This window comes from Phocoenobacter uteri, from assembly GCF_900454895.1.
In the GTDB taxonomy this organism is placed as follows: domain Bacteria; phylum Pseudomonadota; class Gammaproteobacteria; order Enterobacterales; family Pasteurellaceae; genus Phocoenobacter; species Phocoenobacter uteri.
This window is the reverse complement of record NZ_UGTA01000001.1, coordinates 1,265,662-1,323,332: the sequence shown is the minus strand read 5'-3', so window position 1 is coordinate 1,323,332 and position 57,671 is coordinate 1,265,662. Positions and strand designations below refer to the sequence as shown.

Here is a 57,671-nt window from a genome sequence, read left to right as displayed (position 1 = left end):
TACCAAAGTGCAAGCGTCTATTCAAATTAAACCGTCTTATGGATTAAGCGATGATGAAATTACACAAATGATCAAATCGTCTTTTGAGAATGCTAAGCAAGACATTACGGCGCGTGAATTAGCGGAACAGCGAGTAGAGGCGGATCGTGTGATTGAAAGCGTGATTAACGCATTAAAAGCAGACGGTGCAGAACTGTTAAGTGAAGCAGAATTTCATCAAATTGAACAGGTATTAGCCGAATTGATTGAAATTAAAAAAGGTGAGGATCGTAGTTTGATCGCTCAGGGAATTAAAAAAGTAGATTTAGCAACGCAAGAATTTGCTGCACGAAGAATGAATGCGTCTGTGAATAAAGCATTAACAGGAAAATCTGTTAGTGAAGTTGAATAATATAAAGGAAAGAAAATGCCAAAAATAATAGTGTTACCCCACGATGAACTTTGCCCTGAGGGTGATGTAATTGACGCGAAAGAGGGCGATAACTTACTAAATTTAATGTTAGATAAACATATTGAAGTGGATCACGCTTGTGAAAAATCCTGTGCTTGTACCACTTGCCACGTGATTATTCGTGAAGGTTTTGACTCGTTAAATGAGGCCAGCGATCTTGAAGAAGATATGCTAGATAAAGCGTGGGGCTTAGAAATGGATAGCCGTTTAGGTTGTCAATGTATCGTGGGCGATGAAGATTTAGTGGTCGAAATTCCAAAATATACATTAAACCACGCCAAAGAAGCCGATCACTAAGAAAAAATAATGAAATTAACGTGGCAAGATACCCAAGATATCGCCATTGAGCTTTATGATCGTGATCCTGATTTAGATCCAAAAACCGTGCGTTTTACGGATATGCACCGCTGGATCTGTGAGTTAGAGGGATTTGATGATGACCCACAAAAATCGAATGAGAAAATTCTCGAAGCAATTTTGTTAAAATGGCTTGATGAATACGAGTAATTACAAAATTTGTAAATTTTAAGAAAAAAATGACCGCTTATATTTATTTATGAGCGGTTATTTTTATTAAAGAATCTGGTTGTATCCTATTTGTTTTTTGGTAAAATTCGCCCTGTTTTGGATTTTTTATATTAAGGAAAACAATGCGTTCGTCACATTTTATTTTAAAAGTTGTCTTTTTTCTCTCGGGCTTTTCGGCCTTAATTTATCAAATTATATGGCAAAGAATGCTTTTTACTGCATTTGGCGTTGATCTTGAATCTATAACAATTATTATCAGCGTATTTATGGCTGGATTAGGTATTGGTGCATATTTTGGTGGACGAATAGCAGATATTTTATTGTTTAGATTAGGCGTGAGTAGCTTGCTCGTCTTTTTTGCAATTACGAAAGTGGGAATTGGTAGTTTTGGTATATTGAGTCCTTTCTTAATTGAGTTTATTCAACAAACCTTTCTTTATAGTAGCACCTCAACCATCGCTTTCGTTAATTTCTTACTTCTTCTTTTTCCTACTTTTCTAATGGGAAGCACTTTACCGCTGTTAACGACCTATTTACAACAATTCATCAATAACATTGGTGAAAATATTGGTTGGTTATATTTTACAAATACACTAGGTGCTGCATTCGCGTGTTTTATGACAGGCTTTGTATTATTTGATATGTATACTCTTGATCAAGTGATTTATATTGCAGGCGGAATCAATTTTATTGTTGCGATGACAGTGTTAGGCGGTTTTAGTAAAAAGGAGAAAAAAAATGACTAAGAAAGCGATGTTGCTGTCATTTTTAGGCGGTTTTTTAAGTTTGAGTGTAGAAGTGCTTTATATCCGAATTTTTAGTTTTTCTGCACTTTCAATTCCTCAAGCATTTTCACTCACGCTTGCTATTTTTCTTATTGGCATAGCTTTAGGTTCATTTATTGGAAAAGGAATTTGCCAAAAGGGAAGAGCATCTATCAACACGATAGGAAAATTATTTTTACTTGCTGGAATATGTGATTTACTCGCTATTTTTAGCGTGATTAGCTCTTCTTATAATCATATAGCGTTGTTGCTGGTTTGTATTTTAATTTGTGCATCGGTTAGAGGAATTGTATTTCCTATCGTGCATCATTTAGGTACTGAAAAAGTGAAAAGCGGTGCAGCTATTTCTAACGTGTATTTTGCAAATGTATTAGGCTGTACTATTGCACCGGTATTGATAGGTTTTTATTTACTTGATATTTTTTCAACTCAGCAAACTTATTTTTCTGTGATTGTCGTGACTTTTGTGATTGCTGTATTTTGTGTTGATCATAAAGGGTTAAAATTTTCTGCTGGATTAGTGAGTTTAGCCGTATTAAGTGGTATTTTTATGATGCCAGAGAAGCTAATTACTACTTTAGCAACACGTCCATCAATGGAATTAGAAACACTAATTGAAAATAAACATGGCTTTATTCAAGTGTATCAAGATGATAAAAAAGAACATGCGGTATTTGGCAATAATGTATATGATGGCAAACTAAATGTAGATTTAATCAATAATTCTAATATGATTGATCGTGCTTATCTTGTTCCAGTTATTGCCCCTGATCTTAAAAATATTTTAGTCATTGGGCTTTCTACGGGATCTTGGGTTGAAGTGTTAACGGCAATGCCAAATTTAGAAAAGATCACGGTGGTAGAATTAAATCCTGCATATACAAAATTTGCTCAATTTTATCCTGAAATGGAAAAATTACTACAAGATCCGCGTGTTGAAATTATTGCAGATGATGGGCGACGTTGGCTAAATCGTCATAAAGAGAGCAAGTTTGATTTTATTTTAATGAATACGACTTGGCACTGGCGAAATTACAGTTCAAACTTACTGAGCCGTGAGTTTTTAACATTGGCAAAATCCCACTTAAATAACAATGGTTTCTTGCTTTATAATACGACCGAAGCATTAGATGCCTATTACACGGCAAAACAGGTCTTTCCTTATGTTTATCAATATAAGAATATGGCACTTGCCTCACTAAAATCAATTCTAAGTTTTAGTAAAGAGCAAGTTTATCAACGTTTTAAAAATATGAAATGGCGTAATGGTGAACTTATTTTCCCAACTGAAGAAAAGCTGAATATTGGTATAAAACGAATGTTTGAAGCACCTTTTGTAGGCTATGAAAAAATCAATTTTTCAAAACTAAATCGACCTTTGGAAGTGATCACTGATAAAAATATGATTACTGAGTATAAGTATGGCTTTTTATCTCAAAAAGGTCATTAAGAGACATAAATTAAAATGTTTTTATATATTCACGGATTTTTATCTTCATCGCAATCATCGAAGGCTCAATACTTAAAACAATGGTTGCAACAACAGGGGCGAGCAGACGAATGGCTTTGCCCTGATTTATCGCCGAATCCTGAAAAGGCGATACAACAATTAAGAGCGTTGATTATAAATTGTAAGCAACCGTTGAAATTAGTTGGAAGTTCGCTCGGTGGATTTTATGCGACTATTTTAAGTGAAGAATTTAATTTAAAAGCCGTAGCAATCAATCCTGCGGTGACACCTCACTTATTACTAAAAGATAAAATTGGCGTGCATAAAGCGTGGCATTGTGATGAAAACATTTCTTTTACACAACAAGATGTTAATGCGTTAAAAGCGATGGATGTTCAGATGATCAAACATCCAGATAATTTATTGTTGATGATTGAAAAAGGTGATGAGGTGTTAGATTATAGGCTAGCGTTAGATCTTTATAAGGATTGCAATCAGATGATATTTAATGGTGGCGATCATCGTTTTAGCCGCTTTGAGCAACTATTATCTTTTATCGATCAGTTTTAAATTTTAAAATTTGCAAATTTTTAATAAAATTTAACCGCTTATGTTTATTTTGAAATATCAATTTTCTTGAAAGTAAAGTATAATCTTTCGTAATTTTATACATTGTAATTTGAAGGGATAAAAATGTCTGAACAACAAAATCAAGAATTAGATCTAAACGGCGAAATGCTGGCACGTCGTGAAAAATTAAATCACATTCGTGAGCAAGGAAATGCCTTTCCAAACACTTTCCGTCGTGAAAATTTAGCTAAAGATCTACAAGGTACTTATGCTGAAATTGATGGTGAATCATTAAAAGAGCAAAACGTTGAAGTAAAAGTAGCTGGACGCATTATGTTACGTCGTGTGATGGGTAAAGCATCTTTTGTGACCATTCAAGATGTGAGCGGACAAATCCAACTCTATATTGCACGTGATAATTTGCCAGAAGGCGAGTATAACGACAAAGTAAAATTGTGGGATCTTGGCGATATCGTTGGGGTTAAAGGTGAGTTATTTAAAACCAAAACAGGCGAATTAACGGTTCGTTGCCGTGAAGTTCAACTTTTAACCAAAGCATTACGTCCACTTCCTGAAAAATTCCACGGTTTAAGTGATCAAGAAACTCGCTACCGTCAACGTTATTTAGACTTAATTTCAAACGAGCATTCTCGTAATACCTTCTTAATTCGTTCAAAAGTAATTAGCGAAATCCGTCAATATTTCTTAGAAAAAGACTTTATTGAAGTGGAAACCCCAATGTTACAAGTGATTCCAGGTGGTGCGGCTGCACGTCCATTTATTACGCACCATAATGCGTTAGATGTGGATATGTATTTACGTATTGCACCTGAATTATACTTAAAACGCCTTGTAGTTGGTGGTTTTGAGCGTGTGTTTGAATTAAACCGTAACTTCCGTAACGAAGGGGTTTCAGTTCGTCACAATCCAGAATTTACAATGATCGAATACTATCAAGCGTATGCGGATTACATTGATTTAATGGATAACACCGAAGAATTATTACGCCGTTTAGCAATCAATATTTTAGGTACAACAACCGTTCCTTACGGCGAATATACCTTTGATTTTGGTAAACCATTCGAACGTATTTCAATGCACGATGCAATTGTAAAATATGGTAATGGTATTGAGCGTTCAGATTTAGATAATTTTGAGAAAACCTGTGAAATCGCGAAAGGTTTAGGCATTGAAATTCAAAAATCTTGGGGCTTAGGCTCAGTGGTGAATGCAATTTTTGAAGAAGTGGCTGAGCATAAATTGATTCAACCAACATTCTTAACGTCACACCCAGCGGAAATTTCACCGTTAGCACGTCGTAATGATGAAAATCCAGAAGTAACGGATCGTTTTGAATTATTTATTGGTGGACGTGAAATTGGTAATGGTTTCTCAGAATTAAATGATGCAGAAGATCAAGCACAACGTTTCAAAGATCAAGTCGCAGCAAAAGAAGCAGGTGATGATGAAGCGATGTTCTATGATGATGACTTCGTGGTTGCATTAGAACACGGTTTACCACCAACAGCGGGAGAGGGCTTAGGAATTGACCGTTTAGCAATGATTTTTGCAAATGCACCATCAATTCGTGATGTAATTTTATTCCCAGCAATGCGTCAAAAAGCATAATTGCTCACTATTTTTTATAAGATGATAAAAATCCTTTTATACCCTATTGTATAGAAGGATTTTTTGGTTTATAAACAATACTCGGTCTTTAATTAAGCCGAGAATGGTTTATAACTATATAATAAAAATAAGGAATTATTTATGACACAACAACAAAACGTTCTTCAAGAGTCAGAGGGGCAAGATTTTTTACATCAGCCTTCATTTTTAGAGGCAAGTATTGTCTCTGGGATAACTGTCGCATTATTATCTTTTTTAATTATAGGTACAGGCTGGGCTCCGCATATTGGGATCGCCTTTGTAATGCTTTGTTTATTGATTTATGGACGCGTAAAAGGTATCTCTTATAAAAAAATGCAACAGGCGATGGCAGATTCTTTAATGTCTAGCGTCGGTGCTTTATATTTATTCTTTTTCATTGGTATTTTAGTGACCTCATTATTGATAAGCGGTGCAATTCCGAGCTTAATTTACTACGGTACACTATTGATGAGTGCTAACTATTTTTATGTGTCAGTTTTCTTAATTACAGGGATTATTGGTATTTCATTAGGAAGTAGTTTAACAACCGTCGCAACATTAGGTGTGGCATTTATGGGGATTGGCGAAGCTTTTGATGCAAATGCAGTGATTACTGCTGGGGCGATTGTCTCAGGTGCATTTTTAGGTGATAAAATGTCGCCACTTTCAGATACGACCACGATTTCAGCCGCAACAGTAGAAATTGATCTTTTTGATCATATTAAAAATATGTTGCGTACAACTGTACCTGCATTGATTTTATGCTGTGTGATTTATATTGGCTTCTCTGCTTTTAATCATAATGATGTTGGCAATGTTGAACGAATTGAAACATTCAGACAAGCATTGCTGGATACCAATTTAGTGCATTTGGTCTCTTTACTGCCTTTCGTTTTGTTGGTTTGCTTAGCGATAATGCGTGTTTCGGCGGTAATGGCGATGATTTACACCTCATTATTAGCTGTTATAATTGCACAATTTTTAGGTTATAACGATTTCTCGCAGTACGGCACTTACTTTTTTGCTGGCTTTGTGCCGAATTCAGAATGGAATCCTGACTTAGTCCGAATGCTTAGTCGTGGTGGATTGCAAAGTATGTTCTTCACTCTAACAATCGTGCTTTTAGCCGTGAGTATGGGGGGGTTATTATTCGCATTAGGTGTTATTCCTCGTCTATTAAAAGAAATCGCAAATTGGCTAAATAGTCGTTTACGTGCCACTGTTGCAGTTGCAATGACAAGTGTTGGCGTGAATGTGTTAATTGGGGAACAATACCTTAGTATTCTACTTTCAGGGGAAACCTTTAAACCAATTTATGACCGTTTAGGTTTAGAGCGTAAGCATTTATCTCGTACCTTAGAAGACGCAGGAACGGTGGTTAACCCACTTGTTCCTTGGAGTGTATGTGGTGTGTTTATCGCAAACCAGTTAAATGTAAGTGTAATTGATTACTTACCTTTTGCATTTTTCTGTTATTTAAGCGTGTTGATTACGTTGGTTATCCCAAGTAAACAGTAATTTTATTTTTTAATTAAGAAGGGAACGCAGTGCATTTACGTTCAATCATCAGAATTATGGGAATCTTAGTGATGTGTTTCTCACTCACTATGCTAGCACCAGCCCTTGTGGCATTGATTTATGGCGATGGCGAAGGGACAACTTTCGTAAAATCATTTTTTATTAGTATCGCTGTAGGATTTCTACTTTGGTGGAGCTGTCGAGCTCATAAGGATGAACTGCGTTCCCGAGAAGGTTTCTTAATCGTTGTTGCTTTTTGGTTTGTATTAGGAATCATCGCAGCGTTACCGCTATTTTTTGCGAATAGTTTGAATATGAGTACCGCTGATATTCTGTTTGAAGCATTTTCAGCTCTAACGACCACTGGGGCCACAGTAATGTCTGGGCTAGACGCTTTGCCAAAAGCGATATTATTCCATCGCCAGTTTACTCAATTTGTTGGCGGTATGGGGATTATCGTTTTAGCGGTTGCCGTTATTCCTTTATTAGGTGTTGGGGGAACGCAACTCTATAAAGCGGAATCATCAGGTCCGATGAAAGATCAAAAAATTCTGCCACGTATTGCAGAAATTGCAAAATTATTATGGCTACTTTATTCCTGTATGATTTTAGCTTGTGCATTATCTTATTGGATTGCTGGAATGTCAGTTTTTGATGCAATAGGGCATAGTTTCTCAACGATTTCTAATGGTGGTTTTTCAACCCACGATGCGAATATGGGCTTTTTCAAGAGTCCAGCGATTCATATTATCGCAACAGTATTTATGCTTATTGCAGGCTGTAACTTCTCATTACATATTTTAGCTGTAATGAATTGGCGAAAAGGAAAAATTTCGAAAATCTATTTTAGAGATCCAGAGTTCCGCTTTTTTGTGTTATCACAACTCTTTTTTATCACACTATTTTCGCTTGGCTTATATTTAACAATATCTGATTACTCATTGGCAAAAGCGTTTGAAGTTGGTGCATTACAATTGGTATCAATGTCAATGACCGCAGGTTTTACGGTATTTGATTTTAATGACCTCTCGCCATTTTTAGGTATATTATTGCTTTTTGCTGCCTCAGTTGGGGGCTGTGCTGGCTCGACTTCTGGGGGCTTAAAAGCTATTCGAGTATTAGTTTTATGGTTACAGGTAAAACGAGAATTAAAACAGTTAGTGCATCCTAATTTAGTGAATTCCATTAAACTAGAAAAAACAGCATTACCAATTCGTATTATTGAAAGTATTTGGGCATTTTTTATTGTGTTTGTATTAGTCTTTTTTGGCTGTACTTTTGCTGCAATGTTATGTGGAATGAATGCTTTTGATGCACTAGGTGGTGTTTGGGCAACAGTAACAAATGCGGGTCCAGGTGTAGGCTTAACAAGCTTGGGATTTGCTGATACACCAGATAGTGCAAAATATGTTTTTATTTTTGCAATGATTGCAGGACGTTTAGAATTCTTTTCATTATTAGTGATTTTCACCCCAGCTTTTTGGAAAACTTAATTAGAAAATAACGAAAAATTTTTAACAAAAGACTATTGACAAAATTATGACTTTGTTTCATTCTTAAACGAACTTAACTTTATTACAGAATTTTAAAATGAACAAATTTATTGCAATTATGACCACCACCACGACCATTATGGAAACATAGTGCGGGTGGTTGTATTTGAAATAAAGGAATAAACAATCAGAGTTAAAAAGAGAACCCGCTTATAAGCGGGTTTTTTTGTATCAGAATTTACAAATTTATTAAAATTAGAGGGAAAAATTATGCGAGTTCTTAAATTTGGAGGCACTTCGTTGGCAAATGCCGAGCGATTTATTCAAGCTGCCGATATTATTGAAAAAGCACATTTAGAAGATCAAGCGGCGGTCGTATTATCCGCACCTGCCAAAGTGACCAATCATTTGGTGGCGATTATAGAAAATGCAAAAAGTCGAGAAAATATGACCGCTTGTTTTACGGAGCTAAGTGGCATTTTTACCGCGATTATTGAGGGTTTATATCAAGTCAATCCAAAGGTGGATCGTGATGGCTTACTTGATTTAATCAATTCAGAGCTAGCTCAAATTCAAGGTGTCGCTAATGAGATTATAAAAACAGGATATTGTGAAGATAAAGTAAGTGCAACGGTGCATTGTCGTGGTGAAAAACTATCTATCGCAATGATGAAAGCGTGGTTTGAGGCAAAAGGCTATGGTGTAACGAAGATTGATCCTGTGGAAAAATTGCTTGCAAAAGGGGATTATTTAGAATCTTCGGTGGATATTGCCGAGTCCATAAAACGAATGAGCAGTGAGTCAATTCCTGAGAAAAATCTTGTGTTAATGGCGGGCTTTACCGCAGGAAATGAGCAAGGTGAATTGGTGTTGCTCGGGCGTAATGGATCGGATTATTCAGCGGCTTGTTTAGCGGCGTGTTTGAAAGCAGAACGCTGTGAAATTTGGACAGATGTTGATGGCGTTTATACTTGTGATCCTCGTTTAGTTCCTGACGCAATCTGCTTAGAAACAATGAGTTATCAAGAGGCAATGGAGCTGGCGTATTTTGGGGCAAAAGTAATCCACCCAAGAACAATTTCGCCTTTGGTTACGCAAAATATCCCTTGTGTCATTAAAAATACGGCGAATCCTGAGGCAAAAGGGACTTCTATCGGCAATCATCCCTCTAATGATAATGTGATGGTTAAAGGAATTTCTAACCTTGATAATGTGGCGATGTTTAACGTGTCTGGCTCTGGAATGCAAGGTATGGTCGGAATGGCGGCTCGAGTTTTTTCGACAATGTCTGACGCAGGAATTTCTATTATTTTAATTACTCAGTCATCTTCGGAATATAGCATTAGTTTTTGCGTATTGGAAAAATATGCTGAGAAAGCGTTATCTGTGTTAAATCGTGAATTTGAACAAGAATTATCACAACATTTATTAGACCCAATTGAAGTAATCAATCGCTTGTCTATTGTGTCAGTAGTAGGCGATGGAATGCAGGCAACACAAGGTTTGGCTGCTCGTTTCTTTTCAGCCTTAGCACAAGTTAATATTAGCATTGTGGCGATTGCACAGGGTTCATCGGAGCGTTCTATTTCAGCGGTTGTGCCATTAGAAAAAGCGATTGATGGTGTGCGAGCAACCCACCAAATTTTATTTAGCAATAAAAAAGTGATTAACCTTTGCCTATTCGGTGTTGGGGGCGTGGGGGCGAATCTGATTGAACAAATTAAAAATCAGCGAGCTTATTTGGCAAATAAAGATATTGAAATCAATGTGTGTGCGTTGGCAAATTCCACAAAAGTTGTTTTGGATAAAGGGGGAATTGACTTAGCCAACTGGAAAGAACGCCTAATGAATTCAACGCTTTCATCGGATTTTGACACTTTAAACGCATTTGTAAAACAGCACCATATTGTTAATCCTGTGTTGGTTGATTGTACCACATCGCCAGTAGTGGCAAGTTGGTATGCGATGGCTTTAAAAGAAGGTTTTCACGTGGTCACACCGAATAAAAAAGCGAATACATCAGATTACGCCTATTACCAAGAATTACGAGAAAATGCACGTCGTAGCCATCATAAATTCCTTTATGAAACCAACGTTGGGGCAGGTTTACCTGTCATTGAGAACTTGCAAAATCTACTCGCTGCGGGCGATGAAGTGGAATGTTTTGAAGGGATTTTATCAGGCTCACTCTCTTTTATTTTTGGTTTATTGGAAGAGGGTTTGACGCTTTCAGAGGCGACATTGCTTGCTAAACAAAAAGGCTTTACCGAGCCAGATCCACGAGATGATCTCTCAGGCGAAGACGTGGCACGTAAATTGTTAATTTTAGCCCGTGAAATTGGTTTACCCTTAGAGCTTTCAGATATTGAAGTGGAAAGCGTGTTACCACGAGGTTTTGCTGAGGGAAAAAGTACCGCAGAATTTTTAGCATTATTACCAAGCTTAGATCAAGAATTTGCAAAAAGTGTTGAAAAAGCGACCGCTTGCCAGAAGGTGTTACGCTATGTTGGATCAATTGATAATGGAAAATGTAAGGTATCAATTAAGGCAGTGGACGGCGATGATCCATTATATAAAGTAAAAAATGGCGAAAATGCCCTTGCGTTTTATACTCACTATTATTCGCCAATTCCTTTGCTGTTGCGTGGTTATGGTGCAGGGAATGATGTGACTGCGGCAGGGATTTTTGCAGATATTTTGCGTACATTGAGATAAGGAGAAAATAAATGGCATTACGAATTTATGCACCAGCAACCAGTGCGAATATCAGCGTAGGATTTGATTCCTTAGGGGCAGCAATCTCACCAATAGATGGTTCATTGTTAGGCGATGTGGTTGAAATTGATGATTGTAAAACGGCTTTTGAATTAGAAAGTGTCGGACGATTTGTTAAAAAATTACCACGAGAAAAAGAAAAAAATATTGTTTATCAGGCTTATGTATTGTTTAGTGAAAACCTAAAATTACGTGGCGGAAAAGTAAAAAAATTACGTTTAACCTTAGAAAAAAATATGCCGATAGGATCCGGATTAGGATCAAGTGCCTGTTCGATTGTGGCAGCATTGGTTGCACTGAATCAATTTCATCAAAATCCGTTTAGTAAAATGGAATTGTTAGCGATGATGGGGCAGTTAGAAGGGCGAGTTTCTGGTGGTGTTCATTATGATAATGTCGCTCCAAGCTATTTAGGTGGCTTACAGTTAATGGTTGAGAATCAGGGGGAAATTTGCCAGCCTTTACCTTTCTTTGAAAATTGGTATTGGGTGTTAGCTTATCCGGGAATCAAGGTTTCAACAGCCAAAGCCCGAGCTATTTTACCAGAGAGCTATTCTCGTGCTGATATTGTGGCACAAGCTCGTTATTTAGGGAGTTTTATTCACGCTTGCCACACCAAACAGGAAAAATTAGCGACTGCGATGATGAAAGATGTGATTGCTGAACCTTACCGTGAAAAATTATTGCCTAACTTTGCTGAGATCAAGCAACAGTGTAAATCACAAGGGGCATTATCGGTGGGCATTTCAGGTTCAGGTCCAACGATGTACGCCATTGCACCAGATTTTGACACTGCGAATAAATTATCCAGTTATCTTGAAAATAATTATTTACAAAATGACTCTGGTTTTGTGCATATTTGTAAGGTGGATAAGGTTGGGGCGAGAGAATTAGGGTAGTAAGTAATTAAGGGGTAATTGCGGCGTTAATTAGTTGATTAAAATACTTGGATTGATAGACAAATCCCCTTGTTTTTGTTATCTTGTTTTGCAAATTTATCTGTACAATTTAAACAATTTTTTAATATTTGAAATAGTTGTTTAATATCAATCAGATAGCTTATCAAACCTAGATAGATGATAAGGGTATATCAAGTAAATTATATTCAATATAGGCTTGTCTCTGTCTTAAATTTAGTCAAATAAATTATTTTTGTTAAAAAATTGTTATTTGGTTGTAATTCAATAAAACATAGGAATAAAGTATGTCAGAAAATATCAAAAATGACGTAGATCCAATTGAAACAAATGATTGGTTACTCGCAGTTAATTCATTAGTGAAAGCAGAAGGTGCGGAACGTGCACAATTTATTATTGAGCAAGTGATCAATCAAGCACGTGAAAATGGTGTTGCCGTAGCATCTGGTTGCACAACAGATTATGTAAATACAATTAGAGTAGAAGATGAGCCAACTTATCCAGGTGATTTAGAACTTGAACGCCGTATCAGCAGTGCAATCCGTTGGAATGCGATTATGATGGTGTTAAAAGCAGGTAAAAAAGATCTTGAATTAGGTGGACATATTTCTTCTTACCAAGCAGCGACAACAATCTATGAAGTTGCATTTAACCACTTTTTCCGAGCAAGAAATGAAAAAGACGGTGGCGATTTAGTCTTCTTCCAAGGTCACTCTGCACCAGGTATCTATGCTCGTGCGTTTGTTGAAGGTCGTTTAACAGAAGAGCAAATGAATAACTTCCGTCAAGAAGTCGGCGGTAAAGGTTTATCTTCATATCCACACCCTAAATTATTACCAGAATTCTGGCAGTTCCCAACGGTTTCTATGGGATTAGGTCCTGTAAATGCAATCTATCAAGCACGTTTCTTAAAATACTTACACAACCGTGGCTTAAAAGATACCACAGAGCAAAAAGTATATGCGTATCTTGGTGATGGTGAGATGGATGAAATCGAATCAAAAGGTGCATTAACCCTTGCAGGTCGTGAAGGCTTAGATAACTTAATCTTTGTTGTAAACTGTAACTTACAACGTTTAGATGGTCCAGTAAACGGTAACGGTAAAATCGTTCAAGAATTAGAAGGCTTATTCAGTGGTGCTGGCTGGGAAGTTATCAAAGTAATGTGGAGCAGACGTTGGGATAAATTATTCGAAAAAGATACGTCTGGTAAACTGACTCAGTTAATGATGGAAGTCGTTGATGGCGATTACTTAACATTCAAATCAAAAGACGGTGCGTATGTGCGTGAGCATTTCTTCGGTCGTTACCCTGAAACTGCGGCATTAGTGGCTGATATGACAGACGATGAAATCTGGCATTTAACCCGTGGTGGACACGATTCACTGAAAATGTATGCGGCTTACCACAAAGCACAAACAGCAGGTAAACCAGCAGTATTATTAGTGCAAACCATCAAAGGTTATAAGATTGATGAAGCACAAAGTAAAAACGTTGCTCACCAAACGAAGAAAATGTCTGAGCACAGCTTACGTTCATTCCGTGATTACTTCGATCTTCCAGTTAAAGATGAAGAGATTGCAAACTATCCTTATGTGAAATTTGAAGAAGGTTCAGCGGAATACGAATATCTTCACAAACAACGTCAAAACTTAAAAGGTTATGTACCAACGCGTTTACCTAAATTTACCACTGAGTTTAACATTCCTTCATTAGAAGAATTTGCACCGTTATTAGAAGAGCAAAAACGTCCAATTTCAACGACTATGGCGTTTGTTCGTTTCTTAAACACCTTATTAAAAGATAAAGGTATCGGTAAAAATATCGTTCCTATCTTAGCGGACGAAGCACGTACTTTCGGTATGGAAGGTTTATTCCGTCAAGTGGGTATTTATAACCCTAAAGGTCAAAACTATACTCCATCGGATCGTGAGCAAGTGGCTTACTATAAAGAAGCAACAGATGGTCAAGTGTTACAAGAAGGTATCAATGAGTTAGGTGCAACAGCATCTTGGTTAGCAGCAGCGACTTCATACTCAACCAACAACGTACCAATGATCCCATTCTTCATCTATTACTCAATGTTTGGTTTCCAACGTGTGGGCGATATGATGTGGGCAGCGGGTGACCAACGTGCACGCGGCTTTATGATTGGTGGTACTTCTGGTCGTACAACATTAAACGGTGAAGGTTTACAACACGAAGATGGTCACAGCCATATTCAATCATTAACGATTCCTAACTGTGTCTCTTACGATCCTGCTTATGTTTACGAAGTTGCAGTAATTATGCAAGACGGTTTAAAACGTATGTATGGTGATCAAGAAGACGTGTTCTACTACATCACAACCTTAAACGAAACTTACGATCAACCAGCAATGCCAGAAGGTGCAGAAGAAGGTATCCGTAAAGGTATCTATAAATTTGAAACCGTTGAAGCGAAAGGCAAAGCGAAAGTTCAGTTATTAGGTTCTGGTGCAATTTTCCGTCACGTACGTCAAGCGGCACAAATTCTTGCAAATGACTATGGCATTTCTTCTGATGTATATAGCGTACCATCATTCACAGAAGTTGCTCGTGAAGGTAACGATGTAGCTCGTTGGAACTTATTACACCCAGAAGCAGAAGCACAAGTACCTTACATTGCACAAGTAATGAATGACGCACCAGCAGTGGCAGCAACTGACTATATGAAACTCTTTGCTGAGCAAGTACGTGCATACATTCCAGCATCAAGCTACCACGTATTAGGTACAGACGGTTTTGGTCGTTCAGACAGCCGTGAAAACTTACGTGATCACTTTGAAGTTGACGCTCACTATGTTGTTGTTGCAGCTTTAACTGAGCTTGCAAAACAAGGTACTATCGAGAAGAAAGTAGTAGCAGAAGCGATTGCTAAATTTGGTATTGATGCTGAAAAAGCAAATCCATTTTACGCATAATTTATAGTGTAACAAGCGGTAAGATTTGTGAATAAATTTGCAAATTTTTATCAAAATCCTACCGCTTATAATTTTAAGGAATACAAAAATGGCAAAAGAAATTCAAATCCCAGATATCGGTGGTGATGAAGTTACCGTAACTGAAATTATGGTAAAAGTGGGCGATACTATCGAAGTAGATCAGTCTGTAATTAACGTTGAAGGTGATAAAGCGTCAATGGAAGTACCAGCACCAGAAGCGGGCGTGGTAAAAGAAATTCTTGTAAAAGAAGGCGACGCAGTAACGACTGGCACACCAATGTTAGTATTGGAATCAGCTGACGCAGCGCCTGCACCAGTAGCAGAAGAGCCAAAAGCAGAAACAGCAGCACCAGTGGCAACAGCGTCAGCAGTCGTTGATGTAAACGTGCCTGATATTGGTGGTGATGAAGTAACCGTAACTGAAATTATGGTTAAAGTTGGCGATAGCGTAGAAGAAGATCAATCAATCTTAAACGTTGAAGGCGACAAAGCATCAATGGAAGTCCCTGCTCCAATGGCGGGCGTGGTAAAAGAAATTTTAATCGCAGAAGGCGATATGGTTTCTACGGGTAAATTAGTAATGCGTTTTGAAACCTCTGCTCCAGCAGCAGCGGAAGCACCTGCTCAACCACAAGCGGCACCAGTAGAAGCACCAAAACAAGAAGCAGCACCTGCACCAGCAGCCTCTTCTGCGAAAAATGAATCTGGTTTAAGCCAAGATAAAGTAGAAGCAAGTGCAAGCTTTGCTCACGCAACACCTGTGATTCGTCGTTTAGCACGTGAATTTGGCGTAAACTTAGATAATATTAAAGGTACAGGTCGTAAAAACCGTATCGTGAAAGAAGATTTACAAGCTTACGTTAAAAATGCGGTTCAAGTATTTGAAAACAAAGCGTCAGGTAAAGCAGGCAACGGCGTAGCAGACGGTTCTGGTTTAGGTTTATTACCTTGGCCAAAAGTTGATTTCAGCAAATTTGGGGAAACCGAAGAAGTTGAATTAGGTCGTATCCAAAAAATCTCAGGGGCAAACTTACACCGTAACTGGGTAATGATCCCACACGTAACACAATGGGATAAAGCGGATATCACAACCCTTGAAGAATTCCGTAAAGAGCAAAATGCTTACTTACAAAAAACCAAACAAGACGTGAAAATCACGCCACTTGTTTTCATTATGAAAGCAGCAGCAAAAGCCTTAGAGCAATTCCCACGTTTCAATAGCTCATTGTCAGAAGACGGTCAGCGTTTAACCTTGAAAAAATACGTGAATATCGGTATCGCAGTAGATACGCCAAACGGCTTAGTCGTACCTGTATTTAAAAATGTAAACAAAAAAGGCATTTTAGAACTTTCTCGTGAAATCGCAGAAGTGTCTAAAAAAGCACGTGAAGGTAAATTAACCGCGTCAGATATGCAAGGTGGCTGTTTCACAATTTCATCATTAGGTGGAATCGGTGGTACGCACTTTACTCCAATCGTAAATGCACCAGAAGTGGCTATTTTAGGTGTGTCTAAATCTGAAATGACACCAGTTTGGAACGGTAAAGACTTTGACGCTCGTTTAATGTTACCATTATCATTATCTTACGATCACAGAGTGATTGACGGTGCTGATGGTGCAAGATTTATCACATATTTAAGTAGCGTATTAGCGGATCTTCGTCGTTTAGCGATGTAAGAAAGCGATGTGAAAAAATAAGTAACAAATAAGACATAAGCGGTCATTTTTGCAGAAGAATTTGCAAATTTAACCAAAAATATGACCGCTTAAACCTAAACATAAAGAGGTTAAAATGGGTAAAGAAATTAAAACACAAGTCGTGGTTCTAGGTGCAGGACCAGCTGGATATTCAGCTGCGTTTCGTTGTGCGGACTTAGGCTTAGAAACAGTCATTGTTGAACGTTATTCAACATTAGGTGGTGTGTGCTTAAACGTGGGTTGTATCCCTTCAAAAGCATTACTTCACGTTGCAAAAGTTATTGAAGAAGCAAAACATGCAGAACATAATGGTATCTACTTCGGTGAGCCAAAAATCGATTTAGACAAAGTGCGTGAAGGTAAAGAAGCGGTTGTGTCTAAATTAACAGGTGGACTTGCGGGAATGGCAAAAGCACGTAAAGTGACGATTGTTGAAGGTTTAGCGTCTTTCGTTGATCCACATACCATCGTGGCACGTGACCGTAAAGGTAATGCAACAACTGTTAAATTTGATAACGCAATTATTGCAGCGGGCTCTCGTCCTATTCAATTACCATTTATTCCACACGAAGATCCACGTGTTTGGGATTCAACTGACGCCCTTAAATTAAAAGAAGTACCAAAACGCTTATTGATTATGGGTGGTGGTATCATCGGTTTAGAGATGGGAACGGTTTATCAATCATTAGGTTCAGAAGTTGAAGTGGTTGAAATGTTCGATCAAGTGATCCCAGCGGCAGATAAAGATATTGTTCAAATTTATACTAAACAGGTTGAGAAAAAATTCAAGTTAATGCTTGAAACTAAAGTAATGGCTGTTGAAGCAAAAGATGATGGTATCTATGTAACAATGGAAGGTAAAGCGTGTAACGATACTAAACGTTATGATGCGGTGTTAGTTGCAATCGGTCGTACCCCAAATGGTAAATTGATTGAAGCGGGTAAAGCAGGCGTTGCCGTTGATGAGCGTGGTTTCATCAATGTGGATAAACAAATGCGTACTAACGTGCCACACATTTTTGCAATCGGTGATATCGTAGGACAACCAATGTTAGCACACAAAGGTGTTCACGAAGGTCATGTTGCAGCAGAAGTCATTGCAGGGAAAAAACACTATTTTGATCCTAAGGTTATTCCTTCAATCGCTTATACTGAACCAGAAGTGGCTTGGGTTGGTAAAACAGAGAAAGAATGTCGTCAAGAAGGCTTAAACTTTGAAGTGGCTAAATTCCCTTGGGCAGCATCAGGTCGTGCGATTGCTTCTGAATGTTCAGAAGGTATGACAAAACTGATCTTTGATAAAGATACACACAAAGTACTTGGTGGTGCGATTGTGGGTTCTAACGGTGGTGAATTATTAGGTGAAATCGGTCTTGCGATTGAAATGGCGTGTGACGCTGAAGATCTTGCATTAACTATTCACGCTCACCCAACCTTACACGAATCAGTTGGTTTAGCGGCAGAAGTATTTGAAGGATCAATTACCGATCTTCCAAATCCAAAAGCGAAGAAAAAATAAGTTTTGATACTTAATAAAAGATAATAAAAATGCCCTATTTAATAGGGCATTTTTTATGGATTAGATTTTTTATTTATCTTCTAGCTTTGTGCCGTGTAAATAAACATAGCCAAATGGGCTACTTTTATAGTTTGCTACGCGTTTGCTGAGTGGAACAACAAGAGTTGAGTGAGCCACTGTTACCCAAGGCATTTCTTTTCGCACAATTTGTTGTGCTTTTTTATAAAGCTCTGTTCTTTGTGCTTTATCAGATGATATTTTAGCTTGTGCTAATAAATCATCAAATTCTTTATTACAGAAACGTCCATAGTTACTGATTCCAATACTATCACAGCCAAGTAGTGGTGATAAGAAGTTATCAGGATCACCATTATCTCCAGACCAACCAGCAATGACTGCATCAAAATTACCTTGTCTCGCACGTTTTCTATAATCTAATACTTCATTGATTAGCTCTACTTTTACACCGATTTTTTCCCAATCAGATTTGATCAATGTAGCTAACTTACCTGGCTCTGGCAATGATGAACCTTTTTTCTGATCGTTCATTAACACTTTCATTGTAAAGCCATTTGGATAACCAGCTTCCGCCAATAATTTTTTCGCTTTTTCGATATCTTGATGATAAGGTTTGATGTCATCATTATATCCCCAAACTGTTGGTGCTAATGGGTTTTTAGCTGAAACAGCAAAACCATTATACACAATATCAATAATTGCTTTTCTATCAACTGCATCATTTAAGGCTTCACGTACTTTTGGATTAGCCATAATTGGGCTTTCGCTGTTAAAAGCGATATAAGAAACATTCATTCCTTTATATCTTAGCATCTGGATATTTGGATTTTTTTCCATTTCAGGAATGTCATTTTGATTTGGAAACTCGATCATATCGCATTTACTTTTGATCAATTTTGCATAGCGTGTTGTCGCATCAGGTACGATATCAATGATCAATGTGTCAATATCAGGTTTACCATTCCAATAGTCTTTATTAGCAAAATAACGAATTTTTTGATCTTTTTTATACCCTGCAAAAACAAATGGCCCAGTACCGATAGGTAATTTATCAATCGTTTCTGGTTTTCCTTCTTTCATCATATTATCAGCATATTCCGCAGAATGAATTGAAGTAAAATCCATTCCTAAGCTGGCTAAGAAAGTCGCATCAGGCTTGGTTAGTTTTATTTCAACGGTGTTATCATCAAGTTTTTTTACTGATTTTAACAGTTTATGAAATCCCATACCTTTAAAGTAAGGATATACACCATTGGACACATTATGGAATGGGTGGTTTTCATCTAACATACGGTTAAAAGAGAAAACAACATCATCCGCATTAAAATTGCGAGTTGGTTTAAATTGTTTGCTTGAATGGAATTTTACATTTGGGCGTAAATGAAAAGTATAAGTCAAACCATCATTGCTAATATCCCAGCTCTCCGCCAATGCGGGTTCAATATCTGTGCTACCACGCTTAAATTCGACTAAACGGTTATACACTTGCTGTGAACTTGCATTATAGGTTTTACCATCAATGACTAATATTGGACTAAACCCTTTTGGTGCTTTATCCGTACAGTAAAAAAATGTTTTTCCAGCTGCTTGTGCTACACCACTTGCAAGCATAAAGGTTGTGGTAATAATTGAAAATTTTGTACGTAATTTCATAGGATCTCCTAAGGTTTAAATATTAGTATTGAAAATTGTTGCTAAATGAAAGCTATATAGATAGCAAGCTGTACTATATTATGTAAAAAATATGTAAAAGTCTAATTTTTAGATAATTTTAAAAAGGCGTTATGAGAAATAAGAATGATATTATCTAAAAATAATGTGAGAGAATTAAATAATACTCTCACATATAATGGTAAATTTTAGAAAAAATTTAACCGCTTATTTTCCGATACAAAATGAACTGAAAATATTACCGAGTAAATCATCAGAGGTAAATTCACCTGTAATTTCACTTAACGCATTTTGTGTCATTCGTAGCTCTTCTGCTAGTAATTCGCCTGCATAAAATTCGGTTAATTGCGTATGTCCATTGGCTAAATGTTCCGCCGCTTTTTCAAGGGCAACTAAATGGCGACGGCGAGCAATAAAGCCTCCCTCCGTTGAGCTTTGATAACCCATTGATTGTTTCAAATGTTCACGTAACAGCTCCACCCCAACTTTTGTTTGGGCAGAAAGGCGGATTAAATCAAAGTTGTTTAATTTCTCAAAACCTTCTTTTTCACCAGAGAGATCCACTTTATTGCGAATGACCGTTACTGGAATATTTTCAGGTAAACGAGTGAGAAAATCTTGCCATTCAGTTTGAATATTTTCAGTGCTACTTTCAGTGCTATCAATCATCAATAAAACGTGATCCGCTTGCTCGATTTCGCCCCACGCACGCTCAATCCCAATACGTTCCACTTCATCACTTGCATCTCGTAAGCCTGCAGTATCGATAATATGCAATGGCATTCCATCAATATGAATATGCTCACGCAATACATCGCGAGTTGTTCCTGCAATATTGGTTACAATCGCTGCATCTCGTCCTGCAAGGGCATTCAATAAGCTTGATTTTCCTGCATTTGGACGCCCTGCAATCACGACTTTCATTCCTTCACGAATAATTGAACCTTGCTTTGCTTCTTTACGCACATTGTCTAAACTGGCAATAATTTGGTTAAGTTTATTCTCAATTTTACCGTCCGCAAGAAAATCAATTTCTTCATCAGGAAAATCAATCGATGCTTCCACATAGGTACGCAAATAAATTACATCATCAACAAGCTGATGAATTTTATTTGAAAACTCGCCTTGTAATGATTTTAACGCACTACGAGCCGCTTGTTCAGAGGTAGCGTCAATTAAATCGGCAATCGCTTCGGCTTGGGCCAAATCTAATTTATCATTTAAAAAGGCCTGTTCAGAGAATTCCCCTGCACGAGCAATACGTAAGCCTTTTACTTGTAAAATACGTTTTAACAGAATATCTAAAATAATCTGCCCGCCGTGTCCTTGTAACTCAAGAACATCTTCGCCAGTAAAAGAATTGGGGGCTTTAAAAAATAATGCAATCCCTTGATCAATGGTTGAACCATCAATGTCCTTAAAAGGTAAATAATTTGCCATTCGAGGCTTAAGGGTTTTCCCTAACACTTCCTGAGCTACTGTTTCAGCCAAAGGTCCTGAAATACGTAAAATACCAACCCCACCACGACCGATTGGGGTTGCTTGTGCAACTATAGTTTCTTTCATTGTTGTTTATATTTAGTGAATAAAATGTTAGGGGATATGATACCTTGATAGTAAAGAATATCAAGTAAGTTAAAAAGAAGGTGTAAGCGTTTTAATTAGAGTATTCAAACGTTCTATTTAAAAATGAGATCTATATCTTATTTTTGAAACAAACATTCCAAAAGAAATAAATGTGGATTGAAATGTTTTATCTTGTGGTGTAATTTTCCATATAAATTAAAGCGTATTTAGACTTGGTTTTATCAGAAAATTATTTCTCATATAAAAGAGGTATCAGAATGAATATTTCAATTCAACAACGGTATTTATTTTCTCAAAAACTCATTAAAGAAGCGGGAAAAATCGCCCTAGATTATTATTTAAATCGTGAAAATTTAACGATTGAATGTAAAAAAGGAGAAAAATTAGATTTAGTCAGTATCGCTGATAAAAAAGTGGAAGAGCATATTAAATCAGCACTTAACCATTCTTTTCCAAATGATGGATTTTTAGGAGAGGAATCAGGGGCTGATGAGATGGATTCGGAATTCTGTTGGGTGGTTGATCCAATAGATGGGACGAATCCTTTTTTATATGGGTTACACGCTTGGTGTGTGTCTATTGCATTATTACATAATAAAGAAATTGTGGTGGGGGTAATCTTCGATCCTGTTCACAACGAGCTTTTTCACGCTTGTCGTGGAGGTGGTGCATTTCTCAATCAAAAACTAATCCACACTATGAATGCAATTTCTGTAAAAGATGGCTTAATGGGGCTAGGAATATCTCACCGAGTATCAGCCGATACCTTCACGCCTGTTTTAAATCAACTCTTGCTAGATGGAGGAATGTTTATTCGTAATGGCTCAGGGGCATTGATGTTAGCTTATGTCGCAGCAGGACGATTGATTGGCTATTTTGAACCTCATATCAATGCTTGGGACGTATGTGCGGGCATTCTGCTTATTGAAGAATCCGGAGGAAAGGTAAATCATTTTTTAGAAGGAGAAGGACTACACAAAGGTAATTATATCTTAGCCACAGCCTCAAATGTGCTGTATCAAAAATTCAACAAATAAGAAATCATTAACTATCAACTAAATAATAGGAGATACGAATATGTCTATCTTAACCTTTTTCAAAGCAAGCCCAGCTGTTCCACTAAAAGATTACACTGAAAAAATGTTTAAAAGCACGAGAATGAAAAGTTTTTGGGCGTTCTCTTTTGCTTATGCCATTTGTTATGTTTGCCGTCTTTCTTTTAATGTAGCAAAACCAGCATTAGTAAATAATGGTGTTCTAACGGCAACAGAATTAGGGGTGATTGGCTCGGCAATTTTTATTACTTACGCAGTGGGAAAATTTGTTAATAGTGCATTGGCGGATCACTCTAATATCGTACGTTTTTTATCCTTAGGCTTGTTCTTCTCTGCCTTAGCTAATTTTGCAATGGGAATGAATACCAGTGCAATTGCACTCACGATTATTTGGGCATTCAATGGCTGGGTACAATCAATGGGGGTAGGACCTTGTGTCGTCGCTCTTTCCCGTTGGTATGATGATAATGAACGTGGTTCTTATTATGGATTTTGGTCAGTTGCACATAATGTCGGTGAAGGAATTACCTTTGTGGTTACCGCAGCTATCATTACAACTTTTGGTTGGCGTTTTGGATTTAACTTTGCAGGTATTATGGGACTACTCGGTGTATTGGTTGCAATGATGTTTATGAAAGATTCACCCGCTGCTTGTGGCTTTAAACCGATAATTCAATTACCTTCAAAAGATGAAGAATTAGATAATAAAGAAGTGTTACATCATCAATGGGCAGTTGTAAAAAATCCAGCTATTTGGATTTTAGCCGTTGCTTCTTGTTGTATGTACGTTGCTCGTTATGGGGTGAATAGCTGGGGAGTATTTTTCTTAGAAAACGGTAAAGGTTATACCACGATTGAAGCCGCTTCCATTATCAGTATAAATAGTATCGTTGGTATTATTGGAACGGTGGTTTCTGGCTGGTTATCGGATCGTTTTTTACATGGTAAACGTAATTTAATGACTGTTGCAGTATGTTTATTGAATGCAATTTCCTTAGCAATGTTCTTGTTTGCACCGGAAGGCGCAACGTGGTTAATTATTATTGGATTATCAATCTTTGGTATCACACTTGGAATTCAACTTTGTTTCTTAGGCGGATTATTAGCAACCGATATTTCTCATAAATCAGCTTCTGGTATTGCACTTGGAATGATGGGGGTATTTGGTTATGCGGGTGCTGCTGCAGGTGAACTTTTAACCGGTATAATGATTGATAAAACAACGATAATCAATGATGCAGGCGAAAAAATTTATGACTTTGATAGCCTTTCTTATTTCTGGGTTGGGGCTGATTTACTTTCAGTCTTTGCGTCGGTGTTATTTTCAGTGGTTGTTTATTATCAAATGAGAAAATAGGGAATAATTAATGAAAAATGGAGTAGGCGTTCTCGCTTACTCCATTTATTTTCTAATCTCATTGATAAAATTATAAAACCATCGCGGCAATCCAGCCAAATGTTAATAATGGAAGATTAAAGTGTAAGAATGTTGGAACAACAGAATCCCAGATGTGATCGTGTTTTCCGTCTGCATTTAATCCAGATGTTGGACCTAAGGTTGAATCTGATGCTGGTGAGCCTGCATCACCTAAGGCTGCTGCAACACCTACGATTGCGACTGTTGCTAATGGTGTGAAGCCAAAAGATAAGCAAAGTGGCACGTAAATTGACGCAATAATTGGCACGGTTGAGAATGATGACCCGATTCCCATTGTGATAAATAATCCGACTACTAGCATTAAGAATGCGGCTAAGCCTTTGTTTTCAGCTCCGATAGTTTGACTCAGTGCTGTAACTAATTCAGGTACGCCACCTGTTGAATTCACTACATTGGCAAAGCCTGAGGCTGCAATCATTACAAAGCCAATCATTGCCATTAGGCGTAAGCCTTGTTGGAATATATCGTTACTTTCTTTCAGTTTGAAAATACCACCAAGTGCAAAAATAATTAAACCAGCAACGCCCCCCATAATGGTTGAACCTGTTGCTAATTGTACCGCACAGGTAATCACAATCGCAGTTACGCTGATTGCAATATGACGTGGTTTTACTCGTTTTACGCGTTGCTCAATGCTTTCTGCTGTTGGTTCTGGGCGACGTTCAATATAAATACGTGGTTTACGATAAGTGATAAAGAAAGCACATAACAGTCCTAAAATCATACCAAAAACAGGAATTAACATTGCTTTTGACACTTGTAAAACAGAGGTTGTTAAACCTAAATCTGTGCCTGCCATATTGATGTTTTTAACGAGTACGCTTTGGATAAAAATTTGTCCGAAGCCTGCTGGAATCAACATATAAGTTGCCGTTAAACCAAAAGTTAACGCACAAGCAACGGCTCGACGATCCATTTTTAATTGATTCATTACACCTAATAATGGTGGAATAACAATTGGAATAAAGGCGATATGGATTGGAATGACATTTTGTGATGACATTGAGAATGCCACTAACACGAATAATAGAATATATTTAAACCAAGTGACGGAATTACCTGTTGGTTGTTTTCCAAAATGCTGAATGATTTTATAGGAAAGCAGATCTGTTACGCCTGATTTTGATAGGGCAACGGCAAAAGCACCTAAAACAGCATAATTCATTGCCGTTTCAGAACCACCGCCTAGTCCACCAGTAAAACTTGTGATTGTTTTTGATATTGCATCTGAGAAACCGATACCATCTACACCATAATTGCCGATAACTCCGCAAATTAAGGCTGAAATAATAAGTGCAAGTATCACATTTATGCGTAGCAAGCTTAGTCCAAGCAAGACGATAATTGAGATAACAACTTCGTTCGTTAACATTGTGTTTGACCTCTTTTATAATTATAAAAAATTTGAGTAGATAAAACGGTGTTTATCTACCTCTATTGTCGAGTATAAGGTTTTTTTTTTCGTTTGAAAAGGGATGGCGGCGGCTGTTTTAAATACAATTTGCAAAAAATGATAAAAATATGACCGCTTATGATTTTTCATAAAGATTTTGTTGAAAGATCTTATGTAAATAATCCGTTGCCTTTAACCAAAATATTCACAAAACTGCTTTGCAGTAATAGAACCCCAAAAATGATCAGGATCATTCCTACTATGAGTTTTAAGATAACGCTGATTTTATTTCCCATTTGAATGGACAAATACCACTTGCTTAAAGAAATCGCTTTATGGCGAGCAAATAAGACAACCACAGCAAATAAGGTGAGGGTAAAACCGGTGCCGATTGCCATGGCTAATGCTGAGAATACGCCCCAATAATAAAGATCAAGCGTATATGAAAAAAATAATACTAAAATTGCACCAGAGCAAGGACGACTTGCAATACTTAAAATAATCATCAATTGTGCTTTCCAGTCTGTTGCCTTAGATAATTGTGCTGAATTGGGCAAGTGTTGGTGACCACAGCCACAATTTGCTGAGTGTTGATGATTGTGTAGCATCATTTTTGATGGCAATAATGGGGTAGCAAGCGGTAAGATTTTTGTCACTTTTTGCACATTAAACTTTGGTGTTTTTTTCATTTTGATTTTAAATGACTTTATTGCGTTATAGCACCAATAACATCCAAATAAAATCATTAAAGTAAAGCTCCCTCGCTCTATCCATTGTAGTGCAAGGTTGAAATAATGGCGTGATAAAGTAAAAATAACGACGATAATAGAAACTAATAGAATAGCCATTACCCCTTGTGCAAGAGAAGAAAGTAGCGTTAGACGAATTGCTTGTGGCAGTTTTGTTTTTTCAAAAGAGAGATAACTGGTTAAAATAAATTTTCCGTGTCCTGGACCAACAGCGTGAAAAATACCATAGAAAAAACTGATACTAATTAGAATCCAACCTGAATGCTGATTTTTTTGAAGAGCGAGCATTGAGGAACTTATTTGTTGATGAAAACTCTTTTGCAATGCGATCACTTTAAACAACAAATAAGGATAAAAATGATAAATTGCAAAAACCAGTAAAAATCCGACCGCTAATAAGAATATTTTCATTACTATTTTTTGCATACGATTTTTACCTCTTGTGCGAATTGTGCTCCCAAAGATAAATCTTGATCTGGTGTTTGTGTTCGATCTAAATCCATTGCATATTGCTGTATTTCGGTGTCGACATTAGGTGGATTTAAATGTAATTTGCACAAATGATCAGAATCACTGATGAGCAATGCATTCTCATCTTCATAACTCATTGAAATATAATAGCTTGGTTCATAGGTAAATAATTTGAAAATACGATCTTGAACTTGCTGAGGATGAGTTAAATAAAAATGAATATGAAAAGTGACTCGATTATCTGTAATTTCAAAATAAGTATTTTTAGGATGAGTCGTATATTTTATTGGTTGATTTTGTTCATCATACAAATAGCTAAAATAATGATTAAGGATGGCAGTTTGAACCATCTCTTGTGTAATTTTTTCTCTTGTTTCAGATTCATTATCACTGATTTTCATTTCATAAATCAATTCAGAAGAGGCTATTTCATCAAGTTGCCATTCCATTTTAAATCCGATGAGTTGGCGATTTTCAATCAACACATTGGTTTTCATATTGATCCACGAATGGGGATGAGCCGAGCTAAGAGAAGGAAAGAGAATAAAAAGTGTGAAAATCACGCTAAATAGATATTTTTTCATAATCACATCCTAATAAAATCCTATTTATATGATCAGATGATAAAGGAAAGGTATAAGCTGATACTTATACCTTTCTTGGAATGAGGTGAGTTGGTCGATAAGCCGAGTTCTGTCGCGGACAATCATTCCTCTAGGCGTATATTCGCACATACGCTCAAGCAACCTACCCGAACTCTGAGCGGGCCACCCATTGAGTTCCTATTTGGTCTTGCTACGAGTGGAGTTTACCCTGCTATGAAATGTTACCATACATACGGTGCGCTCTTACCGCACCCTTTCACCCTTACCTGATCTTTCTAAAAAGAAAGCCATCGGCGGTCTTCTCTCTGCTGCACTTGTCGTAGGCTCACGCCTCCCAGACGTTATCTGGCACTCTGCCCTTTGTAGCTCGGACTTTCCTCTCGTCTATTTGTCCCACTAGATCGTTTTATTTATTTCTAAATAAACCATTTAAGGGCTTCAATAAACCAGCGATTGTCTAACCAACTCAGGGAGCGAAGTATAAAGGTTTTTTATTTGTTTGAAAAGGGAATAACCAGAGAATGTATTAAATTAGTAAATTTTATAAAAAATTTAACCGCTTAAAGAAAAATAAAGGCAGTATGAAAACATACTGCCTTTACTTGAAAGCATTAAATAAAATCTACTTTCTATTAAAATGGAATATCATCATCAAAATTATCTACTGGCGGTGGAGCAGGTTGTGATGGAGCAGCTTGAGCTGGAGCTGGTCTTGATGGTGCTGAACCATAATTATTCTGAGGTGCAGAATAGTTATTTTGTGGCGCAGAATAATTTGCTTGAGGTGCAGGAGCATAACCTTCTGCTTGGCTACCACGACTATCTAACATTTGTAGAACATCACCCATAATTTCAGTGGTATAACGATCTTGTCCATTCTGGTCTGTCCATTTACGGGTTTTCAATCTACCTTCAACGTACACTTTTGAGCCCTTACGTAAATATTCACCCGCTACTTCAGCTTGACGACGGAAGAACACAATTCTGTGCCACTCTGTCACTTCACGACGTTCACCGGTGTTACGATCAGTCCAACTTTCAGACGTTGCTACGCTAATATTTGCAACTGCATCACCATTTGGCATTGTACGCATATCAGGATTATTTCCTAAGTTTCCTACAATAATTACTTTATTTACTCCAGCCATTAAAAATTCCTCATTACTTAATTGGTTTCTGTTTTATTTGATTTGGTGTATTTTGCCTGAAATAAAAAATAAAATCACTAATAAAACTGATTTTCTGTACAGTTATTACAAAATTTATGACAATGATCGAAAAATTAAATTTTAATATGTTTACTTTTAGAAAAAATTCAGCCACAAAAAAATAGCACTATATGAATATAGTGCTATTTTGGAATAAAATGCGTGTTTATTGGTACATTACCAAGCTGAGTTTACTAAGACTTCTTCACCGTAACCACCGTTTAATTTTTGTGGGTTAGTTGAAGAGTATGAACGTTGAACACGGATACCACGAATACCTACTTCGCGAGCAGATAATATATCATCATCTGAATCACCATAGTGTAATTGTGAACCTGTTTTCTTAATATAGGCAGATTTTACTTGTTTGAAGCCATCAGCTGGCGTATCGTTAGTGTACCAAACGACAGTATCTGCTGGTAAGTCAAAGTATTTTTGTAATGTTTTTGCAGTTTTAGTTACAGTACCATTTTTATCTTTGCTGTGTCCTGTACGACCAGTTACGAATACAATTTTATCGCCACGTTCTTTGTGCATTTTGATAAGATCTTTGGCCGATTGTTTTGGAATAGAGTGTTGATCGCCTTGCTCCGCAACATAATCCCAGAATTTTTGTGAATGTAATACTTCTTTTGGACCTTTACCAAAACCTAATTCTTCACCAAAAGTAAAACCATAGTGAAAATATTGGCTTGATAATACAACGGTGTCATCAATGTCAAAACTTACTGTCATTGGTGCTTTACCTTCTAAGCTCTTTTTGATACCTTCAACATCAACAAAGTGCACTGCGACTTGAGTTGGTGCATTGGTATAAAAACCAGGATTAGTGTAAGGTACTTTGTGTTTTGCAATTGCTGTTGCAGATACAGCGGTTGCACATAAAGCAGCTAATGTGAGTAATTTAAAATGTTTTTTCATAGAATGAACTCCTTGATCATTATTTTAAGTATTGAAACTACCATTTAATTTGGTGCTACATTGTGCTTTTTTTTAAGAATAAAATCATCACAAAATTGAATTTTTATGTGGTTTTTTTCTAATTATGAGATAATGATCACATTATTTTTATAAAAAAGATTATTTTAAGAGTGTTAAAAAAATGAAAAATATCGATGTACGTGGGGCGAGAACCCATAATTTAAAAAATATCAATGTGATTATTCCCCGAGATAAGTTGATTGTCATTACAGGGCTATCGGGTTCGGGAAAATCCTCTTTGGCTTTTGATACGCTTTATGCCGAAGGGCAACGCCGTTATGTAGAGTCGTTATCGCCTTATGCAAGGCAGTTTTTGTCTTTAATGGAAAAGCCGGATGTGGATCATATTGAAGGGCTCTCGCCCGCGATTTCGATTGAGCAAAAATCTACATCGCACAACCCACGCTCAACAGTGGGGACAATCACGGAAATTCACGATTATTTACGTTTGCTTTTTGCGCGTGTGGGCGAACCACGCTGTCCTGAACATAACACCACTTTACAAGCTCAAACAATCTCACAAATGGTGGATCGTGTTTTAGAAGAGCCAGAAGGCAAGCGTTTAATGTTGCTTGCACCTGTGGTTAAATCTCGCAAAGGTGAACATGTAAAATTGTTAGAAAATTTGACCGCTTCGGGCTATATCCGAGCCAGAATTGATGGCGAGATTTGCGATTTATCTGATCCTCCTGCTTTAGAATTACAGAAAAAACATACCATTGAAGTGGTGGTGGATCGTTTCAAAGTACGAGCAGATCTAAAAACGCGTTTAGCCGAATCTTTTGAGACGGCGTTAGAGCTTTCAGGTTCAACGGCAATCGTGGCGGATATGGACGATCCAAATGCTGAAGAGTTGATGTTCTCATCAAGTTTTGCCTGTAATGAATGTGGTTATTCTTTAACAGAATTAGAACCGCGTTTATTCTCATTTAACAATCCAGCTGGGGCGTGTTCAACCTGTGATGGTTTGGGTATTCAGCAATATTTTGATGAAACCAAAGTGATCCAAAATGCGGAAATATCCTTAGCAAATGGGGCAATTAAGGGCTGGGATCGCCGTAGTTTTTACTATTTTAGTATTTTAAAATCCCTTGCAAAACATTATGAATTTGATATTGAAACCCCTTTTAATCAACTACCGAAAAAGATCCAACATATTATTTTAAATGGTTCGGAAGAAGAAGAGATCAAGTTTAACTATATCAACGACAAAGGCGATACAGTAACGCGCACCCACCCTTTTGAAGGCGTATTAAATAATATGGCTCGCCGTTATCAACAAACGGAATCTAATTCGGTGCGTGATGAATTGTCAAAATATATCAATAATCGTCCTTGTAAAGCCTGTGATGGTTCACGTTTGTGTAAAGAGGCTCGCAATGTGTTTATTGAAAAAACTAATTTGCCTGAAATTTCAGAAAAAAGTATTGGCGAGGCGGCTGAATTTTTTGAAAATCTCACCCTTTCAGGGCAAAGAGCCAAAATTGCCGAGAAAATTTTAAAAGAAATTCGTGAGCGTTTGCAGTTTTTAGTCAATGTTGGCTTAAATTATTTATCCCTTTCTCGCAGTGCTGAAACCTTGTCAGGGGGCGAGGCACAGCGTATCCGCTTGGCGAGTCAAATCGGTGCAGGGTTAGTGGGCGTGATGTATGTGCTTGATGAACCTTCAATCGGTTTACACCAACGAGATAATGAACGTTTATTAAAAACATTGGAGCATTTGCGTGATTTAGGCAACACTGTAATCGTGGTTGAACACGATGAAGACGCGATTTTAATGGCGGATCATATTATTGATATTGGACCAGGTGCAGGGGTTCACGGCGGTAATGTTATCGCCGAAGGAACAGCCCAAGAAATTATGCAAAATGAAAATTCTTTAACAGGTAAATTCCTTTCAGGCAAAGAAAGAATTGAAATTCCCCAAGAGCGTGTTAAACGTGATCCAACCCGTATTTTAAGTTTAAAAGGGGCATCAGGAAATAACCTCAAAAATGTCAATTTAGATATTCCAGCTGGCTTATTTACTTGTATTACAGGCGTGTCAGGATCAGGAAAATCAACTCTTGTGAACGATACCTTATTCCCATTGGCTCAAAATGAATTAAACCGTGCTGATAAACGCAATATCGCGCCTTACAAAAGTATTGAAGGTTTAGCTTATTTTGACAAAGTGATTGATATTAACCAAAGTCCGATTGGGCGTACACCACGTTCAAATCCAGCCACTTACACAGGCGTGTTTACCCCTATTCGTGAACTGTTTGCTGGTGTGCCAGAGGCTCGTGCAAGAGGCTATAATGTGGGGCGTTTTAGTTTTAACGTGCGAGGCGGACGTTGCGAGGCGTGTCAGGGGGATGGTGTTATTAAAGTTGAAATGCACTTTTTACCTGATGTTTATGTGCCTTGCGACCACTGTAAAGGAAAACGCTACAACCGAGAAACTTTAGAAATTCGTTATAAAGGTAAAACCATTGATCAAGTGTTGAATATGACAGTGGAAGAGGCAAGAGAATTTTTTGACGCGATTCCTGTGCTTGCACGTAAATTACAAACCTTAGTTGATGTAGGGCTGTCTTATATCCGCTTAGGACAAGCCTCAACGACCCTTTCTGGGGGCGAGGCTCAACGTGTTAAATTAGCGACTGAATTGTCAAAACGCGATACAGGAAAAACCCTTTATATCCTTGATGAACCCACAACAGGTTTACATTTTGCGGATATTAAACAGCTTTTAACGGTGTTGCATAAATTACGTGATCATGGCAACACGATTGTGGTGATTGAGCATAATTTAGACGTGATTAAAACCGCCGACTGGGTTATTGATTTAGGTCCTGAAGGCGGTAGTGGCGGTGGTCAAATCATTGCACAAGGGACACCAGAAGAGGTCGCCAGAGATAAAAAATCCCATACGGCTAGATTCTTGAAAATGGTGCTAGATAAAGGTTAGTGATAAGCGGTTATATTTTATTAACAATTTACCAAATTTGAATAAAATAGAGTCAAGGTATGTCTTGGCTGAATACAAATAATAATGATATAGACAGGGCTTGCCCTGTCTATACGTATCTCAACAACCAAGAATAAAATGAAATTAAATACACAACAACAACAAGCTGTAGAATATACGAAAGGGGCGTGCTTGGTGCTTGCAGGGGCAGGCTCAGGTAAAACAAGGGTAATTATCAATAAAATTGCTCACTTAATCAGCTATTGTGATTATTCCCCAAAGCATATTGCTGCGGTTACTTTTACGAATAAAGCTGCTCGTGAAATGCGAGAGCGTGTCGCCCATTCAATCGGTAAAGAAAAGTCTAAAGGGCTGACGATTTCTACCTTTCATACCTTAGGTTTTGACATTATCAAACGTGAATATAAATCGCTTGGTTTTAAATCAGGAATGACACTGTTTGATGAGTATGATCAGATTGCTTTGCTCAAACATTTATTGCCTGAAAATGTGACTGAAGATAAAGATTTATTAAAACAGTTGATTAGTCAAATTTCAAATTGGAAAAATAGCCTGTTATCGCCCGAACGCGTGATTTCACTGGCAAGTGATGAGCGCTCTCGAGTATTTAGTTATTTTTATCAGCAATATCAAAATCAGTTACGAGCTTATAACGCCCTTGATTTTGATGATTTGATAATGCTTCCAACCTTGCTTTTTCAACAAAATGAAGAGGTAAAACAGCGTTGGCAACAGCGAATTCAATATTTATTAGTTGATGAATATCAGGATACCAATACCAGTCAGTATGAGCTGATTAAATTATTAGTGGGTGAGCGAGCTAATTTTACCGTTGTAGGTGATGATGATCAGTCAATCTACTCGTGGCGTGGAGCAAAACCTGAAAATATGCAACGTCTGAAAGCGGATTTCCCAAATTTAAACGTGATTAAATTAGAACAAAATTACCGCTCAAGTCAGCGAATTTTACATTGTGCGAATATTTTGATTGATAACAATCCACACGTTTTTCAAAAACGTCTTTTTTCACAGCTTGCTCAGGGCGAGAAGTTAAATGTAATCGAAGCAAAAGATGAAGAACACGAGGCGGAACGCATCGTTGGTGAACTTATTGCACATCGTTTTTCTCGTAGAACAAAATACAAAGAATATGCGATTTTATATCGTGGCAATCATCAATCACGTTTGATGGAAAAAATGCTGGTGCAAAACCGTATTCCTTATAAAATTTCAGGAGGAACATCGTTTTTCTCGCGTGTTGAAATCAAAGATATGATGGCATATTTGCGTTTGTTGGTGAATCAAGATGATGACGCGGCATTTTTACGCATTGTGAATACACCACGCCGTGAAATTGGGGCAACAACCTTAGAGAAACTGGGCAATCTTGCGAATGAAAAACAAGTGAGCTTATTTGAAGCGATTTTTGATTTTGATTTGATCCAACGAATTACGCCAAAACCTTATCAAGCTTTGCAAGATTTTGGGCGTTGGATTGTGGAATTATCAGATCAAGCGGTCAGATCTGATCCTCTTTTTGCAATAAAAGAGATGCTGGCTAAAATCCAGTATGAAGCCTATCTATATGAACACGCCAATAATCCAAAGGCAGCAGAAATGCAAAGTCGCAATGTGGAGACGTTGTTTGAATGGGTGGAAGGAATGTTAGCCGGTGATGACATCAACGAACCAATGAATCTTGCCCAAGTCGTCACACGTTTAACCTTACGAGATATGTTAGAGCGAGGTGAAGACGACGATGATAGCGATCAAGTGCAATTGATGACCTTACACGCGTCAAAAGGGTTAGAATTCCCTCACGTTTTTTTAGTTGGAATGGAAGAAGGCTTATTGCCACACCAAACCAGTGTGGATGAAGATAACATCGAAGAAGAACGCCGTTTAGCTTATGTTGGAATCACTCGTGCTCAGCAAACCTTGACTTTTTCACTGTGCAAAACACGTCGTCAATATGGTGAACTCATCAAGCCTGAACCGAGCCGATTTTTAATGGAACTTCCCCAAGATGAACTCCAATGGGAGCGTGATAAACCACCCATTACCGAACAACAAAAACAGCAAAAAGTATCGGATAATGTGGCGAGATTAAGAGCGATGTTGAAGAAAAATAAATAAATTTACACGGTAGGATTTTTATCAAAATTTACAAATTGCAAAACTTGATAAAAATCCTACCGCTTCAATTATTTATTTACTGCACTTTCCCTTTAAAAAGAGTAAACTACAATTTTCATTTTTTATTCAAGGACATAAAATGACTGAAAATACCCTTCCACAACAATCTATCTGGCAACAGATTTTCACTAAGAATATGTTGCTTTGTATTTACACTGGATTTTGTTCAGGTTTACCTTTATTCGTTTTAATTCAACTTATCCCCGCATGGTTTACGTCAAAAGATCTCGATATTAAAACAATCGCCGCTTTCACGCTGATTTCACTTCCTTATACCTTTAAATTTTTATGGGCAGCATTATTAGACCGTTATCCGTTCCCATTGTTAGGACGTCGTCGTGGTTGGATTTTTGTGGCTCAAATTGTATTGGTTGCTATCTTAGGTAGTTACGGATTTTTTGATCCAAAACGAGATATTGTCCTTATCTCAGGGCTTTCGTTATTGTTTGCCTTTGCTTCTGCGACACAAGATATTGTGATCGATGCTTATCGTCGTGAAATTTTAACGGATAATCAGTTAGGCTTAGGGAACTCTATTCACGTAAATGCCTATCGTGTGGCAGGGTTGATTCCAGGTGGACTTTCACTTGCATTGGCGGATCATATGTCTTGGGAAAGCGTATTTATGATTACATCTGCTTTTCTTCTTCCCGGTTTATTGATTACGGTCTTTTTTAGTGATGAAAAAGTATTTTCTAATACCGACCGTAGCAAGCCTTTTTATACTGCCTTTGTTGATCCGTTCAAAGAGTTTTTTACTCGTAAAGGTGTTTACGGTGCGATTGGTTTAATTTTATTTATTTTCTTGTATAAATTAGGTGACTCGCTTGCAACCACATTACAAACCAAATTTATTTTAGATATGGGTTTTACCAAGTCAGATATTGCACTGGTGGTAAAAACAACCTCATTTTGGTGTAGTATCGTCGGGGGAATTGTTGGCGGTGTGGCAATGCTGAAAATTGGGGTAAACCGCTCCTTATGGATTTTTGGTGTGGTTCAAGTGATTACCATTTTAGGTTTTGCCTATTTAGCAAGTTTTGGACATTTTGAAACAGATTCAATTGGTACAGCTGAACTGATTAAATTAGGTGGTGTCATTTCAGGGGAATATCTCGGTGTAGGTTTAGGCACAGTCGCTTTTGTGGCATTTATGGCGAGAGAAACCAACCCAATGTACACCGCAATGCAATTAGCAATCTTTACCAGCTTATACGCATTACCAAGTAAATTATTAGGTGCAAGTACAGGGTGGGTTGTAGAGCAAATCGGTTATTATCACTTCTTTATCGGTTGTTTCTTTGTCGCCATTCCAGGTATGATTTGTTTATTCTGGGTTGCACCTTGGAATGAGAAAAGTAAGTCTATAAGCGGTTAAATTTTAATAACTTTTTACAAAAATACTTTCTCAGATTATAATGCGAGGTCTTTAATTTCTCGGATTAGGATCTGAGAAATTTTTTTAACCATAACAAATAGAAAAATAATGAATAACGAATTAACGAAAAAACAAACTTATAATTTGAATAAATTACAAAAACGCTTACGTCGCAATGTGGGAAATGCGATCGCTGATTTTAATATGATCGAAGAGGGCGATAAAGTAATGGTGTGTTTATCTGGCGGTAAGGATAGCTATACTTTGCTGGATATTTTATTAAATTTACGTATTAACGCTCCGATTCATTTTGATATTGTGGCGGTCAATTTAGATCAAAAACAACCCGGATTTCCTGAACACGTTTTACCTGCATACTTAGAAAGTATCGGCGTGGATTATAAAATCGTACAAGAAAATACTTATGGTATTGTGAAAGAAAAAATTCCTGAGGGTAAAACCACTTGTTCATTGTGTTCTCGTTTACGTCGTGGAATTTTATATCGTACCGCGACCGAGCTTGGGGCGACTAAAATTGCGTTAGGACATCATCGTGATGATATGCTTGAAACCTTATTTTTAAATATGTTTTATGGCGGTAAGATGAAATCTATGCCACCGAAATTGATGAGTGATGACGGTAAGCAGATCGTGATCCGTCCACTTGCTTATTGTAAAGAGAAAGATATTATTAAATATTCTGAGGCAAAAGATTTTCCGATTATTCCTTGTAATCTGTGTGGTTCACAGCCAAATTTACAGCGTCAAGTGGTCAAAGATATGTTGCAAACTTGGGATCGTCAATATCCAGGACGTATTGAAACGATGTTTAGTGCGTTACAAAATGTGACGCCTTCACACTTATGCGATCCTAAATTATTTGATTTTAAAGGCATTCAACACGGTACTGTTTTTGAAGGGATAGAAGGTGATATCGCCTTTGATAAAGAAGAAATTGTGACGCCAAAATTTGATGATGAGGTAGAGCAATACGCAGAAGATGGCTTGATTCAGTTTAAAGCGGTCGAATAATTTTAACAATTTACAAAAAGTGGGGTAAATATGAAGTATAAATGGATTTTGTTTGATGCAGATGAAACCTTGTTTTCTTTTAATTCTTATTTAGGGTTAAAAGCAATGCTAAAAGGTTACGGGATTGATTTTACACCACAGGATTATGACGAATTTCAAGCAGTAAATAAACCGTTGTGGGTTGCTTATCAAAATCAAGAAATTAAAGCAGAGGATATTCAAACGCGTCGTTTTGCTAAACTTTCTCAACAGACAGGGCAAGATCCGTTAGACTTGAATAATCAGCTAATGGATGCAATGGCAAAAGTCAGCCAGCCATTGAATAATGTGAAAGAAATGCTTAACCATTTTTATGGCAAAGTAAAAATGGGCATTATTACGAATGGTTTTGTGCAAATGCAAGACGCCCGCTTAATCAATACGGAAACAAAATCATTTTTTGATTTATTGGTGGTATCAGAAGAAGTCGGTGTGGCAAAACCAGATATTAAAGTATTTGATTATGCACTTGCTAAAATGGGCAATGTTGAGAAATCGGAAGTGTTGATGGTGGGCGATACGCTTGCTTCTGATATTTTAGGCGGGAATAATGCGGGGTTTGATACTTGTTGGATCAACGTGCATAATAATGTCAATGAAACAGAAATCCGCCCAACTTATGAAATTCAAGATATGTTACAACTGATTGATATTGCAAAGAAATAAGATATAAACGATTTCCTTTGAAAAACTTATGAACAAATAGCTTGTGTTTATTGTCTAACAGATTGATAAATGAGATTTTATGCAGAGATATTTGTTATATGTAATCTATTTAAAGTGAAAACAGAATGATGACCGAGTGATAGTTTTATTACTCGGTCATTTTAATATAGCCCCAAAAGAGGAAAGAATATGAGTGTATGGAGAAAAATTAGATACGTTGTGCTAAGCATTATCGTTTTAAATAGCGTAGCTTTTGCAGAAGAGTTTAAAATTAAATATAGTTCAAATTATGTGATGCCTGCTTATGTGCATTTTAAAAATGATGAAAAAAGTTATTCTGTCAAAGCAAGAATCAATGTACCTTTTTATAAAATTATATTTTCATCAGAAGGGACGAAAGAAAAAGATCGTTTTAATATGATGAAATATCAAGATTTGCGGAATGGAAAACTTTACTCAATCAGTGAAATAAAGAGTGATAAAGTAACTTATGGACGAGTGAAGAAAGGAAAAAAATTAGAAACAGTTGCTCTAAATTCGCCTATTTTCGATTTATTTACAATGGCATATCAGCTAAGTTATTTTGATTCTTTGCCGAGTAGTTTTCAAATTACGAATGGTAAGAAAATTTATGCAATGAATAATATTAGTGTGAATAAAGCAGTGAATACTATTCAAAAAGACAATAAAGATTATCAAGAAATTACTTATACATTTAGAACAGGCGATAAAGACATCACTGTGAAAAAATATGCGAATGAAAAGTTCCCTCGTTATATTTCTTACAATAAAGATGGCGATAATTATGAATTAGAATTTGCAGGATTTGAGAAGTAAAATATACACTGAGTTCCCTAATATATAGGGAACTCAACCTTTAAAATGTATTAGGATTGTTGCTTAATACGTTCAAAATAACGTTTTGTTTCATCAATAATTACGTGACGAAGGGCAATTAAAGCGATTAAGTTTGGAAACGCCATTAAGCCATTCACAATATCAGCGATTGTCCAAATGGTTTGTAATTTGATCATTGGGGCAATAGCAATCAATAAGATAAAGACAAAGCGATATAATTTAATGCCTTTGGTTCGCCCACCTGTTAAGTACACAAAACAACGCTCGCCGTAGTAACACCAGCCTAGAATAGTCGTAAAGGCAAAGAAAACTAAACCGATAGTGACTACGATTGAACCTAATGAGCTTGACAATCCTGTTGAAAATGCAAGATTAGTCAACGCGGCACCTTCAACATCGCCTTGCCAAGTGCCTGTTAAAACAATCACTAAACCCGTCATTGTACATACGACGATAGTATCCAAAAATGTACCTGTCATTGAGATTAACCCTTGACGAACAGGCTCATTTGTTTGAGCTGCAGCTGCTGCGATTGGGGCAGAACCTAATCCTGATTCATTAGAGAAAATACCACGAGCAACACCAGATTGAATCGCTTGCATAACAGTAAAGCCCAATGCACCGCTTACAGCAGCCTCAGGATTAAATGCCATTTTAATGATAAATAGGATAGTTGCAGGTAATTTATCTGCATTTAGCACCAAGATCGTGATCGAAACCAAAATATAAGCCAGTGCCATAAAAGGCACAACAACGCTGGCAATTTTAGCAATACGTTTTACACCACCTAAGATGATTGATGCCACACAAAGGGTTAATACTACTCCGCTGATGATGATTGGCACATTGAATGTGTCGTGCAAAGCGTGGGTGATTCCGTTGATTTGAGGGAATGTACCGATACCGAAAAAAGCAACTAATACACCAAATAGTGCAAATAATTTTGCGAGCCATCGCCATTTTTTGCCCATCCCCATTTCAATATAGTACATAGGCCCACCAGCAATAAAGCCGTCTTTGTCTTTGCCTCTAAATTTTATGGCAAGTAAGCCTTCGGCATATTTTGTTGCCATTCCAAACACAGCGATAATCCACATCCAAAATAAGGCACCAGGTCCGCCTGCTTGAATAGCCGTTGCTACCCCGACAATATTTCCTGTTCCGATGGTTGCCGCTAATGCGGTTGCCAAAGAGGCAAATGCAGAAATATCACCTTTATGATTTTCGCCTTGCTCTGATTTAAAAATATATTTTAATGCTCGCGGTAGGCGAAACAGCTGAATTAAGCGTAGTTGAAACGTAAAATAGATACCGACACCAGCCAGTAAAATAAGTAGGGGAGGACCCCAAATAAAATTATCTATTGATTTTAAAATTGTATCTAACATTGAAAATTCCTCGTAAAAAATAACTTACAAGGAAAGAAAAGTAGAAATGAAAGCGGTCATTTTTTTATAACATTTTGCAAAATTACAAAATAAATTAAAAAACGAAACCACTTTATAAAAAGTGTTACTTTTCTCCCCTGTCCTTTTGCCTGAGCGTTTCACATAACATTGTGTCTCTGTTACATTTTCGCCTTCGGCGTTCATTTTCCGCCTTAACGGATTGAATCTCTCCAAGGGGTCGTCCAATAACTGTCCTCGCTGCACGATTTAACTTATTGATAAATTAAATAATTTTGCACAGCACCTGAAAGATTTTACCTCTTCGGTATAGCGTACTCGCTATTCTCCAGCTACCTTCAACCGAATTTCTTTTTATACTTAAAAATAAAAAGAGATAGAATTTTAGCAAGAATTAAATTTTTTTCAAAGGGGGGATACTAAATTATTTTATTTTTATAATGATGAATACATTTTTTGAGGCAGGGAAAGGAAAAAAGGCTAATTTAGTCAATTAGCCTAAAAGTGATTATTATGAATAAAATTATTCGCTTTCTAACGCTGAACGTTGAGCGTCAAAAAGTTGTTCGATACCTTCTTTTGCTAATCCTAATAATTGTAATAATTCATCGTGTGAGAATGGTTCGCCTTCCGCAGTGCCTTGCACCTCGACAAATTTGCCACCTTCAACCATTACCACATTCATATCTGTTTCAGCATTTGAATCTTCAACATATTCTAAATCGCACACGGCTTCATTATCGACCACACCCACAGAAATTGCTGCTACTAAGCTTTTCATTGGGTTTGTCTTTAATTTACCTTCCGCAACTAATTTATTTAACGCATCTTGCAGAGCAACTGCTGCCCCTGTGATTGCAGCAGTACGAGTGCCTCCATCCGCTTGGATGACATCACAATCCACCGTGATAGTGCGTTCGCCTAAGGCTTTTAAATCTACAACAGCACGCAATGAACGTGCGATTAAGCGTTGAATTTCAAGGGTTCTGCCACCTTGTTTACCTTTTGATGCTTCACGTTGGGTGCGAGAATGCGTCGCACGAGGTAACATAGCATATTCAGCGGTTACCCAGCCTTGATTTTTACCACGCAAGAAACGAGGAACGCTTTCTTCAACAGAAGCGTTACACAATACTTTGGTTTCGCCAAATTCAATAAATACTGAACCTTCGGCATATTTTGTGTAGTTGCGAGTAATTTTTACAGGACGAGTTTGATTTGATTTACGATTATTTGGACGCATAGATTTTCCTTAAAACTAAAAAGTAGAGGCATTTTAACAAATAACCCGTACAATGTACGAAAATTTTTGTGCTATCTTTTTTCAATTAAAGAAGCAAGTTCATAGAGCTTGAAATTGGCAAACTGTGTCAGGAATTGTAACCAAAATGCGAATAGTGTCATTTTTCTTTTACAATTATTCTGTTAAAGCAATAAATTCTCATTAAAATTTAAAAAAATGAAAGCATTTTAGGAAATAAACAGTACAATATAGGCAAATTTTATATCACTTATTAAGACGGCAATTTTTAGTAAATTTGTCCTAAAATTTGACCGCTTACCAGAAGGACATTCACAATGATTTATAGTATGACAGCATTTGCACACCTTGAAATTAAAAAAGAATGGGGCAGTGCAGTATGGGAATTACGTTCCGTAAACCAACGCTTTTTAGATACCTATTTTCGCTTACCTGACGCATTTCGCCATTTAGAAATGACCTTGCGTGACCGTCTAAGAGCGAGTTTAACACGTGGTAAAGTAGAGTGTAGTTTAAAGATTGAATTAAATGACAACCAAAACAATGAGTTAGCATTGAATCAAGAGTATGCAACTCAAGTGATCAATTCATTAAAATGGTTAAAAGAAACCGCAAATGAAGGTGAAATTAACCTTGTTGATGTGTTGCGTTATCCTGGGGTTGTGAATAATGCCAATCAAGATTTTGATAAAATCGGCGAAGATTTATTAGCAGGTTTTGAGCAGATTTTGACTGAGTTTGTGGCAATGCGAGGACGTGAAGGGGAAAATTTACACCAGTTAATCCAACAACGTTTAGAAGCGATTTCATTTGAAGCAACAAAAGTACAAAAGCAAATGCTAGAGGTTTTACAATGGCAAAAAGATCGTTTACAGCAAAAATTTGATGATTTGAATTTACAGCTCGATCCACAACGTTTAGAGCAAGAAATGGTGTTAATGGCACAAAAATCCGATGTGGCGGAAGAGTTAGACCGTTTACAACTGCACGTTAAAGAAACCACTGCGATCTTAAAGAAAGGCGGTGCTGTGGGGCGTAAACTGGATTTTATGATGCAAGAATTAAATCGTGAAGCAAATACCCTTGCATCTAAATCAATCAATGCAGAAATTACAAATTCTGCCGTTGAATTAAAAGTCTTAATTGAACAAATGCGTGAACAAATCCAAAACTTAGAGTAAGAAACGAATGATCCATTTAAAGCAATATAAAGTCGTTGAAATAGCAGGCATTGATGCACAAAAGTTTTTACAAGGTCAATTGACTTGCGATGTGGTTAAATTAGAAAGTGGCAAGCAAACGCTTACTGCCCATTGTGATCCAAAGGGTAAAGTGAGTGGCTTATTCCGATTGTATAAAGTATCAGAAGAATATTTTTTAATGATCATTCATCAAAATTTATTACCTGAATCTTTGGATCAATTAAAAAAATATGCGATTTTTTCAAAAGTCACTTTTACTGAAAAAGAGGCTTTGGTTTATGGTAAAGTTGATGAAACAAGCGGTGATATTTTTGCAAAAATTAACGAAAATATGACCGCTATCAAACTGGAAGAAAATACCAATCGTTATTTAGTGTTAAGTGATGAAAGCATTGAAGCATCACAAAATAGCGATGACTGGGACTTGCTAGATATACAACAAGGCATTCCTGTTTTATTGCAACAAAACAGACTGAACTTTATTCCGCAAGCCTTGAATTTACAATGTATTGAGCAAGCTATTTCCTTTAAAAAAGGCTGTTATATTGGGCAAGAAACGGTAGCAAGAGCAAAATTCAGAGGAGCAAATAAACGTGCGATGTTTACTTTGTGTGGCGATATTTCAAGTGAAATGAATTTGCCTAAAATTGGCTCTGCGGTTGAAATGCAATTGGCAGAAAACTGGAAATCAACAGGTACGATTTTATATGCGATGGCAACGAAGCAACAACTTTGGGTGCAAGTTGTTTTAAATAAAGAGATTGATCCTGATACAACTTTTAGAATTAATGGCGTAAATTTAGCGATTTATCCGTTACCTTATTCATTAGAAAATTAAAATTTTATGCAAATACAATAAAAAATAAGGAGTAAAAAATGCAAAATGTTGGTTTAATTGGTTGGCGTGGAATGGTTGGTTCCGTGTTAATGGATAGAATGGAGCAAGAACAGGATTTTGCTCGTTTTAACCCCGTTTATTTCACGACGTCTCAAGCTGGACAAGTGGCACCAACCTTTGGTGGCAAGCAAGCTGGCGAATTAAAAGATGCATTTGATCTTGAAGAACTAAAAAAATTAGACATTATTTTAACCTGTCAAGGTGGCGATTATACCTCTGAAATTTATCCAAAATTGCGTGCGGCAGGTTGGAATGGTTACTGGATTGATGCCGCTTCAACCTTACGAATGAAAGATGAAGCGATTATCGTGCTTGATCCAGTAAACCAAAATGTGATCAGCGAAGGCTTGAAAAAAGGCGTAAAAACCTTTGTGGGCGGAAACTGTACCGTAAGCTTAATGTTAATGGCATTGGGCGGATTATTTGAAAAAGATCTTGTGGAATGGGTGTCGGTTGCTACTTATCAAGCAGCGAGCGGTGCGGGTGCTAAAAATATGCGTGAACTATTAACCCAAATGGGCGAACTAAAAAATGTGGTTTCACAAGAATTAGAGAATCCTGCAAGTGCTATTTTAGAGATCGAACGCAAAGTGACTTCTGCAATGCGTGAAGATTCTTTCCCAGCAGATAATTTTGGCGTGCCATTAGCAGGCAGTTTAATCCCTTGGATCGATTGCCTATGGGAAAACGGACAAACCAAAGAAGAATGGAAAGGCTATGCAGAAACCAACAAAATTTTAGGTTTAAGTGATACACCGATTGCGATTGACGGATTATGTGTGCGTATCGGGGCATTGCGTTGCCACAGCCAAGCCTTTACGATCAAAATGAAGAAAGACATACCGTTGTCTGAAATTGAAGAAATTTTAGCAAATCACAATGAGTGGGTTAAGGTGATTCCAAATGAAAAAGAAGCAACCTTAAAAGAGCTAACGCCTGCAAAAGTAACAGGTACATTGAGCGTGCCAGTTGGACGCTTACGTAAGCTTAATATGGGCGGAGAATACCTTTCAGCCTTTACTGTTGGCGACCAGTTATTATGGGGTGCAGCAGAGCCTGTACGTAGGGTGTTAATGCAGTTGTTAGACAAATAGTCTAAGCGGTCAGATTTTTACTGGTTTTTGCAAAAAATGAAGAAGATCATGAAGTAGGTTATGAAATAACTTACTTCATTTTTTTGTGAAATAGGTTTAAATTTAGGGATTAAAAATGTATATTTACTAGGCTATGATTAGTCTTTCAATGAAAAAGGAACACAAAATGGAAAAAGAGTACCAAGAAACTATTTTTAGTAAAATTATCAGTAAAGAAATTCCAGCAAATATCGTTTATCAAGATGAGTTAGTGACTGCATTTAGAGATATTTCGCCACAAGCTAAAACCCATATTTTAATTATTCCAAATAAATTTATTCCAACAATTAACCACGTGAAAAGTGAAGATGAACTTGTTTTAGGTCGAATGATCACGACTGCATCTAAATTAGCCAAAGAAGAAGGTATTGCGGAGGATGGTTATCGTTTGATTATGAATTGTAATAAGCACGGTGGGCAAGAGGTTTTCCATATTCATATGCACCTTGTAGGTGGTGAGCCATTGGGAAAAATGCTTTCAATATAAGGTAATAAAATGAAAAAAATAATTATTACTGTATTTGCAATCTTGTTGAGTGGCTGTATAAATCGCTCAGGTAGTTTGATTGAAGTATCGACGAAGCCTTTGGTTAATATTGATGAAAATATTGCTTCAATGATTGAGGTAGAGGCTAAACCTGAGCAAGTGTTGATGCAGAATCTTACTGCGAAACAGATAAAAATGAGCTATAAATTTTTTTGGTTTGATGAGAAAGGAACAAGCCAATTAAATGATACCAAATGGCATAAATTAACCCTTGAACCTCATCAAGCACAACAACTTTTGGTTGAGAAACCAAATCAACAAAGCTACAACTACCGTATTTATTTACGCCATAAAGGGTAGAATAGTTCGTTATTGTCTTGTTTGTATAATAGGGTTGTTTTAGAATGAAGTTTCAGTATGAAATAAGAGAATAAAACATAATGACGTTAGTCTATTCAACAGAATTAGGGCGTATTAAGCCTGAAAAAGAAGAAGTGGTACGTCCAAAAGGCGATGGGATTGTGAGAATTCAACGTCAAACAGCTGGGCGAAAAGGAAAAGGCGTTTGTGTTATAACAGGGTTAGATCTTGATGATAAAGCATTAAATGAGCTAGGCAAAGCGTTAAAAAAACGCTGTGGTGTTGGAGGCTCAGTGAAAGATGGTGTGATTGAAATTCAAGGTGATAAACGTGATGTTATCAAACAATTTTTAGAGCAGAAAAATTTTACAGTAAAACTCTCAGGTGGTTAAGTTATGAAAAAGTATCATATTGAAACAATGTATTCAACAGCAGAAATTCACGAACGTATTTCTGAATTAGCAAACCAAATCAATGAATATTATCAACAAAATCAATGTAAAAATTTGGTTGTGATTGGTTTATTGCGTGGATCTTTTATGTTTATGGCAGATTTGGTTCGTTTATTAGATCTTCCTGTGGAAGTTGATTTTATGACGGCATCAAGCTATGGTTCAAGTATGGAATCAAATCGTGATGTAAAAATCTTAAAAGATCTTGACGGTGAGATAAATGGTAAAGATGTGCTGATTGTTGAAGACATTATTGATACAGGTTTTACATTAAGCAAAGTGAGAGATATGTTACTGTTACGTTCGCCAAACTCGGTACAAATCTGTACTCTTTTAGACAAGCCTTCTCGCCGAGAAGTGAAAGTACCAGTAAAATGGGTTGGTTTTGAAATTCCTGATGAGTTTGTGGTGGGCTATGGCATTGACTATGCACAGCAATATCGTCATCTTAATTACATCGGACAGGTCGTTATAGACGAATAAAATTTGTAAAATGTCATAAAAAATAGACCGCTTGTTTATATAAATAAGCGGTTTTCTCTATCATTATTAGTTAATATTAAGGAATAAAAGTGCTAAAAAAGTTAAAAGGAAAAGATAAGTTAGTTCAGTTTTTATTGGTAATAACAATGTGCGTTGGCTTATATTTATTTGCTGGATGGATAAGCTATAGTCCATTAGACAGTGCGTGGTCAGTATCTGATAATATTACGTCTCAAATACTGAATAAGACGGGCATTATTGGTGCTTGGAGCATTGATTTACTCTTTTCTACTTTTGGAATGACAGCGATTTTTATTCCTTTGGCACTCATTCTTTCTCCGCTATATTGGCTATCTTGTAATTTAACCACGCAATTACATTGGGGATATGTGGTTGTTAAAAGTGTTTACTTTAGTTTGTTTTTGATGGGCTTAGCGATTATATGCCACATTCTTTTTGGCTATTCTGAATATTATGCTGTAGGTGGTTTTGTTGGGGGAATAGCAACATCTATTATTTCTAACTATATAGGCATTCTTGGGGCGTTAGTCATATCTATTTTCTTGATTGTTGTTGGATTTTATTTATGCTTTGGAAATGTTTTCTTGGTGTTAGCAGAACAGTTTTTCGCTTGGGTTATGACGACAGAGGAGCAAAATAAATCTCACTCTCCTATTTTAGAAACAGAATCATCTATTACTCCTTCTTTTTTAGCAAAAGAACAGACTCAACCTGTTTCGCAGGAGGAGGAAGTTGAAAATCAAGCAGAAAATACAGAAAGCTCATTGATAGACGTGACTCAATTTACTCGTCCTGTGCCTAAAATTACTCGTGCCAATAAGGATGAAGAAAGACAAGAAGAGATAGAGCAACAACAAGAAATTGAATCTGAGTTGAATCCTTTTGAGCATCTTCATCATATTAAACCAGCGTCTCAATTAAAGGTTGAAACAGCGTCCGTTGAAGTTGAAGATAATTCTCTGATTGATGAAATTTCACAACCGATAATACCGCAACCACAAGCGGTCGAATTTTCTTCACAATTTGCAAATGAAGATTTGCCTCAGGTTCATTTGGAGCTTGATGATGAGGTTTCTGAACGCATTGACGTTATATTGCAAGATGAACCAAGTGAGGTAGAGAGCGTATCCGTTGTTTCTCAGAAAGAACAAGAGCCAAAAGTAGAAAAAGGAAACGTAAATCCGTATCCAAAAGGCTATGGTGATACCTTGATTCATCCATTATTACAGCAACATACTAAGATGCCAAAACCAACTACACCGTTGCCAACATTGAATTTAATGGAAGTGCCACCAGAAGAAACGCAGATGATTACGGATCGAGAGATTACTGAAACATCGGAAAGAATTGAGCAGGCATTAGCTGATTTTGGTGTAAAAGCAACGGTTGAAGATGTACTGGTTGGCCCTGTGGTGACTCGTTATGAGATTCAATTAGCACCAGGGGTGAAATCCTCTAAAGTGATTAACATTGGTAGTGATTTAGCTCGAGCATTGATGTTTAAAGCAATCCGAATTACCGAAGTTGTACCTGGAAAGCCTTATATGGGGATTGAAACACCAAATTCTTATCGTGAAACAGTTTGGTTACGAGATATTTTTGCGAGCAAGGAGTTTGCCCATTCTACGGCTAAATTACCGATGGCATTGGGTAAAGATATCAGTGGGCAATCGGTAGTTGTTGATATGGCTAAAATGCCTCATTTACTCGTTGCAGGGCAAACGGGTGGCGGTAAATCTGTTGGGGTAAACACAATGATTTTAAGTTTGCTATATAAACTGACCCCAGAACAAGTCCGTTTTATTATGATTGATCCGAAAGTGGTTGAGTTGAGTATTTATGACAATATTCCACATCTATTAACCCCTGTTGTTACGGATATGAAAAAAGCTGTAAATTCATTACGTTGGGTAGTTGATGAAATGGAACGTCGCTATATGTTATTAAAACATCTAAGCGTACGAAATATTGAAGGCTATAATGACAAGATTAAACAGGCGGAAGAGATGCAACTGCCTATCCCTGATCCAAGCTGGAAGCAAGGTGATACAATGGATCTTATGCCACCACCATTAAAGAATTTAAGCTACATTGTAGTGATTATTGATGAGTTTTCTGATCTGATTATGACGCAGGGAAAACAGGTTGAGGAATATATTATTCGTATTGGGCAAAAAGCACGAGCAGCGGGAATTCACTTAATTTTAGCGACTCAAAGACCGTCTGCCGATGTGATTACAGGTTTGATTAAATCAAATATTCCAAGCCGAATTGCGTTTACAGTGGCAAGCCAAATAGATTCAAGAACAATTTTGGATAAAGGTGGTGCAGAGAGCTTATTAGGGCGAGGCGATATGCTTTATTCGGCAGCAGGCACGCCTGATATTATTCGTATTCACGGCGCATTTATGACCGATAATGATGTTCAGCAAGTCACAGATAACTGGCGAGCCAGAGCTAAACCAAATTATATTGAGGCGATTGTTGCTTCAAGTGAGAATGGTGAGGAACAAGCAAGCTCATCAAGTGATGGCGGTGATTTAGATCCTCTCTTTGATGAAGTTGTTGCGTTTGTCGTTGATTCAGGTGTAACGTCTGCGAGTGGAGTACAACGTAAATTCTCAATCGGCTTCCCTCGTGCAGCTCGTATTTTAGATCAATTACAAGAACAAGGCATTTTATCAACGCCAGATCATCGAGGCAAAAGAGAGATTGTTGCTCAGTAAATAATTTTTTAATAACAATTATTTTTCTTATTCTATTAAGCCACTTAATCATAAAAAATTAAGTGGCTTTGCTTTTATAAAAGAAGCACTACTTCCATTTTTCAATCACTTTACTAGCCTCTAAAAGTGATTTCACAAAAGTGGTTTTTTCTTTTAAATAATCAGGCATATTGTGATATTCACCATCGCCGTGTTTATTCTCAACTAAAATTAAATGACACCCCGCGTCGTAGCCTGCTTGCATATCGCGTTCATAATCACCAATAAACACGGCATCATTTGGCTCAACATTAAAGTGAGCGAGTAATTCTAATAGCATTCCTGGATTTGGTTTACGGCGTGGATCGCTATTATCAAAACTTGGGCAGTAAACGATCTTATCAATATCTCCCCCGTTTGAGCGTAATTCTTTTAGCATTTTATCGTGGATTGCATCTAAATCCGCTACGCTAAAACGTCCACGATCGATGTGAGATTGATTAGTGGCGATTGCAGTGATGTAACCCGCTTTTTTAAAATTGGCAATTGCTTCTATTGCTCCATCAATAAATTCGAATTCATCAGGGGTTTCAACCCATTTTAGCTCCTTATTGATGACACCATCTCTATCTAAAATCACTAATTTCATAATTTCTCCTTATTAAAATAACAAAATTTAACTTTAATTTTGTGAACTATAACACAAAAATGATAATTTATGATATTTTGTGTTGAAAGCTGTTGTTTTTTTATTTATATTATGCTCAAAGAATAACAATAAATAACACTACACTTTTGTAGTAACATATTTTAACAGTAAATTTTAACATAGATAAATAATGGATATAAAAATGAAAAAATCACCAGCTCAGCGCAGAACAGAAATTCTTAGTCGTTTAAGACAAGGTTTAGCATCTTCACCTATGCAGCTAGCGGAACTATTTGATGTTTCGGTGATGACAATTCATCGTGATTTAAAACAATTAGATGCTGAAGGATATTTGAGTAAACAGCATGGTGGGGCAGTGGTTACACAACAATCATTTCTTTCTGCAAATATAGAAAGACGTACCACAATAAATAGTAATGCAAAACAAGCAATCGGAAGATTTATTGCAACTCAACTTATTACGCCAGAAGATTCAATCGTGATTGACTCAGGTTCAACTACATTGGCGTTGGTGAATGAGTTACCTGATACGCCTATGACTGTAATGGTTAATGGTATTTCAGCATTGGCCGTATTGTCTCAGCATAAGCACACAAATGTTTATTCTTTGGGGGGAAGATTGAACGCCGATATTATGGCGTTTGAGGGCACAGTGGCTTGCGATATGCTAAATAGATGTCATTTTACAAAAGCCTTTATTGGTACAGACGGTATTGATTTAGAGGCAGGTTTTTCCACAACAGATACGGCTAATGCTCAGTTAACTCGTTTAATGGCACAGCAAGCCAAAGAAGTTTATGTATTAGCGGATCTGTCTAAATTTAATAGACGTGCGTTTGCATCTATTATGAACTTTGAGGATATCACGGGAATTATTACTCAAAAAGGGGTATCCGATGAATTTAGAGCTGTTTTCAAACAACATAATATTCAACTTTTCGAGGTAGATGACGATGAAAATCAATCCAATCCAACAACGTATCAACGACCATAAAGCAACGGGCAAAGGTGGTGTGGTTTCTGTTTGTAGTGCGAATCCTGATGTGATTATTGCTGCTGCAAAACTCGCGACACAATATAACGATTTATTGTTAGTCGAATCCACATCCAACCAAGTCGATCAATTTGGCGGCTATACAGGAATGAAACCTGTTGAATTTGTCGCTTATGTAAAAAATCTATTAAAAGAAAACGGATTATCGGATCAAAACTTAGTACTAGGCGGCGATCATTTAGGTCCAAATGCGTGGCAAGATCAAGATAGCGTCACCGCAATGAATCATTCAGAAGAATTGATTCGCCATTATGTGAGTGCGGGCTATCAAAAAATTCACTTAGATTGCAGTATGTCTTGCTCAGATGATCCTGTTCCTTTAACCGATGAAATTGTGGCAGAGCGTGCGGCTCGTTTATGCAAAATTGCCGAAGACACCGCAAAAGCCACCAATCAACCACACGATATTGTCTATATTATCGGTACGGAAGTGCCAGTTCCAGGTGGGGCACAAGAAGATTTAGATGTGGTGACACCAACCACACCAGAGGCAGCAAGAACCACTTATCAAGTTCATCAAGCAATTTTTGAAAAACACGGCTTAGGCGATGTATGGTCAAGAATTGTTGGCTTAGTCGTACAGCCTGCGGTGGAATTTGATCATCATAGTGTGGTGGATTATATCCCTGAAAATGCAGAAAAATTATCAGCCCTAGCAAATGAATTCCCAAATGCCACTTTTGAGGCTCACTCTACCGATTACCAAAAACCACTTGCATTCCAACATTTAGTGCGTGATCACTTTGCGATTTTAAAAGTCGGACCAGCATTAACTTTTGCATTGCGTGAAGCGTATTTTGCATTAGATCATATCGCCCAAGATATGCAATTAAACGTACCATCATTTAAAGCAACCCTTGAAGAAATAATGGTGGAAAAACCAAAATATTGGAAAAAATATTATTTAGGTAACGAGCAAGAACAACGTATCGCACGAGCATATAGCTTATCAGATCGTTGCCGTTATTACTTACCAGAACCAAAATTACAACAAGTTATCAGTGAAATGAAAACCGCCTTTGCGGGCAGAACCATTCCACTTGGCTTATTAAAACAATATATGCCTGCGGAATTTGATGCAGTGCGTGAAGGTAAAATCAAAGGCGACTTTGATAATTTAGTACATTTTCATATTCAGTTGGCTCTCTTGCCATACTATGAAGCAGCTAAAATCTAGGAGGAGATGAAGGCGATGGACTATAAAACTCTTAATAGCAATCTGTATGAATTAAAATTAGAGGGTGCATTAGACACCATTACAGAAATTGCTCAGCAGCCAAATTGTTGGCGACAAATTGAAGGCTTATTAGATAACACCGATCCAGCGTTATACGAACTTATTGCAAAAACCTTAGAAAATCCGACCGCTTGTATTACATTTTGTGGTGCAGGAACGTCGGCTTATGTTGGCGATGTATTAGCACCAGCTATACAGCAATTTGCAAAAGCACGTGTTCGCTCTGTGCCGACAACGGATATCGTAAGCCGTCCAGATTATTATTTTAATAAAGAAAGCGAAGGCATTGTGTTTGCATTTGGTCGCTCAGGAAACAGCCCTGAAAGTGTTGATACGGCGGATAAAGTGTCACAACTTGCACCAAATGTGCATCAAATCAATGTCACTTGTAACCCGAACGGCGAGTTATCAAAACGCAACGACAGCCATAATCACGTTTGCTTAATGCCAGCGGAAACTCACGATAAAAGTTTTGTGATGACATCAAGTTTCTCAACCATGTTGTTATTCACATTCCAATTAGTGAGCCGTGCGGCAGGTCGTCCAGCAGCGAACTTAAAAGCAGTGGCGGATTGTGCAGAAGATTGGTGCAAGCGGTTACTTTCTGCGAACTTTTTGCAAAAAATTCCAAGTTCACAGCGTTTAGTTTATTTAGGTTCAAATACGTTATTTGGTGCAGCCAAAGAATCTGCATTAAAAGCCTTAGAAATGACAGGCGGAAAAGTGGTTACTTTGTATGAAACCTCACTCGGATTTAGACACGGTCCAAAATCTATCGTTGATGAAAATACCACTGTTTGTGTATTTGTGAGCAACAATGAATACACTTCACGTTTTGACCGCGATATGGCGATTGAATTGCTTTCAAACAACAAATGTAAACAAGTGGTTGTGATTGCAACACAGCGAATTGCGGATCAACTTTTGCAAAAATTCGATGAAAAATCACCGCTTGAATTGATTGTTTTACCAGATGATTTAGCCGATGTGGATGATGTGTTACTTGCACCGCTTGGTGTCCTAGTTTCACAAGTCATTGGCTTAACATTAAGTATTACCTTTGATATTTCACCTGATAATCCTTGCCCAACAGGGGAAGTGAATCGAGTGGTTCAAGGGGTCACTTTATACGAATTTCAACAATAAATCATAATGAAAGGAGACAAATGATGCCAAATATTCTTGCGACTCGAATTGATAACCGCCTTGTTCACGGACAGGTTGGTATGACTTGGACAAGCTGGTTAGGTGCTAACTTAGTGCTTGTTGCAGACGACATTCTTGCAGAGGATAAAGTGCAACAAAATCTAATGGATATGGTGTTAGCTGATGGGGTGCAATCACGTTATTTTTCTGTTCAGAAAACCATTGATGTGATCCATAAAGCGTCACCAAAACAAAAAATATTCTTGGTTTGTCGTACACCGCAAACCGTATTAGCCTTAGTAGAAGGAGGGGTGCCGATTAGTGCCGTTAACGTAGGTAATCTTCATTTTGCAGAAGGTAAGAAACAAATCGATAAAACCGTGAGTGTGACAGAAGACGATATTCGTTGTTTTAAAGCACTTGTGGAAAAGGGTATTCCTTGCACCGTTCAAGGTATTCCTGCCGATGCTAAAAAAGACATTTTGTCATTACTTTAACTTAATCTTAACTTAAATTAGGAGAATGCTATGGAAGTTGTTACTGACGTCAGTTTGATGCAAGCTTTACTTATAGCGCTTTTTGCCGGTATTGCTGGTATTGATTTATTTAACGTACTTACACATATCCACCGTCCAATTATTACAGGTCCAATTGTGGGTTTAATTCTAGGTAAACCAGAAGCAGGTCTAGTTGCTGGTGCAACCTTTGAGTTAATGTGGATGGGACTTGTTCCACTTGCAGGGGCTCAGCCACCTAACGTAGTACTTGGCGGTATCATCGGTACTGCATTTGCTCTTGTTACAGGGCAAACCGCTGAACAAGCGATCTTAGTTGCTGTACCATTTGCGATTTTCGTTCAAATTTGTATCACTTTATTATTCACCGTGTATTCACCGTTAATGAGTGTTGCGGATCGTTATGCGAAAAAACTTAACTTTGCCGGTATTGCAAACCTTAACTATTTAGGTATGACAATCTTGTTCTTCTTCTACTCAATTATTGCGTTTGCAGTTATCTATTTTGGTGCAGAAGCAGCACAAGGCTTTGTGAAGTTAATTCCTAAATGGGTAACAGATGGTTTAGGTTTTGCAGGTGGTTTAATGCCAGCGATCGGATTTGGTATCTTGTTAAATATTATGCTTAAAAAACAATATGTTGCTTATTTCATCTTAGGCTTCTTATTGTCAGCATACTTCAAACAACCATTACTTGCGATTGCATTGATCGGTTTAGTCTTCGCGTTAATCGAGTTCTTTATCCGTGGCGATGCACCAGCGGAAGGTAGTCATTCAACTCAAACTGAAACTGAAGAAGAGGGAATTTAAGATGACAGATATGAATAAAACCGTTGATCCAGATGTTTATGAAGATCAAACCAAACAAAAAGTCATTACTAATAAAGATATTTCAAAAATGGCTTGGCGTTCACTATTCTTACAAGCAAGTTTTAACTATGAGCGTATGCAAGCAAATGGTTGGTTATACACTATTTTACCAGGCTTACGCAAAATTCATAAAAATGAAGAAGACTTGAAAAAATCAATGGGAATGCACCTTGAATTCTTCAATACGCACCCATTCTTAGTAACCTTCATTTCAGGTTTAGTACTTGCGATGGAAGAATCAAAAGAACGTGTTTCAACGATTCGTGCAATTAAAATCTCAACAATGGGTCCAGGTGGTGGTATCGGTGATGCGGTATTCTGGCTAACCTTACTTTCTATCTGTGGTGGTGTGGGTGCTTCATTCTCACTTAACGGCTCTTGGTTAGGTCCTATTTTCTTCTTAGTTGCGTTTAACCTTGTACACTTCGGTTTACGTTTTGGTTTAGCGAGCTACGGTTATAAAATGGGGGTTTCAGCGATTGCTAACCTGAAAGAGCAAACCAAACGACTCGGTCACGCCGCGTCTATTGTGGGGTTAACTGTAATTGGGGCAATGACGGCAAGTTATGTTCGCTTAGAAGCTGGACTACAAATGATTCGCCACGTACCTGGGGTTGAAAAACCTTATATTTATACTTTACAAGGCGACTTAATTGACCCAATTATGCCTAAATTATTACCATTATTATGGACACTAATGATTTTATGGCGCATTAAGAAAGGGGACAGTGCGTTACGTTTAGTAATGTTCACAGTCATCTTTGGTCTAGCGTGTACTTTAATTCCAGTATTAGTGAAAATGATGTTCGGTGTTGATATTATCGACCCAGCAGTATTAGCAACTCGTATGGGATAATCCTAGCGAATAAGTAATCAGAAAAAGGGGTAAATGAGAAAATCGTTTCCCCTTTTTCAATTTTCAACATAACCAATTTTTTATTATCACGGGAGCAGAATATGACAATCGGCATTATTGTTTGTGGGCACGGGCATTTTGCAACAGGGATTACTTCAACACTCGAATTAGTTGCAGGGGAACAAGAAGATTATAAAGCAGTAGATTTTGATGGAAGCTGTGATTTTGGGGTATTACTTCAACAAGCCGTTGGAGAATTAAATTGTGAAAAATTGATTTTCTTTACAGATATTTTAGGGGGAACGCCATTTAGACAAGCATCAATTATCGCATCACAACGAGAAAATTGTGAAGTGGTAACTGGTACAACGGCACAAATGTTAATAGAGGCTTGCCTAGAAAGAGAGGAGTATGATAATTTAAGCGACAGTGTTAATGAACTTATTGAAAGTGCACGTCAAGGCATCACAACGTTTGCACTGCAAATGAGCCAAAATCAAAATACTCAAGCCGATGATGACGGTATTTAACGAATGGATGAAAAATAATGATTTACTATCAAAATGCAGCCATATTTGATGGCAATAATTTACTTTACGGACATAGTCTAGCGGTCGAAAATGATCGCACTTTTGCAGTTATTCCAAATGAACAACTTCCTGCGGATGCTAACATTATTCAACTAAACGGCGGAATTTTAACACCGGGCTATGTTGAATTACAAGCAAACGGTGGCGGTGGTGTGCTGTTCAATGATGAACCGAATATTGAAGGCTTAAAAACCATTATAGCGGCACATCGTAAATTTGGTACAGTCGCTATTTTACCAACCTTTATTACGGATACTCCGGAAAAATTAGAGCAAGGTTTAACAGCAATTCAAGAGGGGATTAAACAAAAGCTACACGGTTTAATTGGTGGGCATTTTGAAGGACCTTTTATCAGCTTAGAGAAAAAAGGGACACACCAACCTGCTTATATCCGCAAACCAACCCAAGAAGATTATGATCGTTATGCAAAAGAAGGATTAGGTAATAGCTTAGTGACCGTTGCTCCAGAACAAGTGCCTGCAGATTTTATCAAGCACCTTGTGGATCACGGTTTTAAAGTCAATGCAGGTCACACAATGGCACAAAAAGAGGATATGTTGCGAGCATATAGTATGGGATTAACAGGTGTCACCCATTTATATAACGCAATGCCACCATTACAAGGCAGAGAGCCTGCCGTAATCGGTACAGCTTGTACATTGGGCTTATATTGCGGTGTGATTGTAGATGGTGTTCATAGCGATCCATTCTCATTAAAAACGGCTTATAAATTGCTTGGAAAAGATCGCTTACACCTTGTTACCGACAGTATGCACACGATCGGTGTTGAAGGCATAGAATCCTTTGATCTAATGGGACAAAAAGTCTTTGTGCAAGGCAATAAATTAGTGAATGAAAACGGCTCATTGGCAGGTGCTCATATCACAATGGAACAAAATGTGAAAAATGCCCTGAAATTTATGCAAGCGAGCGTGGTTGATGTGTTAACAATGGCGATCACAACCCCAGCAAAACATATTGGACGAGAAGATTTAGCGACTATTCTTAATCGTGAAATGTGTGATATTCTGTATTTAGATGATGAACTAAGTTTACAAGAATTACCAAACTAATTTAGCATTTCTTTCAGAAACAAAAGGCACAAGCGGTTAAGTTTTGTGCCTTTTTTGCAAATATTATTATGTAATAATATGGTCGATAGAAGCTTCTATTTTAGATTTGAGATAATTTTTTATTAAAAATTGTATTGTGACTCTATCTCTCTTTTTTATTGCAAGAAAAGTAAAAAAAACGTTGAACTGTATATTCAAACAGTATATTATCATCAGTAATAAATTAGTTCTAATACAACCCACAAGGAATAACAATGGCTGAGAAAAAATCATCTAAAAATACGGGTGTTCAAATAAATAAAACTGAACAAGAAAAAGAAAAAGCACTTGCAGCAGCCCTTGCTCAAATTGAGAAACAATTTGGTAAAGGCTCAATTATGCGTTTAGGCGAGAATAAAAAGCTAGATATTGAAGCGGTATCAACAGGTTCATTAGGCTTGGATATTGCGTTAGGTATTGGCGGATTGCCAATGGGACGAATTGTTGAAATTTATGGTCCTGAATCATCGGGTAAAACAACCTTAACCCTTTCTGCTATTGCACAAGCACAAAAAGCAGGTAAAACCTGTGCATTTATTGATGCTGAACACGCATTAGATCCTATATATGCAACGA

Annotated in this window: 49 protein-coding genes, 1 other RNA gene and 1 riboswitch (2 of these 51 only partly in view); of the genes, 39 read left to right on the top strand and 11 right to left on the bottom strand. The window is 37.3% G+C overall.

What is annotated here, in order from left to right; genetic code table 11:
* The 14 genes from hscA to lpdA all read left to right on the top strand — a co-directional run.
* Positions 1-391, top strand: the 3' end of a protein-coding gene (hscA, locus tag DYE60_RS06020; protein ID WP_115315727.1) for a Fe-S protein assembly chaperone HscA. 1,463 nt of this gene lie to the left of the window's left edge; the window shows 391 of its 1,854 coding nt (coding positions 1,464-1,854); its start codon lies beyond the left edge, outside the window; the stop codon is at positions 389-391.
* A 15-nt stretch (positions 392-406) separates the two neighbouring features.
* The gene (gene fdx, locus DYE60_RS06015; protein ID WP_115315726.1) at positions 407-748 is read left to right on the top strand and encodes an ISC system 2Fe-2S type ferredoxin; all 342 of its coding nucleotides are present in this window, start codon (positions 407-409) and stop codon (positions 746-748) included.
* Positions 749-757: 9 nt separating this feature from the next.
* Positions 758-958, top strand: coding sequence for a Fe-S cluster assembly protein IscX (gene iscX, locus DYE60_RS06010; RefSeq protein WP_115315725.1), 201 nt, complete (start codon positions 758-760; stop codon positions 956-958).
* A gap of 143 nt (positions 959-1,101) precedes the next feature.
* Complete coding sequence (locus DYE60_RS06005) at positions 1,102-1,725, top strand: fused MFS/spermidine synthase (RefSeq protein WP_115315724.1); 624 nt, start codon at positions 1,102-1,104, stop codon at positions 1,723-1,725.
* Positions 1,718-3,214: a fused MFS/spermidine synthase gene (locus DYE60_RS06000; protein ID WP_115315723.1), complete on the top strand. Its 1,497-nt coding sequence runs from the start codon at positions 1,718-1,720 to the stop codon at positions 3,212-3,214. Before DYE60_RS06005 ends, DYE60_RS06000 begins: the two co-directional genes overlap by 8 nt.
* A gap of 15 nt (positions 3,215-3,229) precedes the next feature.
* Complete coding sequence (locus DYE60_RS05995; RefSeq protein WP_115315722.1) at positions 3,230-3,784, top strand: YqiA/YcfP family alpha/beta fold hydrolase; 555 nt, start codon at positions 3,230-3,232, stop codon at positions 3,782-3,784.
* Positions 3,785-3,907: 123 nt separating this feature from the next.
* Positions 3,908-5,413: a lysine--tRNA ligase gene (lysS, locus tag DYE60_RS05990; protein ID WP_115315721.1), complete on the top strand. Its 1,506-nt coding sequence runs from the start codon at positions 3,908-3,910 to the stop codon at positions 5,411-5,413.
* Between the two features lie 141 nt (positions 5,414-5,554).
* A complete protein-coding gene (locus tag DYE60_RS05985) occupies positions 5,555-6,952 on the top strand; it encodes a Na+/H+ antiporter NhaC family protein (RefSeq protein ID WP_115315720.1) in 1,398 nt (465 codons plus the stop codon).
* A gap of 29 nt (positions 6,953-6,981) precedes the next feature.
* Positions 6,982-8,445 (top strand): TrkH family potassium uptake protein, encoded by a 1,464-nt coding sequence (locus tag DYE60_RS05980; RefSeq protein WP_172460370.1) that lies wholly within the window; start codon positions 6,982-6,984, stop codon positions 8,443-8,445.
* 270 nt (positions 8,446-8,715) lie between these two features.
* A complete protein-coding gene (gene thrA, locus DYE60_RS05975; protein ID WP_115315719.1) occupies positions 8,716-11,160 on the top strand; it encodes a bifunctional aspartate kinase/homoserine dehydrogenase I in 2,445 nt (814 codons plus the stop codon).
* Between the two features lie 11 nt (positions 11,161-11,171).
* Positions 11,172-12,119 carry a homoserine kinase gene (thrB, locus tag DYE60_RS05970; protein ID WP_115315718.1) on the top strand — a complete coding sequence of 316 codons (948 nt, stop codon included), beginning with the start codon at positions 11,172-11,174 and terminating at the stop codon, positions 12,117-12,119.
* 305 nt (positions 12,120-12,424) lie between these two features.
* A complete protein-coding gene (gene aceE / locus DYE60_RS05965; protein WP_115315717.1) occupies positions 12,425-15,079 on the top strand; it encodes a pyruvate dehydrogenase (acetyl-transferring), homodimeric type in 2,655 nt (884 codons plus the stop codon).
* Between the two features lie 88 nt (positions 15,080-15,167).
* The gene (gene aceF / locus DYE60_RS05960) at positions 15,168-16,778 is read left to right on the top strand and encodes a pyruvate dehydrogenase complex dihydrolipoyllysine-residue acetyltransferase (protein ID WP_115315716.1); all 1,611 of its coding nucleotides are present in this window, start codon (positions 15,168-15,170) and stop codon (positions 16,776-16,778) included.
* Between the two features lie 115 nt (positions 16,779-16,893).
* Complete coding sequence (gene lpdA, locus DYE60_RS05955) at positions 16,894-18,318, top strand: dihydrolipoyl dehydrogenase (RefSeq protein WP_115315715.1); 1,425 nt, start codon at positions 16,894-16,896, stop codon at positions 18,316-18,318.
* Between the two features lie 69 nt (positions 18,319-18,387).
* Here lpdA and DYE60_RS05950 read toward each other — a convergent pair whose 3' ends face one another.
* Both DYE60_RS05950 and mnmE read right to left on the bottom strand, forming a co-directional pair.
* A complete protein-coding gene (locus tag DYE60_RS05950; protein WP_115315714.1) occupies positions 18,388-19,989 on the bottom strand; it encodes an ABC transporter substrate-binding protein in 1,602 nt (533 codons plus the stop codon).
* 225 nt (positions 19,990-20,214) lie between these two features.
* Positions 20,215-21,573, bottom strand: a complete 1,359-nt coding sequence (gene mnmE, locus DYE60_RS05945) for a tRNA uridine-5-carboxymethylaminomethyl(34) synthesis GTPase MnmE (RefSeq protein WP_115315713.1) — start codon at positions 21,571-21,573, stop codon at positions 20,215-20,217.
* A gap of 278 nt (positions 21,574-21,851) precedes the next feature.
* On the opposite strand from mnmE, the gene DYE60_RS05940 reads away from it, so the two are divergent.
* Both DYE60_RS05940 and DYE60_RS05935 read left to right on the top strand, forming a co-directional pair.
* The gene (locus DYE60_RS05940; protein ID WP_115315712.1) at positions 21,852-22,631 is read left to right on the top strand and encodes an inositol monophosphatase family protein; all 780 of its coding nucleotides are present in this window, start codon (positions 21,852-21,854) and stop codon (positions 22,629-22,631) included.
* A gap of 40 nt (positions 22,632-22,671) precedes the next feature.
* Positions 22,672-24,006, top strand: a complete 1,335-nt coding sequence (locus DYE60_RS05935; RefSeq protein ID WP_115315711.1) for an MFS transporter — start codon at positions 22,672-22,674, stop codon at positions 24,004-24,006.
* A gap of 70 nt (positions 24,007-24,076) precedes the next feature.
* On the opposite strand, the gene DYE60_RS05930 is transcribed toward DYE60_RS05935, so the two are convergent.
* The 6 genes from DYE60_RS05930 to aphA all read right to left on the bottom strand — a co-directional run bounded on the left by DYE60_RS05930 (position 24,077) and on the right by aphA (position 29,434).
* Positions 24,077-25,459 carry a Na+/H+ antiporter family protein gene (locus DYE60_RS05930; protein WP_115315710.1) on the bottom strand — a complete coding sequence of 461 codons (1,383 nt, stop codon included), beginning with the start codon at positions 25,457-25,459 and terminating at the stop codon, positions 24,077-24,079.
* 191 nt (positions 25,460-25,650) lie between these two features.
* Complete coding sequence (locus tag DYE60_RS05925; RefSeq protein WP_115315709.1) at positions 25,651-26,655, bottom strand: nickel/cobalt transporter; 1,005 nt, start codon at positions 26,653-26,655, stop codon at positions 25,651-25,653.
* Positions 26,643-27,284, bottom strand: a complete 642-nt coding sequence (locus DYE60_RS05920) for a DUF1007 family protein (RefSeq protein WP_115315708.1) — start codon at positions 27,282-27,284, stop codon at positions 26,643-26,645. The genes DYE60_RS05925 and DYE60_RS05920 overlap by 13 nt, the downstream gene beginning before the upstream one ends.
* An 82-nt stretch (positions 27,285-27,366) precedes the next feature.
* An RNA gene (rnpB, locus tag DYE60_RS05915) (RNase P RNA component class A) lies at positions 27,367-27,774 on the bottom strand.
* A 163-nt stretch (positions 27,775-27,937) separates the two neighbouring features.
* On the bottom strand, positions 27,938-28,453 hold the full coding sequence (locus DYE60_RS05910; protein ID WP_115315707.1) for a single-stranded DNA-binding protein: 516 nt from the start codon (positions 28,451-28,453) through the stop codon (positions 27,938-27,940).
* 237 nt (positions 28,454-28,690) lie between these two features.
* Complete coding sequence (gene aphA, locus DYE60_RS05905; RefSeq protein ID WP_115315706.1) at positions 28,691-29,434, bottom strand: acid phosphatase AphA; 744 nt, start codon at positions 29,432-29,434, stop codon at positions 28,691-28,693.
* 181 nt (positions 29,435-29,615) lie between these two features.
* On the opposite strand from aphA, the gene uvrA reads away from it, so the two are divergent.
* From uvrA to DYE60_RS05875, 6 genes are all read left to right on the top strand, one after another.
* Positions 29,616-32,447, top strand: a complete 2,832-nt coding sequence (uvrA, locus tag DYE60_RS05900) for an excinuclease ABC subunit UvrA (RefSeq protein ID WP_115315705.1) — start codon at positions 29,616-29,618, stop codon at positions 32,445-32,447.
* Positions 32,448-32,585: 138 nt separating this feature from the next.
* Complete coding sequence (rep, locus tag DYE60_RS05895; protein ID WP_115315704.1) at positions 32,586-34,604, top strand: DNA helicase Rep; 2,019 nt, start codon at positions 32,586-32,588, stop codon at positions 34,602-34,604.
* 139 nt (positions 34,605-34,743) lie between these two features.
* Entirely contained in the window at positions 34,744-36,042 is a 1,299-nt protein-coding gene (locus tag DYE60_RS05890; protein ID WP_115315703.1) for an AmpG family muropeptide MFS transporter, read from the top strand.
* Between the two features lie 108 nt (positions 36,043-36,150).
* Positions 36,151-37,074 (top strand): tRNA 2-thiocytidine(32) synthetase TtcA, encoded by a 924-nt coding sequence (gene ttcA / locus DYE60_RS05885; protein ID WP_115315702.1) that lies wholly within the window; start codon positions 36,151-36,153, stop codon positions 37,072-37,074.
* A gap of 30 nt (positions 37,075-37,104) precedes the next feature.
* On the top strand, positions 37,105-37,779 hold the full coding sequence (gene yjjG, locus DYE60_RS05880; protein ID WP_115315701.1) for a pyrimidine 5'-nucleotidase: 675 nt from the start codon (positions 37,105-37,107) through the stop codon (positions 37,777-37,779).
* A 189-nt stretch (positions 37,780-37,968) separates the two neighbouring features.
* Positions 37,969-38,616 (top strand): hypothetical protein, encoded by a 648-nt coding sequence (locus DYE60_RS05875; protein WP_115315700.1) that lies wholly within the window; start codon positions 37,969-37,971, stop codon positions 38,614-38,616.
* A gap of 50 nt (positions 38,617-38,666) precedes the next feature.
* On the opposite strand, the gene DYE60_RS05870 is transcribed toward DYE60_RS05875, so the two are convergent.
* Positions 38,667-40,025 carry an alanine/glycine:cation symporter family protein gene (locus DYE60_RS05870; RefSeq protein ID WP_115315699.1) on the bottom strand — a complete coding sequence of 453 codons (1,359 nt, stop codon included), beginning with the start codon at positions 40,023-40,025 and terminating at the stop codon, positions 38,667-38,669.
* Between the two features lie 127 nt (positions 40,026-40,152).
* A riboswitch (glycine riboswitch) is annotated at positions 40,153-40,269 on the bottom strand.
* Between the two features lie 297 nt (positions 40,270-40,566).
* Entirely contained in the window at positions 40,567-41,286 is a 720-nt protein-coding gene (gene rph / locus DYE60_RS05865; RefSeq protein WP_115315698.1) for a ribonuclease PH, read from the bottom strand.
* 335 nt (positions 41,287-41,621) lie between these two features.
* Between rph and DYE60_RS05860 the strand changes: the two genes are divergently transcribed.
* The 8 genes from DYE60_RS05860 (at position 41,622) to DYE60_RS05825 (ending at position 49,066) form a co-directional block, all read left to right on the top strand.
* A complete protein-coding gene (locus tag DYE60_RS05860) occupies positions 41,622-42,485 on the top strand; it encodes a YicC/YloC family endoribonuclease (RefSeq protein WP_115315697.1) in 864 nt (287 codons plus the stop codon).
* A 7-nt stretch (positions 42,486-42,492) separates the two neighbouring features.
* Positions 42,493-43,344: a tRNA-modifying protein YgfZ gene (gene ygfZ, locus DYE60_RS05855; protein WP_115315696.1), complete on the top strand. Its 852-nt coding sequence runs from the start codon at positions 42,493-42,495 to the stop codon at positions 43,342-43,344.
* A gap of 38 nt (positions 43,345-43,382) precedes the next feature.
* Positions 43,383-44,498, top strand: coding sequence for an aspartate-semialdehyde dehydrogenase (asd, locus tag DYE60_RS05850; RefSeq protein ID WP_115315695.1), 1,116 nt, complete (start codon positions 43,383-43,385; stop codon positions 44,496-44,498).
* A 166-nt stretch (positions 44,499-44,664) separates the two neighbouring features.
* A complete protein-coding gene (locus DYE60_RS05845; protein WP_115315694.1) occupies positions 44,665-45,024 on the top strand; it encodes an HIT domain-containing protein in 360 nt (119 codons plus the stop codon).
* Positions 45,025-45,033: 9 nt separating this feature from the next.
* Positions 45,034-45,384 carry a YcfL family putative periplasmic lipoprotein gene (locus DYE60_RS05840; protein ID WP_115315693.1) on the top strand — a complete coding sequence of 117 codons (351 nt, stop codon included), beginning with the start codon at positions 45,034-45,036 and terminating at the stop codon, positions 45,382-45,384.
* An 80-nt stretch (positions 45,385-45,464) separates the two neighbouring features.
* On the top strand, positions 45,465-45,776 hold the full coding sequence (yciH, locus tag DYE60_RS05835; protein WP_115315692.1) for a stress response translation initiation inhibitor YciH: 312 nt from the start codon (positions 45,465-45,467) through the stop codon (positions 45,774-45,776).
* Between the two features lie 3 nt (positions 45,777-45,779).
* A complete protein-coding gene (gene hpt / locus DYE60_RS05830; RefSeq protein ID WP_115315691.1) occupies positions 45,780-46,319 on the top strand; it encodes a hypoxanthine phosphoribosyltransferase in 540 nt (179 codons plus the stop codon).
* Between the two features lie 89 nt (positions 46,320-46,408).
* Positions 46,409-49,066 (top strand): DNA translocase FtsK, encoded by a 2,658-nt coding sequence (locus DYE60_RS05825; protein ID WP_115315690.1) that lies wholly within the window; start codon positions 46,409-46,411, stop codon positions 49,064-49,066.
* A gap of 88 nt (positions 49,067-49,154) precedes the next feature.
* Here DYE60_RS05825 and DYE60_RS05820 read toward each other — a convergent pair whose 3' ends face one another.
* Positions 49,155-49,694: a D-glycero-alpha-D-manno-heptose-1,7-bisphosphate 7-phosphatase gene (locus tag DYE60_RS05820; protein WP_115315689.1), complete on the bottom strand. Its 540-nt coding sequence runs from the start codon at positions 49,692-49,694 to the stop codon at positions 49,155-49,157.
* Between the two features lie 202 nt (positions 49,695-49,896).
* Between DYE60_RS05820 and DYE60_RS05815 the strand changes: the two genes are divergently transcribed.
* The 9 genes from DYE60_RS05815 to recA form a co-directional block, all read left to right on the top strand.
* Positions 49,897-50,709: a DeoR/GlpR family DNA-binding transcription regulator gene (locus tag DYE60_RS05815; protein ID WP_115315688.1), complete on the top strand. Its 813-nt coding sequence runs from the start codon at positions 49,897-49,899 to the stop codon at positions 50,707-50,709.
* The gene (locus DYE60_RS05810; RefSeq protein WP_115315687.1) at positions 50,669-51,946 is read left to right on the top strand and encodes a class II D-tagatose-bisphosphate aldolase, non-catalytic subunit; all 1,278 of its coding nucleotides are present in this window, start codon (positions 50,669-50,671) and stop codon (positions 51,944-51,946) included. The genes DYE60_RS05815 and DYE60_RS05810 overlap by 41 nt, the downstream gene beginning before the upstream one ends.
* A 15-nt stretch (positions 51,947-51,961) precedes the next feature.
* The gene (locus DYE60_RS05805; RefSeq protein WP_172460369.1) at positions 51,962-53,152 is read left to right on the top strand and encodes an SIS domain-containing protein; all 1,191 of its coding nucleotides are present in this window, start codon (positions 51,962-51,964) and stop codon (positions 53,150-53,152) included.
* A 20-nt stretch (positions 53,153-53,172) separates the two neighbouring features.
* The gene (gene agaV / locus DYE60_RS05800) at positions 53,173-53,649 is read left to right on the top strand and encodes a PTS N-acetylgalactosamine transporter subunit IIB (RefSeq protein WP_218563619.1); all 477 of its coding nucleotides are present in this window, start codon (positions 53,173-53,175) and stop codon (positions 53,647-53,649) included.
* A gap of 30 nt (positions 53,650-53,679) precedes the next feature.
* Entirely contained in the window at positions 53,680-54,477 is a 798-nt protein-coding gene (gene agaW / locus DYE60_RS05795; RefSeq protein WP_115315684.1) for a PTS N-acetylgalactosamine transporter subunit IIC, read from the top strand.
* A 1-nt stretch (position 54,478) separates the two neighbouring features.
* Positions 54,479-55,393: a PTS system mannose/fructose/sorbose family transporter subunit IID gene (locus tag DYE60_RS05790; RefSeq protein WP_115315683.1), complete on the top strand. Its 915-nt coding sequence runs from the start codon at positions 54,479-54,481 to the stop codon at positions 55,391-55,393.
* A gap of 101 nt (positions 55,394-55,494) precedes the next feature.
* A complete protein-coding gene (gene agaF, locus DYE60_RS05785; RefSeq protein WP_115315682.1) occupies positions 55,495-55,923 on the top strand; it encodes a PTS galactosamine/N-acetylgalactosamine transporter subunit IIA in 429 nt (142 codons plus the stop codon).
* A 17-nt stretch (positions 55,924-55,940) separates the two neighbouring features.
* Positions 55,941-57,056 (top strand): N-acetylglucosamine-6-phosphate deacetylase, encoded by a 1,116-nt coding sequence (gene nagA / locus DYE60_RS05780; protein WP_218563618.1) that lies wholly within the window; start codon positions 55,941-55,943, stop codon positions 57,054-57,056.
* A 254-nt stretch (positions 57,057-57,310) separates the two neighbouring features.
* A protein-coding gene (gene recA, locus DYE60_RS05775) for a recombinase RecA (RefSeq protein ID WP_115315680.1) crosses the window boundary here: on the top strand, positions 57,311-57,671 show its 5' end (the start). Its footprint extends 752 nt past the window's final position; only the first 361 of its 1,113 coding nucleotides appear in the window; its start codon is at positions 57,311-57,313; its stop codon lies off the right edge, out of view.

Excerpts from the sequence above, each read along its gene's own strand:
- fdx (WP_115315726.1), top strand. The coding sequence starts at position 407 with ATGCCAAAAATAATAGTGTTACCCCACGATGAACTTTGCCCTGAGGGT.
- iscX (WP_115315725.1), top strand. The coding sequence starts at position 758 with ATGAAATTAACGTGGCAAGATACCCAAGATATCGCCATTGAGCTTTAT.
- DYE60_RS06005 (WP_115315724.1), top strand. The coding sequence starts at position 1,102 with ATGCGTTCGTCACATTTTATTTTAAAAGTTGTCTTTTTTCTCTCGGGC.
- DYE60_RS06000 (WP_115315723.1), top strand. The coding sequence starts at position 1,718 with ATGACTAAGAAAGCGATGTTGCTGTCATTTTTAGGCGGTTTTTTAAGT.
- DYE60_RS05995 (WP_115315722.1), top strand. The coding sequence starts at position 3,230 with ATGTTTTTATATATTCACGGATTTTTATCTTCATCGCAATCATCGAAG.
- lysS (WP_115315721.1), top strand. The coding sequence starts at position 3,908 with ATGTCTGAACAACAAAATCAAGAATTAGATCTAAACGGCGAAATGCTG.
- DYE60_RS05985 (WP_115315720.1), top strand. The coding sequence starts at position 5,555 with ATGACACAACAACAAAACGTTCTTCAAGAGTCAGAGGGGCAAGATTTT.
- thrA (WP_115315719.1), top strand. The coding sequence starts at position 8,716 with ATGCGAGTTCTTAAATTTGGAGGCACTTCGTTGGCAAATGCCGAGCGA.
- thrB (WP_115315718.1), top strand. The coding sequence starts at position 11,172 with ATGGCATTACGAATTTATGCACCAGCAACCAGTGCGAATATCAGCGTA.
- aceE (WP_115315717.1), top strand. The coding sequence starts at position 12,425 with ATGTCAGAAAATATCAAAAATGACGTAGATCCAATTGAAACAAATGAT.
- aceF (WP_115315716.1), top strand. The coding sequence starts at position 15,168 with ATGGCAAAAGAAATTCAAATCCCAGATATCGGTGGTGATGAAGTTACC.
- lpdA (WP_115315715.1), top strand. The coding sequence starts at position 16,894 with ATGGGTAAAGAAATTAAAACACAAGTCGTGGTTCTAGGTGCAGGACCA.
- DYE60_RS05950 (WP_115315714.1), bottom strand. The coding sequence starts at position 19,989 with ATGAAATTACGTACAAAATTTTCAATTATTACCACAACCTTTATGCTT.
- mnmE (WP_115315713.1), bottom strand. The coding sequence starts at position 21,573 with ATGAAAGAAACTATAGTTGCACAAGCAACCCCAATCGGTCGTGGTGGG.
- DYE60_RS05940 (WP_115315712.1), top strand. The coding sequence starts at position 21,852 with ATGAATATTTCAATTCAACAACGGTATTTATTTTCTCAAAAACTCATT.
- DYE60_RS05935 (WP_115315711.1), top strand. The coding sequence starts at position 22,672 with ATGTCTATCTTAACCTTTTTCAAAGCAAGCCCAGCTGTTCCACTAAAA.
- DYE60_RS05930 (WP_115315710.1), bottom strand. The coding sequence starts at position 25,459 with ATGTTAACGAACGAAGTTGTTATCTCAATTATCGTCTTGCTTGGACTA.
- DYE60_RS05925 (WP_115315709.1), bottom strand. The coding sequence starts at position 26,655 with ATGCAAAAAATAGTAATGAAAATATTCTTATTAGCGGTCGGATTTTTA.
- DYE60_RS05920 (WP_115315708.1), bottom strand. The coding sequence starts at position 27,284 with ATGAAAAAATATCTATTTAGCGTGATTTTCACACTTTTTATTCTCTTT.
- DYE60_RS05910 (WP_115315707.1), bottom strand. The coding sequence starts at position 28,453 with ATGGCTGGAGTAAATAAAGTAATTATTGTAGGAAACTTAGGAAATAAT.
- aphA (WP_115315706.1), bottom strand. The coding sequence starts at position 29,434 with ATGAAAAAACATTTTAAATTACTCACATTAGCTGCTTTATGTGCAACC.
- uvrA (WP_115315705.1), top strand. The coding sequence starts at position 29,616 with ATGAAAAATATCGATGTACGTGGGGCGAGAACCCATAATTTAAAAAAT.
- rep (WP_115315704.1), top strand. The coding sequence starts at position 32,586 with ATGAAATTAAATACACAACAACAACAAGCTGTAGAATATACGAAAGGG.
- DYE60_RS05890 (WP_115315703.1), top strand. The coding sequence starts at position 34,744 with ATGACTGAAAATACCCTTCCACAACAATCTATCTGGCAACAGATTTTC.
- ttcA (WP_115315702.1), top strand. The coding sequence starts at position 36,151 with ATGAATAACGAATTAACGAAAAAACAAACTTATAATTTGAATAAATTA.
- yjjG (WP_115315701.1), top strand. The coding sequence starts at position 37,105 with ATGAAGTATAAATGGATTTTGTTTGATGCAGATGAAACCTTGTTTTCT.
- DYE60_RS05875 (WP_115315700.1), top strand. The coding sequence starts at position 37,969 with ATGAGTGTATGGAGAAAAATTAGATACGTTGTGCTAAGCATTATCGTT.
- DYE60_RS05870 (WP_115315699.1), bottom strand. The coding sequence starts at position 40,025 with ATGTTAGATACAATTTTAAAATCAATAGATAATTTTATTTGGGGTCCT.
- rph (WP_115315698.1), bottom strand. The coding sequence starts at position 41,286 with ATGCGTCCAAATAATCGTAAATCAAATCAAACTCGTCCTGTAAAAATT.
- DYE60_RS05860 (WP_115315697.1), top strand. The coding sequence starts at position 41,622 with ATGATTTATAGTATGACAGCATTTGCACACCTTGAAATTAAAAAAGAA.
- ygfZ (WP_115315696.1), top strand. The coding sequence starts at position 42,493 with ATGATCCATTTAAAGCAATATAAAGTCGTTGAAATAGCAGGCATTGAT.
- asd (WP_115315695.1), top strand. The coding sequence starts at position 43,383 with ATGCAAAATGTTGGTTTAATTGGTTGGCGTGGAATGGTTGGTTCCGTG.
- DYE60_RS05845 (WP_115315694.1), top strand. The coding sequence starts at position 44,665 with ATGGAAAAAGAGTACCAAGAAACTATTTTTAGTAAAATTATCAGTAAA.
- DYE60_RS05840 (WP_115315693.1), top strand. The coding sequence starts at position 45,034 with ATGAAAAAAATAATTATTACTGTATTTGCAATCTTGTTGAGTGGCTGT.
- yciH (WP_115315692.1), top strand. The coding sequence starts at position 45,465 with ATGACGTTAGTCTATTCAACAGAATTAGGGCGTATTAAGCCTGAAAAA.
- hpt (WP_115315691.1), top strand. The coding sequence starts at position 45,780 with ATGAAAAAGTATCATATTGAAACAATGTATTCAACAGCAGAAATTCAC.
- DYE60_RS05820 (WP_115315689.1), bottom strand. The coding sequence starts at position 49,694 with ATGAAATTAGTGATTTTAGATAGAGATGGTGTCATCAATAAGGAGCTA.
- DYE60_RS05815 (WP_115315688.1), top strand. The coding sequence starts at position 49,897 with ATGAAAAAATCACCAGCTCAGCGCAGAACAGAAATTCTTAGTCGTTTA.
- DYE60_RS05810 (WP_115315687.1), top strand. The coding sequence starts at position 50,669 with ATGAAAATCAATCCAATCCAACAACGTATCAACGACCATAAAGCAACG.
- DYE60_RS05805 (WP_172460369.1), top strand. The coding sequence starts at position 51,962 with ATGGACTATAAAACTCTTAATAGCAATCTGTATGAATTAAAATTAGAG.
- agaV (WP_218563619.1), top strand. The coding sequence starts at position 53,173 with ATGATGCCAAATATTCTTGCGACTCGAATTGATAACCGCCTTGTTCAC.
- agaW (WP_115315684.1), top strand. The coding sequence starts at position 53,680 with ATGGAAGTTGTTACTGACGTCAGTTTGATGCAAGCTTTACTTATAGCG.
- DYE60_RS05790 (WP_115315683.1), top strand. The coding sequence starts at position 54,479 with ATGACAGATATGAATAAAACCGTTGATCCAGATGTTTATGAAGATCAA.
- agaF (WP_115315682.1), top strand. The coding sequence starts at position 55,495 with ATGACAATCGGCATTATTGTTTGTGGGCACGGGCATTTTGCAACAGGG.
- nagA (WP_218563618.1), top strand. The coding sequence starts at position 55,941 with ATGATTTACTATCAAAATGCAGCCATATTTGATGGCAATAATTTACTT.